This is a genomic window from Streptococcus castoreus DSM 17536 (assembly GCF_000425025.1).
Classification (GTDB): Bacteria; Bacillota; Bacilli; order Lactobacillales; family Streptococcaceae; genus Streptococcus; species Streptococcus castoreus.
Window position 1 is genome coordinate 57,672 of sequence record NZ_KE384294.1, and the last position, 44,915, is coordinate 102,586.

A 44,915-nucleotide genomic window follows, 5' to 3' on the forward strand; every position below is an offset into this window, starting at 1 on the left:
AAGATTTTCATAAAAAGACCATACTATCAATTCACTAAAGCAATGGCAAACAGACAAAATCCCTCATATTTAGATTCGTCTTTAGTGTTCCAATTACTTATGTCTCATTGTCTCGCCGATGATAGACTTTTACGGTTGCTTCATATTTAGTAACACTTTCTGTTTGTGAATCGGCAAAAAATATTCCGTTAAAACAGCTTGATCATCTTCTTCATAAATAATCGCAAACACTGTCCCTTTTTCACTGTTAACATCAAATGCGTCAGCCATATTAACATTTCTTTCAAAAATTCAAACGCAAAGATTAAGACCGACTGACTGTCCTTTGAAAAAAGAGTTGGCTACCAATACCAGAACCGATTAAAGATCTTCACGTTCAAATGGCATTGACATACAGCGAGGTCCACCACGACCACGAACCAGTTCACTGCCATGAATCTTGATCAATTTCAAACCTTTGGATTCTAAAATGGCATTTGTAATCGTGTTACGGTTGTAAACCACAACAACACCTGGTGCAATAGTAAGAGTATTTGAACCGTCATTCCATTGTTCACGACCAGCTGCTACCAAGTTATCACCACCACAACGAATAAGATCAACTTTTTCAATACCAAGGTTAGCAGCAAGTAACTCAGCCAAATCGCCTTTTTCTTCAACGATATGAAGTTCTTCATTGTCATAAGTTACAGAATAAACACGAAGATCGCCTTCAATTTCTGGGTGAATGGTAAATTTATCGTAGTCAACCATGGTGAATACCGTATCTAAGTGCATAAACTTACGGTTATTGGCAAATTCAAAAGCCAAAACTTTCTTGAAACCAAGGTTTTGTTTAAAGATGTTTACTAATAACTTTTCAATAGAGGCAGCATCTGTACGTTGTGAAATCCCAACAGCGAGAACGTCTTTTGAAAGAACAAGCTCATCTCCACCTTCAATACGAGTAGTTTCATTACGGTCATAAACCATAGGCACTTTGCCACCACCATAAATTGGGTGATGAGTGAAAATGTATTTACCATAAATCGTTTCACGGTTACGAGTTTCTGAGAACATGTGATTAAGAGAAACACCTGTCCCAATAGTTGCAAATGGATCGCGTGTGAAGTAAAGATTCGGCATTGGGTCAATGGCAAATGGGTAATTTGATTCAACCAAATCCGTTAAGCCTTTTTCAGTAGCTGGAATTTCTGGAAGTTCAGATTTTTGAATTCCTGCCATTGTTTTTTCAATCAGTTCTTGATTGTCCTCAATAGACATCAACAATTCACGAATAACTTTTTTAGTGGCTCTTCCACGAATGTTAGCTTCGCTTAGATATTCATCAATGAACGCTTCACGAATTTCTGGTGTGATAAGAGATTCTGCCGCTAAGGTTTCAAGGTATAATACTTCAACACCCTCGTCACGTAAAGCTTGTGCAAAAGCATCGTGTTCTTTTTGAGCGTCTTCCAAAAATGGAATATCATCAAACAACAAGCGTTCTAGATAGTCTGGCATTAGGTTTTCAATTTCTTTGCCAGGTCTGTGTAGCAAAACTTTTTTAAGTTTGCCAATTTCAGAATAAACATGAATTGGTGTTTGAGCAGTCATAAGAATTACCTCTTTCTATTTGGTTTTTTGTGAATTCACCGTCAAGATTCTTAACTCTTGCCTACACCCCTAGTTTACTCTATGCAAGGGATAAAAATAGGATATTCCTCACATTCAGTTTGTGTAATCGATTACATTTTTTGTGCAAGCATTCTATTTTTATAAATTTGTATCCGTTTACTTGTATGTTTTTTACATTTTAGCGAAAAAATTTATAGTTATAAATTGACAAAAAGCCAGAAAAACTTTTGAATAACTGTTTTTCTGACTTATTCTTTATTTTGTATATTGTAAAAAGTAAGGCTTGTCAAGATAGGTGAGGTATTTCCCTTTCATCACAATCAAGTTTTTCTTTTTGAGTTCTCTAAGAACATGACTAACCGTTTCTCTCGTTGTACCACTCATCTGAGCAATATCTGTTGTGGTTAATTGAAATGGCAAGGTATCATTATCTTTGCCCATTTCGACTAGCAAAATCGCCAAAGACTGTGTAACACGTGAACTGGCACTTGAGGTAATCAGATTACGAACTCGCAATTCATGTAGTTCGAGGAGTTTCGATAATTTCCCATAGAGGTGTTTCATTTGCTGACGATTTTGGAGGGAATATTCCTCAAACAAATCAACAGGAAAATAAAAATAAGTCACATCTGTCATTGCAACAACCGAGAAATGATAATAAACATCTGTAAACAATCCGCCATAAGGAAAAATGGTCCCATGTCTAATAAAATCAGTGTAAGTAAAGGTCCCTGATTGATCTGACTGGTCAATCTTAAAATAGCCTGAAGTCACTAAAAAGAGCTTATCTCTCTTATCCCCTTCAAAAAATAAAATGTGATCCTTCTTGGCTTTCCGAAATTCCATTTGCCCTACAATCTTGTCAAACTGCTCAATAGAAAAGTGACAAAAATCATTTAATTTTCTAAGGTATTGATAATCTTCTCTTCGAATCACACAAGTCTCCTTTTCTAAATATCACCTCTATTCTAACATAAAAGCACTACTTTTGTAAGCGGTTCATTAAAAACTTTACACCCTATCGTCTTTTTGTTATACTCGGGTTGTTAGACACTACGTTAAAGGATTATTATAAAAAATGAATAAGAAAGAGACACGTCATCAGTTGATCCGTTCCCTCATCTCTGAGACAACCATACACACACAACAGGAATTGCAAGAGCGATTACGAAAAAATGGCATCACTATTACACAAGCTACTCTTTCTCGTGACATGAAAGAATTAAATTTAGTCAAGGTCACTTCGGGCAATGATACCCATTACGAAGCACTAGCCATTTCCCAGACTCGTTGGGAACATCGCCTTCGGTTTTATATGGAAGATGCGTTAGTCATGTTAAAGGTTGTTCAACATCAAATCATTCTAAAAACTTTGCCTGGACTGGCTCAATCTTTTGGTTCCATTTTAGATGCCATGCAAATTCCAGAAATTGTGGCAACGGTCTGTGGGGATGATACTTGTCTGATTGTCTGTGAGGATAATAAGCAAGCCAAGTCTTGTTACGAAACCCTTAGTCACTACACGCCACCTTTCTTCTTTAGCAATAAATAATAGAAGGGTCCTATTTGATGATCACAGTCTGATATAAAGACAGGACTGGTCAGGTTGTCACACAGACTCAAACGGGTAGAACCAAAGGACTTACGGTATAGTAAAAATACTGAAAGGATCCGATTAGACCACCCTTTTAAGACCTCATGGCATGCCATATGCATGAAAGATTTTCAATAAAAAATAACCTTTATTGCTTTTCAACGTTTCGGCATTTCAAAACGACCGATTGTTTTTAGATTTTTGCTAGAGAAAACTCTAAAATGACTGTCCTCATCTGTACGATAATTCGGAAATAACAGTTTGCTGCGTCTGCCGTGAAGCAGAGGTTTCCCCTTGACAAGGATACCTTATAAAGTATGTAAAAATAAAGTCGCTAAACCCCTTCCAGGGACAACGAAACACCTAGGAGAGATTTAGCAACTTTTAATTATGATTCTATTTAAACCCCTGCCTGAACAACTCCAAACAAGATGACTGCCTAACGACAATTCTTAAATCGTCACATGTGATGTTTCTTTATCCAAAATATATATCGCAGTGTTAGCATTGAGGTACATTTTGGCATTGCTTTCAATAAAATCAAGCGCATTTTGCAATCTTTCCTGACCGCCTGCATCAAGTGCTTCAATAATCAAAAAAGCATTTTTAGTGTGCTCAGTGACCATTGTACGGTCACCATCTTGCCAATTAAGGCAACGACAAACTGCTCCAATATCGTCTTTATAACAAAGTTCATTTGGTAGGGTTGGATTGTTTTGGTCATCTCCAATGAGAAAAAACGCATCTCCACCATCTGTAATCGTTAAACGTAAATCGCCAACAAACCGATCACTATCTTCAGCACCTACCGGCAAGCCAAAACGTAAACTGGCAGCGTTGTAAATATCCACGAGAGGATTGATTGACGGAAGGGTTTGCCCATTGGCTACACGTTTCAATAAAGCTTCTATACTTGAGCGTGCTCCTTTTTTAGTTTTAAATTGTTGATAAGCTTGACGGTAAACTTGAACCACACCATTATCGCTAAAGTTATCTGCGGTCAAATAAATTTTTGCCTTATCATGACTTTCTATTAAGAGCTGTTTGATTTCTTTTGATGACACTCCTTGATTTTGGCAGTCTTTCAACAACAAAACACCTAATTTGGCATCAGGAAATAGAGCCCAAAAGCTTTGATCTGCTATAAATTGAACCATCCGTTTCTCCTTTCTCATCTCTTTGATTGAGTATCTTTAAGATACTCCTTTTCTTTTAAAAAAGCAATTAGTTGCGGGCTTAAGCGTCTTGGTCCCCTAACCGCATTCACACCATAGGCTTTCATCAACTCAAAAGAAAGCAAACCATCCTCATAATAATGGCATTTTCTTAAACGCATGAGTTTATCAACATTAGAGGTTTTGCGATAACCTTGATTGGGAATGTTTGTTTCCAGAACCTGACAAGCATAACGAATTGATTTAGTCGGAGCGGTAATATAAATCAACACAAAATCACCTGTTGCAATACTTGCTTTTTGGGTCCACAGAATATCATCATTAACAGCAAATTCCGCATCAATATCATAATATTTAAGATTCGCTGGAATCACCCAATAATCAGAACCGTTAGGATTGGTAAATCCATTAGGATGAGCTAACTGACGACTGTTCGCCACTAACTCCCATAATTTTTCATCAGAAATAGTACCACCTAATAAAAGGCTTATCCAGGTTTTCTTTGACATGTGATAGGCTGGATAAATCCCTTCTTGTTCTAATAAGTTAGACATGTTCTTAGGACTAACTTTAAGATTAATGACTTCAACTGTTTTTCCTTTTAAATCATCTGGAACATGACCTAACTTATCCGCCAACAAAGGAAAAATCATCGCATACCACTTTCCCACCACACGATAAGTTGCAAAGTCAGGATGAGAATCAAAGGGATAGTCCATAGGGTCTGACCACTCCGTTACAATACGGTCTGCAAGCCAGTTAGCTTGATCACTCCGAAAAGGTTTATCGACAAAGCAGGCTTCTGATAGACGATCAAGAAGTGCTAAATAAGCCGCCTTGACTTGCCCAGTATAATTGCCTTTAACACCACCTTGCTTCAAGGGAAGATAGTCATCTCCCAAATCGCAATCAATGACCCTACTAGAGACTTTTCCAAACTGATCAATCCTAATCTGCGCCTCAAATTCCCCTGCCATGAATTGTTCTTTATAAATATAATCATTTCCCTGCTGTTCAAACCCATAGGCAAGTAACTGTTCAAACAATGGAAATTTATGACTAAAATAGTCAGAAACAAAATGCATGCTAATCCTTTCTAGAATGTTAATCATATTTAACCGTTTGTTTAAGGCTTTAAAAAGGAGTTTTAGCTAGTAAACCCGCCTTTGGAATCGCCAAAATAATTTCTGTAAATTGGTCTTTTTCACTGTTAATTGTCATCTGATATGCTGCTCCATATTGAAGTGTCAATCGTTGATCAACCGTTTTAAGACCAACTCCTCCTCTATCCAGCAACGTTTGACTTCCCCGTTCCAAAGCGTCGGAAATCCCCTTACCATTATCCCAAACACTTAACATTAAGTGATGGTTAGTTTCAGTCACAGCCACTTTGATTAAACCATTACGATCCACTTCCTTGATACCATGATAAATAGCATTTTCAACCAGCGGCTGTAAAACCAACTTGGGAATGAAGAAAGTATCTGTAGTCCCAAGTCCCGTAATCTCATAAGATAATTTATCTCCATAGCGCTGTTTTTGAATAAAGAGGTACTGGCTCACATGATCCAATTCATCGGCTAAACTGATGGATTCATTCCCCTGATTGAGCGCTAGACGGAAATACTTTGCCAAAGACTTCGTTACTTCCACCACACGCTTGCTGTCATTAAATTCTGCCATCCAGATAATCGTATCTAAGGTATTATAAAGAAAATGCGGGTTAATTTGACTTGCCAAAGCTTGCAAGCGATATTGCCCTACAGCCTTCTCTTTGTCTGCAACAGCAATCATTAAGCTATCAATCTGATCCAACATGGCATTAAATTGCCGAGCCAAATCTGTTAATTCGGCTGAACCTGTTTCTTGGGCACGCAGGTGATGATCACCATTTTGAATGGCAAGAATAACTTTTTGAAATTGTTGAAGTGGGCGAATCCATTTTCGCAAAATCAAAATAGTCACAAAACCACAAATAAGACAAGCAAGAACTCCTGTTCCAAGAAAAGACCAAAAAATCTGATGTTGTACGCGATGTAATTGATCAAGCGAAGCAACTCCAACCAAAGTCCACTGACTATTTGGAATCACAGTTTGATAAACAAAAAAAGTGTTATTCTTGGCATAACCATTCTTAGTAGCCAAATAAGGTTTCATGGCAGCCATTTCCTTAGAAGAACTGTAAACACTTTTTTTCGGATGGTAAACAAATTCATGCTTATCATTGACAATGAAAGCAAAACCTTTACGACCAAGTTGCAGCTGATCCAAAGACGCTTTAATGGTCGGGTAAGCAATATCCAACCGTAACACCCCTAAATTTTGTCCATTTTGATTGACCACTTCTTGGGTGACTGAAACCACCCAGTCCTTTTTAGAAGAAACAGACAATGGACGAGCAGACGTCAAAATTGGCATAGCTTTACGATCAATGGCTGATTTATACCACGTTTCGTCCATCATGTCATTGGATGTTCTCATGATCAGTTGAGGATTTGTCGAAACTGTTCTACCATCTTTGGTTACCAAAACAGCCGCCTGTAAATCAGAATTAGTCGCCAAAATTGTTTTCATTAATTGCAATACTTGTTGCTCATCCACTTGATCGGACTTACTAGCGAACCGTTGAATATCAGGATTTTGAGCCAATACTGATGTGGTTTCCTTCAATGGTTTCATATAAGCATTAATAAATTGAGAACTCTGATGAATGCTTTGACGGGTTTCACGCTCAATCAACTGCCTAATATTACGTGAACTTGTCTGATAATAAAGCAAGCCAAGACTCGTGATAAGTGCCAATACCATGATAAAGACATAGGAAATGAGCTGAACAAGTAAAGAATACCGTTTCACGGTTGCCCTCCTTTTTTATACTGTCTTGGGGTAACACCAACCAGTTGTTTAAAGCGTTGCGAGAAATAGTTCATATCTTCAAACCCAACCTGCTCTGCAATTTCATAGATTTTGAGATCTGTCGTCAAGAGCAATAATTTTGCCTTTTTTAAGCGTTCTTGAACCAAATAATCTTGAAAAGGCACCCCCAGATCTCTTTTGATAAGTACACTGAGATAATTGGGGCTAAAACCAATTTGTTGTGCTAAACTTTTTAGACTAAGGCTAGAATCAGCCAACCTGTCTTGAATAATAGCCGCAACTTCTGCAACTTCCTTTTGCGGCTGTTCGACCAACTCTTGGATCGTTTCTGCCTTTCTAGAAATGTCTAGTTTCTGCTGAATTTTATACAACATATCTTCCACATCAGTCTTGGAAAACGGTTTGAGGAGATAGTCATCAACTCCAAGTTTCAAAGCAGACAAGGCATAGTTAAAATCATCATAGCCAGTTAAAAAAACAAGATGTGCCTGTGGTGTCTGATTTTTTATCAATTCTGCTAGTTGAATTCCATTTAACTTAGGCATATTAATATCTGTTAAAACAATGTCAAACGGTTTAGCCTGAAAAAGTTCCCACGCAACCTGTCCATTTTCAGCTTCACTAACCCGATTAATCCCAAATTGACTAAAATCAACCAAAGAACGAATACCCTGACGGACAAGGTATTCGTCTTCTACAATTAACAATGAGTACACTGAGTGTCTCCTTATCATCCTTAGATTCTTTTAAAATCCCAATACATTCTTGTTTCTATTATATCAGATTTTTTAGGATATGCCTTACTCTACTGATGATAATAAATAGCCATACCCCTTAGCTTCCATATCAGTCTTTGGAACAAACCGGATTGATAAGCTATTGATACAATAACGTAACCCGCCTTGGTCCTTTGGACCATCAGTAAAGACATGACCTAGGTGGGAATTCCCAGAGCGACTACGAACTTCTGTCCTTGTCATATTAAAGCTTTTGTCCTCCTTGTAACGAAGCACATCTGGACTTATTGGACGGCTAAAACTTGGCCAACCACAACCAGATTCAAATTTATCTTTTGACGAAAAGAGTGGTTCTCCTGTCACCACATCTACATAAATACCAGTCTCAAAAGAATCCCAATAGCGGTTGGAAAAGGCTTTTTCGGTTTCATTTTTTTGAGTGACACGGTATTCCTCTTTAGAAAGAGTCTTTTTAATAACCTCTTGACTTGGTTTGGGGTATTTGCTTTCATCAATAACTGGGTAAGTCGCTTCATTAGTGTCAATATGGCAGTAGCCATTTGGATTTTTCTTGAGGTAATCTTGGTGGTGTTCTTCTGCCTTGATAAAGTTTTCCAAAGGGGCTTTTTCGACCACTATTTTCTTTTTATAGTTGTTCGCTTTTTCTTTAAAAACCGTATCAATAACAGCTGAATCTGCCTTATCTGTATAGTAAACACCGGTGCGGTATTGACTACCACGATCATTCCCTTGCTTATTGATACTTGTTGGGTCAATAATCCTAAAATAATGCAACAAAAGATCTTTCAAACTAATACGATTTGCATCATAAGTCACTTCAACTGTTTCAGCATGTCCCGTTTGGTGAAGTAATTGGTAGCTGGTCGTCTCATCTCGACCATTTGCATAGCCAGATACAGCATCTAAAACACCCTCTACCTGTGAGAAATACTCCTCAACTCCCCAAAAACAACCGCCGGCTAAGTAAATGACTTTTTTATTTACAGGCATTGTCGTATCTGTTTTAGACGTTTTGACCTTTTTTGCTGGTAATTGTGGCTTATTTTGATTAAAAGTCTTTGCCTGACCTCTTTGAATAAGGGTAGAAACCCCACCAATAATCAGCACAAGTCCAATAATAAAAACAAGCAATTTCCATTTGTGCTCCATAAGACAACTCCCTTTCTTCAATAATCGTCATATGCTATTTAATGGCTTTCAGATTCTTTTCAATATCTGATTTTTTAGCGTAGCCAATATGTTTCTTAGCTAGAACACCATCACTTCCAATGAAAACCTCTGTTGGGTAGGATCTGACACCGTAAGCATTTAGCAATTTACCATCTGGATCAAGCAATACTGGCAAGTTCTTATATTCCGTTCCTGCAAACCATTTTTTGAAATTGGCTTCATTTTTTTCACCTTTATGCCCTGGCGAAACCACTGTTAAAACAACATAATCTTTATCGGTTTGTTTAGCAAGAGCCTCTGTATCCGCCAGAGTTGATAAACAAATAGAACACCATGATGCCCAGAATTTGAGATAAACCTTCTTACCCCTAAAATCAGAAAGTCGGTATGTCTTACCATCAACAGCTTTAAGCTCAAAATCAGCTGCCAACGGTCCTTTATTTACCATTTTATCTGTTTTTTTGTCGGTCATCACTGTACTATCTTTTGTAGACATTTTATCTTTCTTTTTATCAATCAAACTCTTTTTATCCTTTGATAATTCTGTTTTAGTCATCTTGTCCTGAGTTGAACAAGCGGTCAGTAAACTAAGGCAAGCCAAACCAATTATGAATCGTAAACTTTTTTTCATTATTTTCTCCTTTATCCAAATAATCCTGCTAAAAAATTGAACTGTCCTGTTATCAACAAAACACCCATCATAATAATGAGTAAACCACCAATTTTTTTCAATAAAACCATGTGAGGCTTTATTTTGTTAAATTGTTTTAAAACAAGCCCTGAAGCAAAAGATAAGAGTAAAAAAGGAATCCCAAGCCCCAGAGTATAGATAAACATGAGTAATCCCCCTTGCCAAGCGCCACTACCGCCAGAAGCTACAAGAGCCAAAACCGAACTCAAAACTGGTCCTACACAGGGTGTCCAGCCAAAACTAAAGGTAATACCAAGTAGAAAAGCATTAAGCAAACCATGACGAGTTTTAGCCTTAGAAAAGGATAGGGACTTTTGAAATTGCAACCTTTTAATGGTAACAAGTTCCATTTGATGAATTCCCAAAACAATAACCAAAATTCCTAATAAATAGCGAAACCACGCTGCATAAAGAATATTTCCTAAAAAGCCTGCACCATATCCCAAAATAACAAAAATTGTAGATAAGCCAAAGATAAAAACCAAAGTCTTGACAATGCCATACCAGTAAAACTTCTTTCCAAATAGGCTAACACTTCTTGAATCATTAGCATCCAATAAAATTCCTAAATAAACAGGCAGAATCGGAAAGATGCAGGGAGAGAAAAAAGATAACAAACCTGCAACAAAAACCGATGCTATTAATATCATTGATAATGTCATAATAAATTCCTCTCTTCATTTGTCTCCATTCTACCCAAAGAGAACTTTTAAAACTATAGACAATAACATGGAAAAACTAGAATTTGATACGATATAAAGATCTGTTCAAAAACTTGACACATTTCATTTATCTCCTTTAAATAGTCTCATCCATCTTGTGCAGACTATTAGTAATTCTGACATAAAAATCATTACCCCAATTTCCACTTCTTCAATGCTTGACCATTTCAACAGAAATTTCTTACATATCTAAGCTTGAATAAGTTTTTCAGCCTTAATTGATCTGTTGACCTATACATGCTAATGTTCTGACTTTTAGAAAATTAAGCTGAGTATAATATAAGTATCATCTCTTTCTAAGCAAGGGGACAAAATGCCTATGATTTTAAAAAGATAATTTCTAGATCAAAAGGCAGGGTCAACTCATTGCATAAAATTAAATAAAGACGATAACATCATTTTGATCGGTATTGTCATGACCTATTTCGACAGGACATGTTAGTGAAGACCTTATAAATGCAGATTTAACTAAGTTGATTGTTCTTATGAATAGCGATCAAGTACCATTAATAATAAAAGCTATTATTACACATTATTTCTTTGAATATCCATCCTTTTTATGATGGGAACAAAAGAACGGGAAGATTTCTACTATCTTCTTATAATTTACGGTCTTGTTAATGAGTTTATTGATTGCCCCTTTCACTACAAGCATTTTTTAACATATTGACAGCCCTACACAATCATAAACTCTGCATTATAGCAAAAATCGCCCGACACTGGCGACCCCCACCTACAATAATAAGACACAACCCGCTCAGAAATTAATCCGAGCGGGTTATTTTTTTGTAAATGAGTAGCTTATAAAGTTCGTTTTATTGTCTATTTTTTAAATACGTTTGCATGAATTATTATTCTAGTCTGGTCAGCAGAAAGTTTTACATCTTGCACAGAATACTCTGTACCACGAGGTAATAACACTTCTTGTTGTCCATAGTAAGCCGTTAATTCTCTAGAATTAATGTAAGCTAGTTTTGTACCTTTTGGTAAGTCTAGGTGCAATTCGATAGGTCTTCCTCCAACGGCTGAACCATTGAATAATTGTGTGCTTGAATACCCATCTTCTCTATATATTTTTTGTTTCATAAGTCTCTGTAACTTAATAATTAAGTTTGAATCAGGCTTTTTATTAGGCGTCTTCAAATTTCCTAAATCTTCCTGAGTAAGACCAGGTATGCTTTGAAGGAAATCATAGTTTAATAACCTATAAACAGTCACGGGTTCTGGTGTAGATACCTTGAAAATTGCTTGATCTAAGACTTTAATTCTAGTTTGAAGATCTGGAGATAACTGATCAAGTATTCCTTTAGAATTTCTTAGAGCAGTGTTAATTTGGGAGCTATTTTTTGTGTAATTATAAATTTCACTTTTTTCCTTAGCTGAATAAGAAGCTTTTTTTATTAGTTTTTCTCCCCATTTGGTAGCTTCATCTACTGTAGAGAATATTTTTGTTTGTTCTGCATATACTACGCTGCTTGATTTTAAAAAATTGCTAGCATTCGGTGCTAATAAAACTATTGAGACGTACAGAGCAACCTTTATAAATAGATTTTTAGTTTTCATAAATAGTGCCTTTCTTTATAAATAGTTTATTTGAGGTAATCTCTCTTAGTGATTACTAAACGTTGACAAAAATATATTCTACTCATTTATAAGACAATAAGTTACTTAACTTTATAAGATAATACAATTTTTAACAAAAAATTTTATATAAATCAAGCAAATTGTTTCAATCCATTAAGATTTGCTCGTTTTAAATATACAGTTGATCTGGCTATATCCAAACCTAGACTACCCCAAGGTGCGAAAAAGTTGTAGTGGTCAAGAATGCGGTGGAGGTATTGTGTGAATTAGAGTAAAAGGGTACAAAAAGGAGCAGAAATAATTTCAAATGATTATAATCAAATCATACTGTACAATGGGTAGCTTTTAATACTGTTAAGAATTATTGATTAAATTGTTGATTTTATAAATTTTCACCATTGACTAAAATATCTATTTCTAAGCTAATTTTGCTTATATCAATTTCAAAAACAGTGCGCGTGGTATTGCATTATTTTGAATAATGCTTTAGTTTAGCCGTTTCATTTTTAATACACAGTGTTATCTGCATAATTGACTTGCCAGCTGTTGCGACAACCATTAAGTGTCACTCTCTGCGACTCGACTCAACAAACTATCTTCACTTTAGCATAGACAAAAAGTAGTGAAGTCCTCCCATTGGTGATTTCTCCACTACTTAGTATATTTCTTCATTAATGTTAACGCATTCTACGTCCCTTGGCACGATTAGAACAATTCACAAATAGCTACTTGTGTCAACTATTTTTCTTCCTTAAGATTCCAAAGACCAATGATTAAATCGTCATAAGCGCTTAATACTTTTCCAGTCCATTCAAGCGTCACTTCTAAAATAAGTATATCAACCCTCTCGGTTAAAGTAATCATTTGCTCTTCTTGTGTAATTGCTATTATCGGTAAATTAATGACTATATTGGATGACTGTGATTCAGATGGAATCTGCAAACTGACCCGAACCTGTTCTAAAGTCTCAGAAGAAGAGACAAAACTAATAGCCCCTAGGGCTTGAAGTGTATCATATTGATAACGGTAACAAATACTGGTCGGTGTTTTGTACACGACTTCTTTTTTAGCAACTAAACCGAAGTTTTGGCTAGGATGTAGTTTTTTTGTCACATATCTAAGATCTGCTTCTACGTTTAGCCATTTACTAAAGCAATTTATTTGTCCAACTACCGTTTGTTCTTGTGAAAACCTCTTCTCATTTAATTGCCAAAAAACTGGAAAAGCTTTCGCCAGCTGTACTCCCATTACATCACGCACTTGTAGCCACTCAGGTAAGATGATATCATCTCCTGACCAATAATGTTGCACTAATCTGTCAAAAGAAAGTGGGGCTTTGATAAACGTTGTGTAACTCAAGAGATTCACCGGAGTACCCGATAAGTGAATCCTTTTTTGACTAACTTGTCGGTCCTCAATTAACCTCCCCTTATCTGCATGAGATTGTAAATTTAGATGACAAAAATAGGATTTAAATTGGTATTTATTCAAAGAATATCGAAAACTTTGACTAGTTTGACTCCGTTTAGAAACCTCCACTCGGTAGGTCGTAGAATCTAATTGTGATGAGTTAGCTGTTACTATCACTTGACCCGTCTGACCTGTCAAAGCAATAATTGCTAAAAGTTTTCCCCTATAAACTTTTCGATGGTTAGTTTGATAGGGCTGATAATCACACGGGTTACCATTGTCTAAAGCCAATAATTGAGCAGGTCCCTGCACATCAATGGTAATCAAATCTTCATCCGTCACAACAACTTCCCCATATTGATCTAAAACATCTAAGGTCAGATAGAGCAGTTGATTAGAACGATCCTGTTGATAATCTTTAAAAGCTGTCCAACGCAAACATTCTGGGTTTCCATTACTGATCACCTGACAACGACCATCAGTGTCTGACAACCTATTATCTTGATCATCGTAAGCGATAGCCGTCAACTTCCCTAATTGAAAAGGAATCTTCCATGTTAAATAAAGGTTCTGATGAGGAACTTCTGAGGCGTGGGTTCCTTGATACATTTGGTAACAATGACCTGCCTTGGTCACCTGTTTACTAAAGCACTTTTGACCATAGTCGGTTTTTTTCCCCTGAAAATCTTCAAAGACTAATCGTACTTTTGAGGCATTGCTATAAACCACTACTTCAACAAGACCATTTTCATCAGGACAGACCTGATTTTCCTGCCAATTCGGCAACAGGTGTAAAGTCGGTTTATTAGACCATTGGCTCTGATAAAAATAGTAGGTATCTTTAGGAAACCCTGCCGTATCAAAAATACCAAAATAAGATTGCTTAGGGGATGGCCATGGATTAACAGCTCCACGATTAATTTTATTCCAAGGGGTAGGCTCACCGAGATAATCAAAACCAGTCCAGACAAATTCACCAGCAACAAAATCTCTTGTAATGGTATCATACCATGCTTCACTAGCTAGAGAACCCCATGCAACCGTCGATTGGTCATAAGAAGTCAGTTGGTAGCCAGTATGATGGTTGCCTTTCACTTGATAAACTGATCGACTATTAATAGCCGAAGCTGTCTCTGAGCCATAGAGTAACCAATTAGGGTGCTCGGTATGTAACCGATCATAGTCTATCCCTTTAGCGTAGTTGAAACCGATCAATCCTTGCGGTCTCTTGAAATGACTAATTTGCTCAGCAATAGTTTTTATTTCCTGACCCCAATAAAATTGCTTATCTTTTAATTTATTATCCGCAAAAGTCACTGGGCGAGAAGTATCTATGGCAAGAATCCACTGGCATAATTCTACTGCAACGTCAGGGTAGTGACTCACATCTGCTGAAAAACCTTCCATCAGCTCATTACCAATCGACCACATGATAATGGAAGGATCATGTCGCCCAGCAAAAACCATACTCTGCAAACTATATTGTGCCCAAGTTATGTTTGCTGATAAGGCATTATTCAGATAAAGAGCATTTTGATAACCAATAGGCTTATGGAAATACCTAGAAAAGTCATTAATGTTTTCATTTTTCGCATAAGACCATGTGTCAAAAGCCTCTTCGATGACCAAAAGTCCCAAACGATTAGCTAACTTCTTGAAATGCCTTGCACTAGGATTATGTGTTACTCTAACAGCATTTGCCCCCATTTTTTTCACAAGTAACAATTGTCGTTCCAAAGCTGCCGGATAAGCACAGGCCCCTAGACTCCCTTGATCATGATGGAGACAGACACCCTTCAATTTAACTGGATCACCATTCAAGAAAAAACCATCATTCGCATCAAAATGTATTTGACGAAATCCTGTCTCTAACTTAATGGTATCCACGATTTTTCTCTCTTGATAAAGGTTGAGCTCTAAACAGTATAGGTTAGGAGAAGATGGAGACCAAAGTTTTAAATCATTAACGCTTAAGACAAGATTAAAAATCTCTGAATCGGCGATAGTATTTAGTGGTTGATGTTTCAGGTCATGAACAATCTGTCCTAGTTTACCATCGCTCAAACATTCAGAAAGTCTCACACCTAATTGATATTTGCTGCTGTCAATTAATTGGCTCAATCCAAAACTTAAACTAAGCGAAGTCTGTCTAGCATTCTTATGAGCAGTCTCCAACAATTCCAAACATAGCTGATTTTTATCAAAATGCAGTTTGGGAACTACTGAAAAGCTCACCTGACGATAAAGCCCACTGCCTGAGTACCAACGAGAACTTGGGACTTGATTTTCTACCCTTACCGCCAAAAGATTTTCTTGCCCAAATAAGATAAAAGAAGTGATATCATAACTAAAAGCCAAGTAACCATTGAAATGTTTTCCCACTAAATGACCATTAAGATATACTTCTACTTCCATATAAGCACCATCAAAATGGAGATTAAATTGATGATCTCGCAAAGAACTATCAATGGCAAATAACTTTCGATACCAGCCAATACCTCCTAATTTATAGGCGCTTTCAGCCTCACCATTGCGCGTATAAGGTTGAATGATACTAAAATCATGCGGAAGACTAATGGATTTCCAATCAGAATCATCAAAGAAAGGTTCCTGAGCCATTCTTAAATCTGCTCTGATAAACCGCCAACCATCATTGAAATCCTGATCTCTACCGACTTGATTAATCAACTGTAAATGGTAACTTGTTTCTTCTTGGCAACTGGTATTAAATAACTCTTTATCTTGCATGTCCTCTTTCACCTACCTTTATCGACCATCATTAATCGCTAAATAATTGCCTTTGTAGGAATCCCGAAATTCTTTAGGTGACAAACCATTTAATTTTTTAAACATCTTAATGAAATAGTGATTCGTATTATAGCCTGTTTCATAGGCAATCTCATTAATTGACTTATTCGTATAAAGTAAAAGTTGCTGAGCCTTTTGAATTTTAACCTGATTTAAATACTGCGCAAAACTGCGTTCTGTTTCATTCTTAAAACATTGTCCCAAATAGACAGCATTGACATGCAAACGATCTGCAATAGCCTTTAAAGTTAGTTCTTGTTGGTATTCTTTTTGAATACAGTCAATCGTTTCACTAACTAAATCTGAATAACGCTTCTCAGGTTGATTTTCCTTACTTGTTACATCAAGTATCTTTTTTAGTTCTAAAAAAATGCTATCAATGGATTGACTATTGTGAATCGTATCTATCATTGATAAGTAGGTCATTCGATCTAAAACGGGAAATTGTCGATAAATATCTGAAAAGAGTAAAAAAGAGACATGTTTGACATCCTCAGGAGCAAAATTTAAAGCTTTCATTTCATCAAAGATTGCTTCCAATTTAGAGTGCACCGTTGGAGCATCACCAATCATCAAAGCTTTATTAAAAGAGAAAAATTTTAGACGCGATTCAGGCATTTCAATACTTCGATTCATTTTCAAAGACTGAGTCGACCGTTCACGATTGTAAAAGAGGCTCTTTCTAACCTGATCATAGCTCTCATAAACATTTTCCCAATCAAAGACTGTTTCTCCCAAAATCAACTGTTCAATAATTGGGGCAAAGTATTTTTGTAACCCCTTAACAAAGGTTTTTACCTCAGCTCTTTGTCCTAATAAGACAATCACATAGATCTTTTTTTTGTCTTGTTTTTTTAAATAAAAAGGCTGATGCAAAGCATCAAAATAAGCCTCCAATTCTTCATTCCATACTTGGCATGCTAAATAAAGTACGGTAAATCCTGTAAACACCTGTTGGGGGTAATTTTGTGTTAATTGATAAAATTCTTTTTCACTCAATTCATCAGTCAACCAAAGATTAAGTAAACTTTCTTGGTATTGTTGTTGGCGAACCTTCTCTTCTTTTTGACTATCCAACCATTTCTTGAAATGATCCATTTTTAACTGTAGTTCTACTTTATCAACAGGTTTTAACAGATACCCTTTTGTCTCTAAGTCGATGGCTTGCTGAACATAAGAAAATTCTTGATAACCCGACAAAATTAAAGTTTGCAGTTGTGGATTGATAGCTTTTGCTGCCTCAATTAACTCTAACCCTGACATGCCAGGCATATTAACATCTGAAATCATGACATTAATCCTTTGAGTACTTAAACAGGCTAAGGCTTCTGCTCCTGATTTAGCAGTAGCCACCACCTCAAAACCAAGTGATTTCCAATCAATAAGAACTTTCAATCCTTGTAAAATCATGTATTCGTCGTCAACCAACAAGACTTTATACATCTCTTAAATCTCCTTTCTAATTTGAATACGAATCATAAAACCACCACTTGGTGATTGAGACATGAGCCAGCTTACATTTTTACTAAAATAATGGTTCAATCTCATATAAACATTTTGCAAACCAATAGATGTATTCCCCAACATTTGTGGTTTTTTAAGATTTTCTTCAAGTGTCATTAAATCTTCTAAACTAATGCCTTTGCCATTATCTAACACCTGAATCAAAATACTATCGCCTTCATCTAAAGCTTTGATACTCAAAGCATTGTCACGACGGCTATAGTCGATGCCATGCCTAAAATAATTTTCCACTAATGGTTGAATGATAAATTTAGGAATCTCTAAATCAGCCACACTAGCATCCATTTTAACGTGGTAAGCAAAACTGTTTGGGTAACGCATTTGATAAAGATAAATATATTTATCACAAAAATCCAACTCATCTTTAAGCTTAGTCATCTTGTCTTGGCTGATATTATTGCGTAATAAAGAAGCAAAGGCATAAATAACATCAGCAAGCTCTTCTTGCTGGCAACTAATAGCAGACATACGAATATATTCCAAAGTATTATATAAAAAATGGGGATTAATTTGAGACTGCAAAGCTTTCATTTGCGCATCTCTTTGTTCAACCTCTAAGATGTAAATCTCTTCGATATATGTGTTAATGTTACCTAACATTTGATTAATAGCTTCTGAAATATGATAGAGTTCCAACTCCATATTATGATTATCAATAGTTAATGACAGATCACCAGCAGCAACCCTTTCTACAGTATTTGTAATCTCAGATACCTGTTGAATGTAATTTTTAAATACTCGAAAGAGAATTAGCAACAAAAGCCATGCTAACAAAAAAGAAATTGAACTGTAAAGAAGGATAATTCTTACTGACTCTACGAAAAAGTAAGACTTTTTAATAGCCACATAGGCTAATAAATCACCCGAATGACTGTAACGAATCTGATAACCTTTACTCCAAGTCATACCATTAATCGGCTTATCTGTTTTCAATGCCCTCATCAGTCCAGTTTCAAGATTAAGAAACCCCTTCCCACCTTGATTAAAAAGTTTCCTACCATAATAATCAAAAGCATAGGTTGCCAAATAGTCAGTCTGTTTTTGAGGAGATGGAGCTGTTGGGATCTCAAATGTTAGGTAGAGTTTTCCAGTAACGTCTCCTGTTTCAGGATTACGAATCGACCGTACGAGATAATTTCCCTGTGACAAAGTGATACTGCCCGACATCAGTCGACCCGTTTTAATCACTTTATCTGCATAAAGGTAAGCGCCACTATCATCCAAACTAATGGTCAAAGCTTTTATACTAGGATAAAGGTCAAAAAGTCGTCTCAACTGTTCTGAAAACAATATATTATTCTTTCCCTTTTCCCAATCTTGAAATAGTTTTGTAAAATACTGACTGGGACTTAATGTCATATACTGATAAAAATTAGTATAATCTTCTGGTTGACCAAATAACTGCTCCACGACTCTCAATGTAATGTCATTTTGAGATTGTAACTTGACTAGCACATCCTCTAAGCGCATTTGGGCTTCTGTATCAACTTTTCGATACGTATTACTAATCGTATAACCACTTAAACCGATAGCACCTAGAACAAAGAAGATTAAAATCAAAAAACTATATAGCTTCATCAAACGATTAATGAGAATACCTTGTTTCAACTGATGTGGAAGAAGGTCTCTCCATGATTTAATGCCCATCAATAACTCCATCTATTCGGCTACGATTTGGTGCAGTAACATGATCTAATAAGAAAACCAGCAGCCCAAATGTCATAAAAATAAAAAGTCCCTTATATTGCCAGGTGATGAAACCAACTCCTACAATCACAGTTAACATCATTAAAAATTGTTTGAAACTAAGAAACACACTAATAAACGCTAACTTAATATTATCCCACAGACGAATGTCATAAGAAACACCGTAAAACGTCATATAAATGTAAATCATTATAACCCAAATCATAGCCATCAGGATTATAAAGGAAATCATGAACCAAAATAGAGATTGAAACTGGGTTGCCAAATGCAGATTAAACCCTAAGCCAATCATTACAAAAACAAATAACCAAAACCTAACGTTTGCATGCTTAATTACTGACTTCCACAATGTAAAAGCTCGCTTCAATGAATAATGTTTTTCCTCTTGAACTGTTTCTAAAAATAAAGCCACGATGGTCTGCCAAGCAGGTCCAATCCCAAATACAATTAAGCCACAAAGACATAAAAGATGAAATAGCAAAGAGAGCTGCATCAATTTCCAAATCAAAAAACATGCTTTTTCAATTCCTGTCATGAGTTTACCTTCAACTTTCTATGGCTGATTTTGAGAACTGTTTGGGTAAATAACTGAATCACTATCTTCTTCTAGCAACTTATCATTTAAACTTCTTTTACTATAACACATTTGCCTTTGAATGTGGCAATTATCTAAAGAGGACCAAGGTCACCCCCAGTCCTCTCGCTATCACTCTTTGTGTTTACCTTTTTATTTTTTACTTGCAATAAAGTCGTCTAATTGTTTTTGAATATCTTTTTGAACTTTGTCCCATCCAGCACCTTTAAGGTCTGAAATAAGTTTTGGAAGAACTTCATCAGGATCTACAGTACCAGTATTAATACTTGCTTTGTAGCGATTCATAACGTTTGAGATATTTGACAACTCGGTTTTGATCGATTTGGTATTAACAGTAAAACCAAGAATCGGAGATTCTTTCGCCTCTTTAATAGATTGATCACGCTTGGCAATCATCTCATCTGTAATTGATTCTTGAGTGTAGAGAATTTTATTGTTACCAGTATTCCAAGCGCCCATGTGCATTTTAGGTTGGTAACCATCAAGCAGTTTAATTTTTTTGTCGCCAATTTTTTTCCAAGCTTTACCTTCAACACCATAAACGAGACCATTTAATAATTTGGGATCACTATTAAGAAGTGAGAGCACCTCAACAGCTTTTTCTTTATTTTTAGAGACATTTGACACGACAAAGTTTGCCATTTGCGCTTGTGAGGTTGTTTTAAGCGGTTTCGTTAATGGGCGAGAAACAATTTTTTTACCAGCAGCATTTGTCAAAATGGTATCACCATAGTCCATAGGACCTTGTGTTTCTTCACGCATAAACCAGGTATTTCCTTCAAGCGGATACCCTTCAGTGTTTGTCGCAGCATCAGATGGGATGATACCTTCTTTATACCATTTATGCATCAATCGGAGATTCTGTTTGAACGTTTCATCTTCGTATTGATTAATGATAGTTGGTTTACTTCCATCAATTTTAACTGCAAATGGTTGATTTTTAGTTAGGGGGTAATCATAATTGCCTGACATGCTAAAGACTTGACCGATGGCAAAGGCAGCTGTGTTTGGTTCTTTTTCATGGAATTGTTTCAAGACATTTTCAGCATCGGCGTAAGAATTGATATTAGAAATATCCAATCCATATTTATCTACTAATTCTTTATTGAACGATAACATTTGTTGGGCATAAACGTTCGCATCCACTGGGAAAGCATACAATTTGCCATTAATAGTATTTCCTTTAATATAAGCTGGATCTAAATTTTTATAAGTTTTCTTAGCATATTTTGGCATCAACTTTGTTAAATCAGCAAAGGCACCTTTTTGGGCATTAACCACATAGTTATTGGCAAAGGCAATATCATAGTTTTCCCCAGACGCAATTATGGTACTCATTTTATCATCCCAATCGCCCCAACCAATATATTGAAGATCAATAGTTGCTCCAGTTTTTTCCTTAATGCGCTTATTGGCAATTGCCATCAATTCATCAAAATTATCTGGTTTATCACCCACCTGATACATCAATAATTTGACACCACCATCCTTAGAAGCTGACTTGCTTCCACAACCTGCTAAACTAGAAGTTACAAGAATAGTTCCAGTAACACATAAGATTTTTTGCCACTTTTTCATTGGTGAAACCTCCTAAAAATTTTTCATTTTCGACAAATAGTGGATTGGTCCTGTCATCGCTAAAATATTATTCTTTGACCCCACCGATAGTTAATCCTCCAACAAAGTATTTTTGGAAAAATGGATAAGTTAAAGCAACTGGCAAAGTTGCAATGACAACAATCGCCATCCGGACAGATTCCTTAGGCAACGATGCTAAACCATCAGCCATCTGAGCACTTAATCCAGCATTCTGAGCTAGTGCTTGTAAATTGCTTTGAATCTTCATTAAAAGGTATTGCATTGGGTAAAGATCCTCACTTTGCACATAAAGAAGTGCATTAAACCAGTCATTCCAGTAAGTTAGAGCTGAAAATAAACTAATAGTCGCAATACCAGGAATCGCCAAAGGTAAAACAATTTTTATAAAAATCATCAACTCACTTGCACCATCCATACGAGCCGATTCAATAATGCTATCTGGAACTGTCTTTTTAAAGAACGTTCTCATAACCAAGATACCAAACGGTCCCAATGCCATCGGCAAAATCAAGGCCCAAACCGTATCTTTCAGTTGAAGTAAGTTACTAACCACCAAATAATTGGCTACCATTCCTGGCGCAAAAAGCATCGTGATGAGAGCATAGATAGTAAAGAAACGTCTATATGGAAAATAAGGTCTTGAGATAGCATAGGCATAAGTTGACGTCATTGTGGTATTAATAAAGGTCCCCACAACAGTAATAAAGACAGATACTCCAAACGATCTGAAAATTCTCTGTGACATGGCTCCTTGGAAAATATAGTGGTAAGCTTTGCTCGACCAAGCTTCTGGAAAAAAGCTATAACCATGATTGATTAGATAAGTCTCATCAGTAAAGGAAATAATAATAACAAAGATGAAAGGAATGACACAAGAAATCGCAAAGAGGGCTATGAGAACATTAAAGATAATATTGCTCTTTTTATCAAAAGTTCTGACATTAATTTTTTCAACTTTTTTCTTTTTCTCCATGTCTTTCTCCTAAAATAATGCCGCCTCTGGATCCATACGGCGAACAAAAGCATTCGTAATTAACAAGAGACAAGTACCAACGACAGACTGGTAAAGGCTAGCTGCAGAAGCCATTCCAATATCACCTGTAGCTGTTAAGCCATTGTAAACATAGGTATCTAAAACACTAGTAACGTTATAAAGAGGTCCTGAATTCTTGGGAATTACATAGAACAATCCAAAGTCTGATTTAAAGATGCTACCAATATTGATGATTAATAAAATTGACATCATTGGCAAAAGTTGTGGAATGGTAATATTTTTAATTTGTTGCCATTTGCTAGCACCATCTACCAGGGCTGCTTCATAATAGGTATCTGAAATTCCCTTTACTGAAGCATAATAAATGATACTATTGTACCCTAGACCTTTCCAAATACTCATAAAAAGAAGAATCAAAGGCCACCAAGTTGGGTTGGAATACCATTTAATAGGATTTTGACCATTTCCTATAAGGAACTGATTAATCACACCTTTATCCGTATTTAAAAAGGCAGACACAAAATATTCAATAACAACCCACGATAGGAAATAAGGTAAAAGGGACATGGTATGATAAACTTTAACCGTTCTCTTGTTTCGCAATTCACTCATAATAATAGCAAAAGCGATCGCAAAAAACACATTAAAGAGCAAGAAAACCAGGTTATAAGCAATGGTATTTCGTGTAATTAACCAGGCATCTTTGGAAGCAAAGAGGTATTTGAAATTATCTAAACCAACCCAAGGACTTTCTTTGAGACTTTCCATAAATCCTCCAGCAGAATAATGGAAATCTTTAAAAGCTACCACATTAGCTAATACTGGAATGTAAAAGAAAAAGATGAACCAAATAAATCCTGGCAATACCATAAGGAGTAAAGTACGGTATTTTATCACATTTTTCCAAAAGGATTTCTTTTTCTTGGTCTCATTTGTCATCTACCAAACCTCCCTTTGTCCTTGTCAAATCATAGTTAGAGTATATCAAGCGCTTACATAGCTAACAAGCAACAAATTATAGAAATGATAACACAAAATATAGAAATGGTTGGAAAACCTTTTCAATCTTCTTTAAATCTGTCATACTAAAAATAAAGAATTGATCCGATACCAAAAAGGAGTAATTATTATGACGTTATTATGTATAGACATAGGTGGCACGTCCATCAAATTTGCCATCTGCCAAGACGGTCAGTTAAGCTTGCAAAACAGTTATCCCAGTCCTACTAGCTTAGAAGCTTTCTACCAACTGCTCGACCAACAAGTCACCCACTACTCAGCTTGTCATTTTTCAGGCATTGCTATTAGTTCACCAGGGGCTGTTAATAAAGAAACTGGTATCATTGAAGGCGCTAGCGCCATTCCATATATTCACCATTTTAAAATTCAGAAAGCTTTGGAAGAGCGCCTACATTACCCCATTTCTATCGAAAACGATGCCAATTGTGCTGCCCTAGCAGAAGCTGTTCTAGGTGCCGGAAAGTCTGCTAAAAGTTTTGCAATGCTCGTACTTGGAACTGGGGTGGGTGGCAGTTTGGTGATAAATGGCAACATTCATCACGGTGCTCATTTATTTGGCGGTGAATTTGGCTTTATGATAATGAATGACCGCTATCAATCATTTAGCAAACTAGGAACGGTTGTTAATATGGCTGAACGTTACACTAAAGTTCTTAATGATGGGAATAACTACACTGGCAAAGATGTATTAAGATTTGCTGAACAAGGGGATCAACTAGCTCTCAAAGAAAGACAAATCTTTTTGAAAACCTTATCTATAGGCATTTTTAACATTCAACATGCTTTTGATCCTGAAATGATTTTGATTGGCGGTGGCATCTCCCAATCTGATTTTCTGTTACCAGCTATTGAAGCTGAATTAGATAAACTTTATGAACACGTTAAGATTTCTGATTTAAGACCCCAACTAGCCATTTGTCAGTTTAAAAATGAAGCAAACCTATTGGGAGCCTACATTGATTTTTGTCAAAGTTTCAAGGAGACTTATCATGGACAGACTAGACTTTATTGATACCCGTTTTGGAACAGCCAACCATTACCATTTTTCACAAGGAAACTGTCTCCCCTTGACAGGTGTTCCATTTGGCATGAATTATTTAAGTATTGAAACCAATCAAAATCAAGGGGCTTGGTGGTTTCATCCCGATGACCATAGCTTTTCTGGTATCCGTTTGACACATCAACCTAGTCCTTGGATTGGTGATTTTGCTACTGTTACTTTCCTTCCAGTAAGTGGTCCTCTAATCAAAGGAGATATTTTTCATAACCAAACATCTTATCGTCCCAAAGAAGCACGCTTTCAACCGCATCTGCTTGAAATTTTTAGCCAAAGACATCGGGTTTTGACACGAGCAACCGCTTCAACTTACAGTTTCCAGTGTGACTTTTCCTTTGAAAATGGCAAAGCGGGTTTGATTATCCATAATCCCGGAAATAGTTTTTGGCAAGTCAAAGCTGACGGAAAAACCGTTATTGGATGTGTTCAAAACGTTTCGGACTGCCAAGATAAAGACCTTTCTATGTTTGTTCATCTTCAGTTCAACAGTCCCATCCTCAAAAAGGTCATCGGAAAAGACTTAACTATTACAGCTTTTGATGACACAACAAAAACAACTTTTACCTACTTCCAATTTGCTGCTGATCTAAAGCACCTAGAACTAAACGCTGCCACTTCCTTTGTTAGTTCCAAGCAAGCAAAACTTAATTGGCAACGAGAGTTTCCTAAAACCTTTGAAGAGGGTCTTAAACAAAATCGGAAAAAATGGAATACGTATCTAAATCGGATTCAGATTGAAGATAAAAACTTTGAAAAAGTTAAAATCTATTACCATCATTTTTACCGAGCTCTGCTTTTCCCACAAAAATGGTACGAAATTAATGAATCTGGTCAGCCGATTCATTACAACACAACTAGCCAGAAAGCTGTCATTGGAAAATATTATACGAACAATGGCTTTTGGGACACCTACAAATCTCTTTACCCTTTACTATCTCTAATTGCACCAGAAGTCTATGCAGATATTTTGGAAGGTCTCTTGTCGGCCTATCAAGATACTGGCTATCTACCAAAATGGCTGTCTCCAGATGAACGAGGCATGATGCCAGGAACGCTAGTTGATGCTGTTATTGCAGATGCAGCTGTTAAAGGGATTAGAGAAGATCTAATGCCTGCCTTTTTAGAAGCCATGCTGGTAACAGCCAATACCCAAAGTGTTCTTCCCAACTACGGTCGACAAGGTAGTCAAGATTATCAAAAACTAGGTTATATTCCTAATAACTATAGTGAGAGTGTCAATCAAACACAAGATTACGCTTACAGTGATTTTTGTATAGGACAAGTAGCTAACAGTTTAGGAAAGTTCAAACTAGGCTGCCAGTATCACACCCGTTCCCTTAATTATCGCCACTTAGTTGACAAAGAAACTGGCTATCTTAGAAGTAAAGACCAGCATGGTCAATGGCGCCCTGATTTTAACCCTATCTGTTGGGGACAAGATTATACAGAAGGTTCTTACTACCAAAATGGATTTGCTTGTTATCACGATTTCCTAGGCTATATCCGTCTTATTGGAGGAAAAGAAGCTTTTGCTAAGAAACTTGAAGAATTGTGCAATCGCGAACCAGTCTTTGATGTTCACGGTTACGGTTTTGACATCCATGAAATGACTGAACTGGCTACACAAGATTTTGGTCAGATTGCCATTTCCAACCAACCTAGCTTCCACCTTCCTTACCTATACCACTACATTGGTCAGCCCCAATTTGGACAACTGATCCTTAAGAACCTATTAAACCATGCCTTTTCAGATCAAGGCTACCCCGGAGACGAAGATAATGGTAGCATGAGTTCTTGGTACCTTCTAAATAGTTTGGGAATTTACCCTGTGACACCGGGAACTGGACAATATTTAATTGGTATTCCAGCTATTGACCAAGCCACTATTCGACTCCCAAACGAAAATACCATTCAAATCAATTGTAAAGGAAATGTTCCTCAATACCAATTTGTCAAAGAGGTTCGGCTCAATGGAGCGATTTACAACAAGCTTTATATCGACCATAATGATCTGATAACTGGTTGCCAGATTGATATTCAACTAAGTCTCGTTCCCCCACTCAAACATTACGATAATTCTGATTTACCATATTCTTTAACAGATTAACAGTCAAAAAAGCATTTCATCACTTATTTATAACAAGGTGATGAAATGCTTTTACTATATGAATTGATTAAAAACCATTAGCTTCAATCACTTTTTTTAACCAATAGCCAGATTTTTTGACACGACGTATCTGTGTGTGAATGTTATTTTCCACAAGACCGTAACGATTTTTATAAGCGTTTAACCAAGACCAACAATCAATTGGAGTCCAAACGTGATAACCAAAACAATTAGATCCCTCCTGAATTCCCTTATGCAGATAAGTGAGGTGCTCTTTTAAAAATTGAATTCGGTAATCATCCTGAATTTGTCCTCTCTCATCACGATAACGATCTTCTCTTGAAATACCAACACCATTTTCAGACAAGAACCAAGGAATGTTACCATACTGGTCACGCATTTTAATAGCAATATCATAAACAGCTTCTGGGTAAATTTCCCACCCCTTGTCCACATTCATACGACGCCCCGGCATCAAATAAGTATCATAATACCATTCTGGACTCCAAGAGGGGCTTATTACAGGAATAACGTTTGGTGCCTTTACGCGCTTTGGATGGTAAAAATTAATCCCTAGATAATCGACGGTATTGTTTGCAATAATAGCCAATTCTTCTGATGTAGCTTGCCACAATACACCATCTTTTTTCAAAACAGCTACTAATTCTTCTGGAAACTTTCCATGAACTGCAGCGTCCATGAACAACTCATTATTCCACAACTCTGCAAAATGAGCCGCAGTTAGATCAGCAGCACTGTGACTGGCTGGATAGGCTGGTGTTAAATTGAGAATTGTTCCGATGCGACCATTATTAGACGCTGCTCTTCCTTGACGATAAGCCCGAATAACTTTAGCTGTCGCAAGCGCTAGATTGTAAGCAACCTGTACCGCTTTTTTCCCATCGACAATCGCTGGATAGTGGAACTGCATTAAATAAGACCCCTCCACAACAATCATCGGTTCATTGTGGACAAACCAATCCTTGACACGGTCTCCAAAGTGCTCAAAACAAACTTTAGCAAAGGCAACAAACAAATCCACAACCTCTTTAGATTCCCATCCGCCATATTTTTTGTAAAGGGCAATAGGCAAATCAAAATGGTGTAAATTCATAATGGGACGGATGCCGTGTGCCAAACAAGCATTAATTAACTTGTTATAATAGGCAAGCCCATCTGGATTAACCAAAGCCATTTCAAAATCATCAATCAGGCGTGTCCACTGAATAGAAGTTCGATAAGAATTGTGTCCCAAAGAAGCCAATAAAGCTAAGTCAGCTTCAAACTGATGATAGACATCTGATGCTGTATCTGGTCCCACATAATCATAAAATAATTCGGGTTCTTGCTCATACCAGTAATCAAACAAATTGCGATGTGTTTTTTGAAATCGCCCTTCACTTTGTGGTCCTGATGTCGCACCACCCCACCAAAACTGTTCTGGAAACTGTAACATATCCCTTCCTTTTCTCTTTAGACATAATCCTCAGCCTTAGCCTCACTAATCCGATCTTGCCTGTTTAATGTGCACCTTTCCTGACTACAATGTAGCTGATAAAAGTAACTTGGAATATTGGTTCCAATCCGATATTTACTTGCTTGCAAATTAGCATATTGCCTATCTAGGTCTGAGGACCTCTCTAAAATTGCTTTCCACAGCCCCTGATCACTTGCCACACGGTCAAACCACGGAGCAATTGCTTTTTGGAAATCAGGGTTCGCAAATGTTTTTAATTTATCCACAGATTCTGTTAATTCAGCCATCCAATCAGATAACTTTTTCACATCCTTGTTGACAAGAGCTTCTTCTACCTCAAATGGCAACTCCCTGTGCAAATGACGATTCCCATTATGCCAAGCAAACTTTTTTAAAGCAATCGCTAACTCTGTGCTTCCAGTATATTCCTTCAAAGTCTCCGACCAAGAATAGCTCGGTTGGTAACGGTAAGCATCCCATAAATAATGGCTCATATCTGTTAAAGTTAACTTGGACAATTCCCAGCTAATCATTGGGTTAGAAACAATTCCCTTTACCTGATAATCTATTTGACACAAAAACGGTGAACGATTAGCAAATGGCGTTAAAAAAAGTCTTTCAGAATCATTTTGATAATCATTGACAGGAATATTATCCCAAATAATTATTGGACGTTTGTAAATAGCTGCCATTGTTTCAATATCCACTTGTGAAATCTGACTAGCTAAGGTACTTGGACCTGTCCAGAAAAAAGCAATATCAGAAGGGGTGGTTTCTGATAATTCAGCTAGATAAAGCGAATCGTGTTGATTATCATATTCCGTTGGACAAACAACAAGTTCTGGCGCTGCGTGCTGAGCATTCAAAAAATCATAAACTTGAGTGATCAAATGGGCTTGAGCATAGGCAGTTTTTTTGAAACGCCTTTCAACCGCATCTACAATTCGATAATCAATATCATCCAACAGTAAACCAAAATGACAAACCCCTAAATCCAACAATTGTTGCAATTTTTGGTAAAGAAATCGGTAATCTTCTTCCTTAGTATAATTAAAATCAAGACCTGGACTAATCATATACCAAAAATCAATCTGATGTTCCTTAGCAACCTGAACCAAGTCTTTAAAATAAGCCATCCAGTCCTCTGGATACAAGTCACGCCAGTTCTTACGCTGATAGTCATCATCTTTAGGAGCATACATATAAGTATTCATGCCTTTATCAGCAAGAAACCGGAGACAATCCAAACGTTCTTCACGGGTCCAAGGAATTCCATAAAAACCTTCAATAATTCCACGCATCGCAAACGAAGGACAATGTTTTACCGAAACAATCGGTAAGTAGCAATTCTCATCCTTAACTGTCATAATCTTTTCTAAAGCTTCCTGGGCGTAACGAAAGCCTCGCAAATTCTGACTTTCAATAACAATTTCTTTAGCTTCTGAAATCGTTAAACGAAAAGCATCTTTAGCTAATTGACGATTAAATAAATGCTTAATCGTAAGATCTGCAACTCCTTCTTCGATCCACTTAAAACCAGAGAATGTGGCAAGGCTTGGTATCATTGTCTCTTGGTTTTCAAAACGAAAAAAGCGACCAATAAAGCGACAAGAAAGAGGGGTTTTAAAGACCAAATAATCACCTCTTGTAATGACTTCTTGATAATCTTTTAAGGCTTGGTAAATACTCATCTCAATTCTCCTTATTATAGCATATCAAAGATTACTGACTACTTTCTCTAATAAATACTTGAACTGGTAATTGGCAAGAAGACACCGTAAGTTCTGGCTGTGTAATTGTTTGCAACAAAAGCCTTGCCGCCTCCTGTCCCATTTGGTAAAAATCCTGTGCGGCTGTTGTCAGCTGGGGACTAAGTAAATACGATGCCTGACTATTATCAAAGCCAACGATTGCTACCTGATCTGGAATAGACAAGCCAGCTTGCATGACTTTTTGAACCAATTGAATAGCAAGCCAATCGTTTTCGACCACTAGACCCGTCTTATGAACTTGTTTTTCCAATAAACAATCAACTAATTGATTTAAGTAAACATCAACTGTTTCAGATTCCGCTTTAGGAAAATAACTTGATTTAAGAGAAGCATCTGCCATAGCAGACAAATAACCCAAATAGCGGTCTCGAACAGAAGATACCTCTCCAAAAGACTCTTTAGCCACAAAAACAATGCGATCACAGGCTTCTTCAATTAAATGTTGCGTTAATTGATAAGAACCACCTTTATTATCTGCCACAACTGCCGGAAAACCAAAGAGGTCTAAAGCTTTATCCAACAATACCACAGGAATTTTGTAGCTATCACAATAAAAGAGTAAATCAATACTATGATTCACATCTTCAGGATAATAAATAATCCCAGCATAGTCTGACAAACTCTCCAAACTCACTGTACTCGCCAACTGTACCATTAAACGGTAATCGTTTTGCGCAACATAGGTCATAATGCCTCTGGCATAATCCCCCAATTCGTAATCTGAGGCAAAAGGAAGTATCAACAATAAGTCCTTGTTTTTCTCAGAAATATCTGCCATTTTTTCCGTAACAAAACTCCCCTTACCACGGGTTCTTGTGATAAGCCCTTCTAATTCCAACTCCACAAGCGCTCGTTTTGAGGTAATGCGACTCACAGAAAATTGTTCTGATAACTCCTTCTCAGTTGGCAGACGATCACCTTTCTGAAATTGCCCTGTTTTAATTTGATCTTTGATAAAATGATATATCTTTTTATATAATAATTCAGCCATTTTTTACTCCCAACACTAGTATAGCATGAAAAAACAGTATCGTAAACCCTTTCAAAAACTTATGGACAAAATTTATGTTATCAAGTATAATAAAAACGATTATAATGATATATCATTTAGGAGGATTTTAGATGACAAGACCAATTCCTACCAGCGTCGTCCAATTTATGGATAAAATTGAGGAACTTTGTGGTGAGCAACACCGTAGTTGGGCTCTTAATTTTAAATCTAGTTTCGCTAATACCTTGGCAACTACGCTAAAAACTAGCGATGATGGAACGAGTTTTCTCTTAACAGGAGACATTCCTGCCATGTGGTTGCGTGATTCCACAGCCCAAATGAAACCCTATCTCTTCCTTGCCAAGGAAGATAACGAAATTAAAAATATCATTTCTGGGCTGGTCAAACGCCAATTTCGCTACATTTGCATTGATCCTTATGCCAACGCCTTTAATGAAGAGCCCAATGGAAAAGGTCATCAAACCGATCACACACAGATGAATCCTTGGATTTGGGAACGCAAATACGAGATTGATTCCCTTTGCTATCCTATTCAGTTAGCGTATTTGCTCCATCGTGAGACAGGAAACACGGAGCATTTTAATGAAGATTTTCATAAGGGAGTGCAATTAATTCTTGACTTATGGACTGTTGAACAAGACCACAGCAAATCTCCTTATCTATTTCAACGTGATACTTGGCGTAAGGAAGACACCCTAACACACAACGGAAAAGGAACTCCAGTTACTCCTACTGGAATGACTTGGTCTGGTTTTAGACCAAGTGACGATGCCTGTAAATATGGTTACCTCATCCCCTCAAACATGTTTGTTGTCGTTGTTTTATCTTATCTTGAAACCTTATACACTAACCTCTTTAAAAATAAAATAGTCGCTGCTAAAGCTAAAAAATTAAATACTGCTGTCCAAAAAGGCATTCAAGAATATGCTCTCGTACCAAATAACAACGGAGAAATCATTTACGCCTATGAAGTTGACGGTCTTGGACATTATTCTATTATGGACGATGCAAATATCCCTAGCCTTCTATCTGCACCCTACCTTGGTTTTTGTGCCAAAAATGACCCGATTTACCTAGCAACTCGTAAGACCATTTTAAGTAAGGAAAATCCGTATTATTATCAAGGTAACGCAGCATCCGGTATTGGATCCTCCCATACACCCAAAAATTATATTTGGCATATTGCCCTTGCTCTACAAGGTTTAACGGCTCTTAATCAGGAAACTAAAAAAGACATGCTTGATTTACTTGTCGCAACAGATGCCGGAACACACTTAATGCATGAAGGATTTAATGTCAATGATCCCAAACAGTACACTCGTGAATGGTTCTCTTGGGCTAACATGATGTTTTGTGAACTTCTCCTTGATTACTTGGGATTTACTCTTACCCCTTAGAAAGTGAGTCAATTATGGCAATAAAAAAAGTACATATTATTTCACATAGTCACTGGGACCGGGAATGGTATATGGCTTACGAACAGCATCATATGCGCTTGATTCAACTCGTAGATGATCTCTTAGACCTTTTTAAAACAGATCCTAATTTCCACAGTTTTCACCTTGATGGACAAACCATTATCCTAGAGGACTATCTTCAAGTAAGACCAGAGCGTGAAGCCGAAATTGAACAAGCCATCAAAGATGGCAAATTGCGAATTGGTCCTTTTTACATTTTACAAGATGACTTTTTAATTAGCAGTGAATCCAATGTCCGTAACATGTTGATTGGTAAAGAACAGTGTGACAGATGGAAAGCCCGTGTTCCGCTTGGTTATTTTCCAGATACCTTTGGCAATATGGGACAGACCCCTCAACTCATGACAAAAGCTGGTCTTAAAGCTGCTGCCTTTGGCCGTGGTATCAGACCAACTGGCTTCAACAACCAGGTGAATACTAGTGAAAAATACAGTTCACAATTCTCTGAGATAAACTGGCAGGGAGCAGACAATAGCCGTGTTCTAGGTCTCTTATTTGCTAACTGGTACAGTAATGGTAATGAAATTCCGATAACTGAAAAAGAAGCCCGTCTTTTTTGGGACAAAAAATTAGCAGATGCCGAACGCTTTGCTTCAACAAAACACCTTCTCATGATGAACGGTGTCGATCATCAGCCCGTTCAACTTGATATTACCAAAGCTATTGAACTGGCTAATGAACTCTATCCTGATTATGAATTCGTTCATTCTTGCTTTGAAGATTACTTGGCTGACTTAGCAAAAGATTTACCAGAAAACCTTTCAACAGTCCAAGGTGAAATGACCAGCCAAGAAACTGAAGGATGGTATACCCTTGCCAACACTGCTTCTTCTAGAATTTACCTAAAACAGGCTAACACCAAGGTATCACGTCAACTCGAAAATATTGCTGAGCCTTTGGCAACCATGGCTTTTGATATTACAGGAAGTTACCCTCATAATCAACTGGGCTATGCCTGGAAAATACTCCTGCAAAACCACCCTCATGATTCCATTTGTGGCTGTAGTGTTGATAGCGTTCACCGAGAAATGATGTCTCGCTTTGAAAAAGCTTATGAAGTCGGAGTTTATTTAGCCCAAAAAGCTGCTGGTCAAATCGCTGATGCTATCAATACCAGTAAGTTCCCAACAGATAGCCACCCTTTTGTCTTATTCAATACCAGCGGTCACGCTAAAACAACTGTTACCAAAATTAGCCTAACTTGGAAAAAATACCCGTTTGATCAACGCTTTCCTAAAGACGTTTATCAAGAAGCTAAAGACTATTTGGCAAAATTAAAACCACACTTCCAAGTTATTGATACTACCGGACAGGTCATTCCAGAAGCTGAAATCCTTGAAACAAGTATTGCTTTTGATTATGATTTACCAGAGCGAACCTTCCGACAACCTTATTTTGCGATTAAGGTTACATTACATCTACCAGTCACACTCCAAGCCATGTCTTGGAAAACCTTAGCTCTAAGATTAGGAGATAATGTCGTCTCATCAGAAATACCAGCACTTTTCAATACTAGCAATAAATGTCTCGAAAACGATTTTCTAAAAGTAGTTATTCAAACTGATGGTCGTTTAACCATTACTGACAAACAATCTGGACAAGAATATAAAGATCTCTTACAATTTGAAGATTGTGGCGATATTGGAAATGAATACATCTTCCGCCAACCCAATTTTGAACAGCCTTACTTTGCCCATCAAGGGAAAACAGACCTAACTGTTTTAACTAATACTGCTCAACTAGCAGAAATTGAAATAAGCCAAACCTTTGCCATTCCAATTTCTGCAAATGACCTCTTACAAGCTGAAATGGAAGCCGTCATTGACATTACGGAACGCCAAGCTGGACGCTCACAAAACAAGGCTGACCTAACTTTAAAAACCATTATTCGCATGGAGAAAAATAATCCACGCCTCCAATTCACAACAAGTTTTAACAACCAAATGACCAATCATCGCTTGCGCGTTCTCTTCCCAACCCATCTCAAAACAGATCATCATCTGGCTGACAGCATTTTTGAAACCGTTGAACGCCCAAATCATCCTAACCCTCAATTTTGGAAAAACCCAAGCAACCCTCAACACCAAGAATGCTTTGTCAGTCTCTTTGACGGGGAGAAAGGAGTGACCATTGGTAACTACGGTCTTAATGAATACGAAATCTTGCCAGATACCAACACCATTGCCATCACCCTCTTACGTTCTGTTGGTGAAATGGGAGACTGGGGCTACTTCCCAACACCAGAAGCACAATGTCTTGGTCATCACAAGCTTTCTTATAGTTTTGAAAGTATCACCAAAGATACCCAATTTGCCAGCTACTGGCGTTCTCAAGAGGGACAAGTTCCTGTTATTATCAAACAAACCGGTCATCATATGGGAACATTACCGACAGAAAATACCTACTTAACTGGTGCAACCGACCAGATCGCTCTAACTGCTTTCAAACGTCGCCTATCAGACAATTCTCTTATCACGCGCTGCTACAATCTCTCAAATACTAATGCTTGTGCGTTAAAACTAAATCTCCCCAATCACAAAGCCCATGTCACTAATCTATTAGAAGAAACTAATGAACAAATTCTATCCAATCAACTTGGCAAAGCCGAAATTCTAACCCTAGCTTGGGAAAAAGAATAAACCATTTTTGCTCTCAATTTTAAAACACGTAAAAAGGAATGAACCCACTTTAGGATTTATTCCTTTTTGATCATCTATTTGCAGGATTAGAGTGTCAGTACGATATTGCTTCTTAAAACCACTGTCATGACTACCCCAAAGCATTACTTCCTTTGATCCAATTACCGACAAAACCCTAGCCACTGAACTGCGCCCCAAAAGCAAAGCCAATGGAGCCAACCCCACAATAAGCATCAATAATATGATCTTTAGCGCTAACATCTAAAGCCTTAACAACCTGATCATACAAGACTTCTGTTTGCTGTGGATTAAGCTGATAAAAAGCTCTCGGTGATAAGGCAAAACCATAGCCCAAAACCTCTTCTTGAATAGCTTCTTGTCCCCACAGAATTTCCGTCTCTTCTCCATAAATCTCACTTGATTTAGACCGATTAATATTAAGAGCAATCGTTTTAATTTGTGGGAATACTTTGGTCAATTCTCCAATGAGTCCTGCTAGCCTAACTTCTTTACTGCTTACAAAAATAATCTGCACCTGTTTGCTAGCTTGCGCCTTGCGAACCATCACCGTCCGAATCCCTGCAATCTGACGTTCATTGTAAATAGGCAATTTATATTTAGCCACTAAATGCGTAATCTCATTGATAATCTCTTGAGTTAACTGATCTTGTACCAAACAATGATCAATAGAAACCAAGCGATGACTGCCTTGTGAAAACAAACCAGCCTTCACAGAACCGCCAAATGCTCGCAACTGAAACTGCAATTTAGCCCGATAATGTTCTGGCTCTTTCATTCCCAAAGTAGGGCGTATGTCAAACTGTTCATAACCACTTGGCTTAAATTTTCTAAGAGCCTGCTTAATTACGTCATCCTTAAATGCCAACTGTTTAGGATAAGACAAATGCATGATCTGACAACCCCCACAAGTTTCATAAACAGAACAAACCGGCTTGACACGATTCTTAGAAACTTTCTTTACAGCTAAGAGTTTTGCTTCAATAAAGTTTCGCTTAACCGCTGTCACTTGGCAAAAAATAGTTTCTCCCTTTAAAGCTCCTGGTACAAACACCAAAGTCTTTTGATAAAAACCAATTCCCTCACCATTGATTCCCATCCGTTTAATTGTTAAAGGAATTTTTTGTTTAACCTTTACTACCATCTCTTTCCCCTTACTTTCTATACATCCTAATTCCACCACCAAAAACATTCTCAAACAAGCACTTTTTAGCTGTATTTCTGACTCCTATTCTACCATTTTTGTTATAATGAAAATATGAAAATCACTAAAATTGAAAAGAAAAAACGCCTTTACCTTATCGAATTAGATCATAAAAACACCTTCTATGTGACTGAAGATACCATCGTTCACTTTATGCTTAATAAAAATACTATCCTTGAGTCTGATCAATTAGCCGCTATTAAACATTTTGCACAAATCTCATACGGAAAAAATTTAGCCCTTTATTTCATCTCTTTCCAACAGCGCAGCAAAAAGCAAGTCAGCGATTATCTCCATAAACAAGAGATTGATAGCAGCATAATCCCTGAAATAATTGCACACCTGGAAAAAGACAAGTGGATTGACGATCAAAACTATATGGAAAATTATATTCGTCAAAATAAGCTCAATAATGACAACGGTCCTCAAGTTTTGAAACAAAAATTAATACAAAAAGGAATCCCTGCTGCTGATATTGATATAGCCTTAGCCCAAACAGACTTTAGTGACCTTGCCCAAAAAGTGGCTCAAAAACTCTATCGCAAGTACCAAGCAAAATTGCCAATCAAAGCCTTAAAAGATAAAATAACTCAAGTTTTAATGCTCAAAGGGTTCTCTTATGAACTCATCAAAAATAGTCTCCAACAGTTCCGTTTTGAACAAGATTCCCAGCAAACTGAAGACTTACTCAACAAAGAATTAGACAAACAATATCGCAAATATAGCCGTAAATACGACGGCTACAACCTAAAACAAAAACTCTATCAAGCCCTTTACCGCAAAGGCTATGACAGTAATGCCATTAATAGTAAATTAAGAGATTATCTCTAAGCCTGATAAAATGAGTGATTTATTTGTCTATTTATGTTAAACTGTAAAGGATAAGTTTAATTGTAGAAAGTTGGTAGGGCATGAAATTACCTAAAGAAGGCGACTTTATTACAATTCAAAGTTATAAGCATGATGGTAGGTTGCACCGTACTTGGCGCGATACTATGGTACTAAAAACGACTGAAAATGCCCTTATTGGCGTTAATGATCACACTCTAGTCACAGAAAGTGATGGTAGACGATGGGTTACCCGTGAGCCTGCAATTGTTTACTTCCATAAAAAATACTGGTTCAACATCATTGCCATGATTCGAGATAATGGTATTTCTTATTATTGCAACCTTGCAAGTCCATACATTATGGACGCTGAAGCTCTCAAGTACATTGATTACGATTTAGATGTCAAAGTCTTTGCAGATGGGGAAAAAAGGTTACTTGATGTTGATGAATATGAGATTCATAAAAAAGAAATGCAGTATTCAACTGACATGGACTTTATTCTAAAAGAAAACGTCAAAATATTAGTTGACTGGATTAACCATGAAAAAGGACCATTTTCTAAGGCATATGTCAATATTTGGTACAACCGTTATCTTGAACTTAGGAATCGTTAATCGTTGTCTAGCACCCTTTTGGGGTGCTTTATTACTTAGATAAACGATGGTATTTCAAAAAATGTCATTAATTAAGAAAAAGACTGTAAAAAACAAGTCTCAAAATACTTTACAAATCTAAACTCACTAATTTGTAAAATTTTGCAGCTTCTTTCTTCATTTCATCATCAACTGTAAATATAATTGCAACCACAAACCAGCTAGAATCGCATGAGCCACATCGCCAATCGCTTCATATACCAACTTATGAATTGCTGTTTCTGACTTTCCCGCTGATGCAAAACATCTTTCAAATGAGGGAAACATTTGGATTTAAAAGAAGCAAGACACCCCCTCCTCATTCCCTAACAACTTCGGGGATGCTGCGCCAACAACTTAACCAAGATAATAGTGTTATTATAAAGAGAACTTCAAAAAAGCTGTAGAACATTTCTGTCCTGCTGCTCAAACCGAAAGCAAAATCCTTAGAAGTCATCGTCTAAGGATTTTTTTCTTGTTTTGCGCTTAATAAAACAGAACTGAAACAATCAGCTAAAATGCTAAAGTTTGTTAATCTTGTTTCAGTCCTCCAAAAAACTAAGAGCGTTTAAATTTTAGATTGCTGTAAATCCCAAACAGAGTAATCCAAACGGTTGCCCCAATCGCACCAATATAAGTTGATTTTTGTAAGAAAAGGGAAATAAAAACAAAGGCAAAAAAGGCAAGCGTTAGAGGTGTTGTTAACTTATATTTTGGCATCAAGTAGCCGTCTGCCATAAAATCATTTGACTGACGGTATTTCCAATGCGCCACCATTGTCAAGGCATAAATAGCAATGTAGACACCTGATGAAGAAGCTGTAATTAACGAAAAAGCATCAGCCACCCCTGGTAAAATATTAATCAAGGCAGAAATCCCAACAACTACTGCTGATGCAATAATAGCTCTACTTGGAACACCTTGTCGTGAGAGTGTGTTAATCTCCAATTTATTGGTCAAAGCATTTGGTGTTTCATTCGCAATCTGATACAAATGGCGTCCTGTCGAGTACAGGGTCGAATTTAAGGCTGAAGCTGCCGATGTGAGCACGACAAAATTAATTAACGCTGCCGCCCACTTAATTCCAACCAATTTGAAAACCATCACAAAGGGAGATTCATCCACTGGTAATTGATACCAGGGAACAATCACCATAATAGAAACCAAAGCTCCAACATAAAAAATTACAATACGCATAGGGATTTCTTGAATCGCTTTTGGTAACACTCGTCTTGGATTGGCTGTTTCAGAAGTTGTAATCCCAACAAACTCAATGGCTTGGTAGGCAAAGAAAACCATTTGGAAAGCCATAAAAAACTTCAATTTCCCATTTGGAAACATCGAAAAGCGGTCAAAGATATTTGATAGACTAGCATGCCCGGTAGGCGTTTCAAAACCAGTAAAAACCATGAAAATTGCTGTCGCAATTAAAGATAAAATGGCAATAATCTTAATCATGGCAAACCAAAATTCTGTTTCTCCAAAGACACGAACAGCGATTAAATTGATTGAACTTAGTAAAACCAAGAAAACCAATTGAATGAGCCAGGCTGGCCAACTCGGAAACCAAAATTGAACGTAGGAGCCAACTGCTGTGATTTCTGCCATCCCAATAAAAATAAGAGAAATCCAATAAGACAGCCCCGAAAAATAGCCCCACCCTGGACCAATATACTTGGTTATAAAATTGATAAAGGTGTGTTGGTCTGGGTCATAATACAGCATCTCACCAATAGCACGCATCATCATAAACATGAAGGCACCTGTAATCATATAAACCAAAATGATAGATGGTCCTGTTAGGGCAATGGAACGTCCTGCGCCTAAAAAGAGACCTGTTCCAATCGTTCCTGCAATCGCAATTAGTTGCACATGACGATTTTCTAAGCCTCTCACCATTCCATTTTCTAGTTCTTTACTGTCTGTTTGTTCTTTAATAGACATTATAAACTCCATTCACTAAAAATACTATTTATTATATCCTTTTTTCAGAAAATTTTCAACATTTACCTAAAAAGGTGGTCAGAAAAACTACCCGTCCTACCATTAGCAATCCTTATAGAAAGGCTAAGCAATCAGTCAGCTAAACAAAAAGAGAAGGGATTTTGCCCAACTCCTCATAACCTTATGATGGCATATTCTCAATATAATGATAGACCCCTTGCCCTGCAATGGCGCCATCTCCTACTGCTGTTGTGATTTGACGAAGGTCTTTTTGGCGAACATCACCAATGGCAAAAATCCCAGGAATACTCGTTCTCATCTGATCATCAGTCACAATCCAACCATCTTGGTCAGTGATTCCAAGATCAGCCACCATACGATTAACTGGTAACAGACCAACATAGATAAAGATACCGCCAAAAGCATGACTTGTTACCTGACCTGTTTTAACATTTTCAATTAAAACAGTTGATACTTTGATGTCATTACCTTGGATTTCTTTGACAACTGAGTCCCAAATAAAATCAATTTTGTCATTAGCAAAGGCACGATCCTGAAGAATTTTTTGAGCCCTTAATTGATCACGACGATGAACAACTGTCACTTTATTGGCAAATTGAGTGAGATAGATAGCTTCTTCAACAGCCGAATCCCCACCGCCGACAACCAGAAGGTCTTGATTTCTAAAGAAAGCCCCATCGCAAACGGCACAATAGGATACCCCCCGACTAGTATAGTCAGCTTCGCCAGGGACACCTAAAACACGATATTTGGCTCCTGTTGCGATGATAACAGTCTTACTATCATAACTCGCATCTTCTGTTAAAACACGTTTGTAAGTGCCAAAATCTTCTATATTTTGAACAATCCCATAAAGGTTTTCAACTTTGAATTTTTCCAATGGCTCGTACATTTTGAGAGATAATTCCGGTCCTGAAATGTGATCATATCCCGGATAATTTTCAATTTCAGAGGTATTATTCATTTGACCTCCCGGAGCACCTTGTTCGATTATTCCAACGCGTAAATTACTTCTTGCTGCATATAAAGCCGCTGTCATGCCAGCGGGTCCTGAACCAATAATTAATGTATCATACATAACGTTAACTCCTTTGAATCATTCTACCATCATTGTAGCAGTCCCAACACCTTATGACAATAATTATGATTTTAGCACAACCAAAATACTCATAAAGGCAAAAGATAGAATTGGAATGGTTAAGACAATAACCATCAACATTTCATAGAGAAATTCCTGTCTTTCAGCTAGAGTTTTATCTTTTTTTGTTTTTGCCCGCCATAAAGTCCAAACTAAACAAACCGATGCCATCGTAAGGGTTGATAGGATGATACCTTTAACATAAAGGCTAAAAATTTCTACTAACATATTTCCACCTAGTCATTTTTACTTTTCCATAGACTTACCACTTTATTAAGATAAGAAAAGTCTAGGGATGCCCAGACCTTTTTATTATAACAAAAGAATGGTATTAAAGGTACGTTTTTAAATAGCTTGCAAAAAATTCTTTCGTTCTTTCTTCTTTGGGGTGTTTGAAAACCTCTTCTGGTGTTCCTTGTTCCAAAATGTTTCCTTGATCTAAAAAAAGGACGTTATCTGCCACTTGATAAACAAAATTCATATCATGACTAACCAAGACCATGGTTTGTCCTGTTTTTGCCGCATCAGCTATTGATTTTTCTACTTCACCAACTAATTCTGGGTCAAGAGCTGATGTTGGTTCGTCTAGCAACAAAACATCTGGTTTCATAGCCAATGCTCTTGCTAGGGCAACCCTTTGTTTTTGCCCACCTGATAGGTGACGAGGGTAATGATTTTCACGATCTGCTAACCCAACTTTAGCTAATTCTGCACGCGCAAGCTTAGTGGCTTCTTGATCAGACATTTTTTTAACCACCTTGAGGCCTTCTTTGACATTATCAAGAGCGGTCCGACGCTCAAAGAGGTTAAATTGTTGAAAAACCATCGCAAGTTTTCGACGTAGGATTAAGACTTCTTCCTTGGTGATCTTTTCAAAATCAACGGTAAAGTCACCAATACTTATCAAACCTGTATCTGGTTTTTCCAAATAATTCATGCTTCGTAGGAACGTTGATTTTCCTGCACCGGAAGCACCAACTATTGCAATAACTTGCCCTTTTTTAATATCAAGAGCTAAGTCATCTAGAACTTTTTGCCCTGAGAAAGTCTTGCTCAAATGTCTAACTGTAATCATCAACGCAATTCTCCTAACTTTCCATTACTGATTTGTTGTGGCGCCTTAATGGTCATCTTATTTTCAATGAAACGCCCTACTTGTTCAATCAAGATGCTAATGAACCAATAAACAAGAGCCACTGAGATATAGCGCTCAAAATAACGGTAATCAGATCCACCTAGAATTTGTGCCTGAGCAAACATTTCCACAATTCCCGCATTAAAAGCTAGTGATGTTCCCTTGGTTAAACCAATTAAACCATTAATAAGGGTTGGGACTGCGACAACAGCCGCATTAGGAATAATCACACGACGGTAAACCTGCGCTGATGTCATTCCTAAACTTTTAGCTGCTTCAATTTCACCTAAATCAACGGATAAAATAGCGGCACGAATAGTCTCACTAGAGTAGGCTGCTTCATTGAAAGCAAAGGCTGTAATGGCAAAGATAGATGCCGGAATCGCATTAATATTCCAATCAAAACCATATTTTTGATTTAGAAATTTGAGAAAGAGAGGAATCCCATAATAAGTTAACATTAACTGAACTAAGATAGGGGTCCCTCTTAAAAAACTAACAAAAACAGCTTGAATCGGGTAAAGAAACTTCACTTTGTTAATTTTAACAATAGCAAAAATTAAGGCTAAAACTAACCCAAAAACAGACGCTACCAATGTCAAACCAAGTGTAGTTGGAAGGCGTTGAATAATGTTTGGAATGGCATCAAAAACAGCATGCCAACTAAAAAGTTTTCCTTGTGGAATCGTTGAAATGAGTTTATCGTACCAAATCCAACCACTGGTTAAAAACGCTGATGTCATGTACTTCCCCTTTATACTTGTCTGTCTCAATATTCTAACATTCTTACACCAACATGTAAAATAGTAAATCCGTCTCTAAAAAAATCTTGCTAAAATCGTCTCACTCAGCGGCAAATCAACTGTTTCTATTAAAGTGTTAAAACCCTCTTAATTGCGTTTTGAAACAAAATCTCCTCCAAAAAACATTTGACTGTATTTTTTTAGTTGACCTGATTTTTTCAACTTGCTTAAACCACGATTGACAAATTGTTGCAATTCTTTGCCTTTAGTATCATTAGCGAAAATGTAATATTCAAAACCATCTTTATCATTTTCAACTTTTTCTAAACGGCTTATTTTTAAGTTAAAGCCCTGCTCTTCAATAGCTGTCTTTAGGGAAATAGCGTCATAAAAAATAAAATCAAGTTGGTTTTGTTCAAGCATTTGCAATCTTTGCGTGAATGGTGTTGAACCAGAGACGTAAGTCAACTGAATCGGTTTTTTGTCCGGGTGAGTCTGATTCCATTTTTCCAAAATTTGCATGTAGTTAGCCCCTGCCATCCCTTGTGTTTTTTTACCGGAAAGATCCGCTAAATGTTGATAGGTTTTATCCTTTTTTGTTGCCAAAGCATAATAAGACTTAGAAATTGGATTTGAAAATAAGTATTTTTTAGCCCGATCATTACTGTAACCAAAATTATTAGCGGCAATATGATAGCGACTAGCATCAATTCCAGATAAGATAGAGGGAAAAGGAACTGTTTTTATTTTTAATTGATACTTTTTTGAACCTTTAAAAATACGTTTCAATACCTCAATATCATACCCTGTATGCTTATTATCTACTTGATAGGTAAAAGGCTTTGTACTAGCATCTGTTGCGACTACAATCACTTCTTTTGATGCAGCACTCACTGAAGAGGGAATCCCCCATTGAAATAATCCTAAACCAACGACAACAAGCTTAGCCAGCATTTGATATTTCATGTTCATTAATAAACTCCATTCCTCATTCTATTAAAAATTCTAACAAAATTTATTATCATTGCCTAATAGCATTTATCTATCAGATTGATAAAAATAATTATCAGTAACCATTTCCTATACTTAGACTGTAACCGTCTTACAGTGTCTCTAAGCAATTTTTATTCATGTCCCAGCAGATTTTACACCCCTTGTTTGACTATATCACTTTAGAGATGCCAAAATAAAGCATCTGATTGTTTTAAACACCCAAAAAGACAGACCTTGCTTGATCTGTCTTTCTAAAACTGTATTTTGGTTTTATTTTTGAAAAAAGATTAGTATTCTCTACGTTTAGCAGATAGAGTAAGTAGCCCCGCACTAGTCATCACTGCAACCGCTGCCGCTGTGAAGAATGGGTTAGTGGTTTCGCCAGTAGCTGGCAAGTGTTTTACTGATGTAGAATTAACAACTGGTTTCATCAGTTTTTGTTCCTGATGTGGGGTTTGAACCTGTGAAGTGCCAGCCCCTTTTTGGCTTTCAGAAGGGGTCACCTGTGGGGTTGGTTTCACTTCTGGAGTTTGAGGTTGACTTGGAACCTCAGGAGTCTTGGGCTGTTCCTCTGGTTGGCTTGGAACCTCAGGGTTCTTTGGCTGTTCTTCTGGTTGATTTGGAACCTCAGGTTTCTTTGGTTGTCCTTCTGGTTGATTTGGAGCCTCAGGTTTTTGGGGAACTTCTGGCACAGCTGGAGCACCAGTATCGCCCTTGTCGCCTTGGATACCTTGGTCCCCCTTGTCACCTTTCTCCCCGCGCTCACCTTGGGCACCATCTTTGCCGTCTTTACCATCTAGTCCATCTCGACCAGCTGCTCCGGCTTCGCCTTTTTCACCGCGTTCACCAGTTTCTCCTTTGTCTCCCTT

General features: G+C 37.1%; 37 protein-coding genes and 1 pseudogene. 8 read left to right on the plus strand and 30 right to left on the minus strand.

The genetic code is table 11. The features are described 5' to 3' along the window. Positions 1–129 precede the first annotated feature (129 nt). The 3 genes from H346_RS10890 to H346_RS0108350 all read right to left on the minus strand — a co-directional run bounded on the left by H346_RS10890 (position 130) and on the right by H346_RS0108350 (position 2,553). A complete protein-coding gene (locus H346_RS10890; protein WP_244147258.1) occupies positions 130–270 on the minus strand; it encodes a hypothetical protein in 141 nt (46 codons plus the stop codon). A gap of 90 nt (positions 271–360) precedes the next feature. Further along, positions 361–1,596: an arginine deiminase gene (gene arcA / locus H346_RS0108345; protein ID WP_027970679.1), complete on the minus strand. Its 1,236-nt coding sequence runs from the start codon at positions 1,594–1,596 to the stop codon at positions 361–363. Positions 1,597–1,872: 276 nt separating this feature from the next. Beyond that, a complete protein-coding gene (locus tag H346_RS0108350) occupies positions 1,873–2,553 on the minus strand; it encodes a Crp/Fnr family transcriptional regulator (protein WP_027970680.1) in 681 nt (226 codons plus the stop codon). A 142-nt stretch (positions 2,554–2,695) separates the two neighbouring features. Here H346_RS0108350 and H346_RS0108355 point away from each other — a divergent pair, with 142 nt between their 5' ends. Then, positions 2,696–3,169: an arginine repressor gene (locus tag H346_RS0108355; RefSeq protein ID WP_027970681.1), complete on the plus strand. Its 474-nt coding sequence runs from the start codon at positions 2,696–2,698 to the stop codon at positions 3,167–3,169. A 494-nt stretch (positions 3,170–3,663) separates the two neighbouring features. On the opposite strand, the gene H346_RS0108360 is transcribed toward H346_RS0108355, so the two are convergent. The 7 genes from H346_RS0108360 to ccdA2 form a co-directional block, all read right to left on the minus strand. Then, the gene (locus H346_RS0108360; protein ID WP_027970682.1) at positions 3,664–4,368 is read right to left on the minus strand and encodes a B3/B4 domain-containing protein; all 705 of its coding nucleotides are present in this window, start codon (positions 4,366–4,368) and stop codon (positions 3,664–3,666) included. 14 nt (positions 4,369–4,382) lie between these two features. Further along, on the minus strand, positions 4,383–5,471 hold the full coding sequence (locus tag H346_RS0108365) for an MmcQ/YjbR family DNA-binding protein (protein ID WP_027970683.1): 1,089 nt from the start codon (positions 5,469–5,471) through the stop codon (positions 4,383–4,385). A 49-nt stretch (positions 5,472–5,520) separates the two neighbouring features. After that, positions 5,521–7,242 carry a cache domain-containing sensor histidine kinase gene (locus tag H346_RS0108370; protein ID WP_027970684.1) on the minus strand — a complete coding sequence of 574 codons (1,722 nt, stop codon included), beginning with the start codon at positions 7,240–7,242 and terminating at the stop codon, positions 5,521–5,523. Then, a complete protein-coding gene (locus tag H346_RS0108375; protein ID WP_027970685.1) occupies positions 7,239–7,979 on the minus strand; it encodes a response regulator transcription factor in 741 nt (246 codons plus the stop codon). The genes H346_RS0108370 and H346_RS0108375 overlap by 4 nt, the downstream gene beginning before the upstream one ends. 84 nt (positions 7,980–8,063) lie before the next feature. After that, entirely contained in the window at positions 8,064–9,170 is a 1,107-nt protein-coding gene (gene msrB, locus H346_RS0108380) for a peptide-methionine (R)-S-oxide reductase MsrB (protein ID WP_027970686.1), read from the minus strand. Between the two features lie 34 nt (positions 9,171–9,204). Beyond that, complete coding sequence (locus H346_RS0108385; protein WP_027970687.1) at positions 9,205–9,822, minus strand: TlpA disulfide reductase family protein; 618 nt, start codon at positions 9,820–9,822, stop codon at positions 9,205–9,207. A gap of 11 nt (positions 9,823–9,833) precedes the next feature. After that, complete coding sequence (gene ccdA2 / locus H346_RS0108390; protein ID WP_027970688.1) at positions 9,834–10,544, minus strand: thiol-disulfide oxidoreductase-associated membrane protein CcdA2; 711 nt, start codon at positions 10,542–10,544, stop codon at positions 9,834–9,836. 600 nt (positions 10,545–11,144) lie between these two features. On the opposite strand from ccdA2, the gene H346_RS10995 reads away from it, so the two are divergent. Beyond that, a complete protein-coding gene (locus H346_RS10995; protein ID WP_341830608.1) occupies positions 11,145–11,225 on the plus strand; it encodes a Fic family protein in 81 nt (26 codons plus the stop codon). Between the two features lie 201 nt (positions 11,226–11,426). Here the strand turns inward: H346_RS10995 and H346_RS0108395 are convergent, their stop codons facing one another. The 8 genes from H346_RS0108395 to H346_RS0108430 form a co-directional block, all read right to left on the minus strand. Then, a complete protein-coding gene (locus H346_RS0108395) occupies positions 11,427–12,167 on the minus strand; it encodes an ADP-ribosyltransferase (protein ID WP_027970689.1) in 741 nt (246 codons plus the stop codon). 759 nt (positions 12,168–12,926) lie between these two features. Continuing rightward, positions 12,927–16,346, minus strand: coding sequence for a glycoside hydrolase family 2 TIM barrel-domain containing protein (locus H346_RS0108400; RefSeq protein WP_027970690.1), 3,420 nt, complete (start codon positions 16,344–16,346; stop codon positions 12,927–12,929). An 18-nt stretch (positions 16,347–16,364) separates the two neighbouring features. Next, on the minus strand, positions 16,365–17,849 hold the full coding sequence (locus H346_RS0108405) for a response regulator transcription factor (protein ID WP_027970691.1): 1,485 nt from the start codon (positions 17,847–17,849) through the stop codon (positions 16,365–16,367). Positions 17,850–17,852: 3 nt separating this feature from the next. Continuing rightward, a complete protein-coding gene (locus tag H346_RS0108410; protein WP_027970692.1) occupies positions 17,853–19,577 on the minus strand; it encodes a sensor histidine kinase in 1,725 nt (574 codons plus the stop codon). After that, positions 19,567–20,172, minus strand: coding sequence for a YesL family protein (locus H346_RS0108415; protein ID WP_027970693.1), 606 nt, complete (start codon positions 20,170–20,172; stop codon positions 19,567–19,569). The genes H346_RS0108410 and H346_RS0108415 overlap by 11 nt, the downstream gene beginning before the upstream one ends. 192 nt (positions 20,173–20,364) lie before the next feature. Continuing rightward, positions 20,365–21,810 carry an ABC transporter substrate-binding protein gene (locus H346_RS0108420; protein ID WP_027970694.1) on the minus strand — a complete coding sequence of 482 codons (1,446 nt, stop codon included), beginning with the start codon at positions 21,808–21,810 and terminating at the stop codon, positions 20,365–20,367. Positions 21,811–21,877: 67 nt separating this feature from the next. After that, a complete protein-coding gene (locus H346_RS0108425; RefSeq protein WP_027970695.1) occupies positions 21,878–22,804 on the minus strand; it encodes a carbohydrate ABC transporter permease in 927 nt (308 codons plus the stop codon). A 9-nt stretch (positions 22,805–22,813) separates the two neighbouring features. Continuing rightward, complete coding sequence (locus H346_RS0108430; protein WP_027970696.1) at positions 22,814–23,764, minus strand: ABC transporter permease; 951 nt, start codon at positions 23,762–23,764, stop codon at positions 22,814–22,816. Positions 23,765–23,954: 190 nt separating this feature from the next. On the opposite strand from H346_RS0108430, the gene H346_RS0108435 reads away from it, so the two are divergent. Then, positions 23,955–24,857, plus strand: coding sequence for an ROK family protein (locus H346_RS0108435; protein ID WP_027970697.1), 903 nt, complete (start codon positions 23,955–23,957; stop codon positions 24,855–24,857). Then, on the plus strand, positions 24,835–27,009 hold the full coding sequence (locus H346_RS0108440; protein ID WP_027970698.1) for a GH92 family glycosyl hydrolase: 2,175 nt from the start codon (positions 24,835–24,837) through the stop codon (positions 27,007–27,009). The genes H346_RS0108435 and H346_RS0108440 overlap by 23 nt, the downstream gene beginning before the upstream one ends. 67 nt (positions 27,010–27,076) lie before the next feature. Here the strand turns inward: H346_RS0108440 and H346_RS0108445 are convergent, their stop codons facing one another. The 3 genes from H346_RS0108445 to H346_RS0108455 are packed head-to-tail and all read right to left on the minus strand — an operon-like array spanning position 27,077 to position 31,249. Beyond that, complete coding sequence (locus tag H346_RS0108445) at positions 27,077–28,465, minus strand: glycoside hydrolase family 1 protein (protein WP_027970699.1); 1,389 nt, start codon at positions 28,463–28,465, stop codon at positions 27,077–27,079. Positions 28,466–28,482: 17 nt separating this feature from the next. Further along, on the minus strand, positions 28,483–30,177 hold the full coding sequence (locus H346_RS0108450) for a protein O-GlcNAcase (protein ID WP_027970700.1): 1,695 nt from the start codon (positions 30,175–30,177) through the stop codon (positions 28,483–28,485). Positions 30,178–30,208: 31 nt separating this feature from the next. Further along, complete coding sequence (locus H346_RS0108455) at positions 30,209–31,249, minus strand: GntR family transcriptional regulator (RefSeq protein WP_027970701.1); 1,041 nt, start codon at positions 31,247–31,249, stop codon at positions 30,209–30,211. A 131-nt stretch (positions 31,250–31,380) separates the two neighbouring features. Here H346_RS0108455 and H346_RS0108460 point away from each other — a divergent pair, with 131 nt between their 5' ends. Continuing rightward, positions 31,381–32,667, plus strand: a complete 1,287-nt coding sequence (locus tag H346_RS0108460; protein ID WP_027970702.1) for a glycoside hydrolase family 125 protein — start codon at positions 31,381–31,383, stop codon at positions 32,665–32,667. Between the two features lie 14 nt (positions 32,668–32,681). Continuing rightward, a complete protein-coding gene (locus tag H346_RS0108465; RefSeq protein ID WP_027970703.1) occupies positions 32,682–35,387 on the plus strand; it encodes an alpha-mannosidase in 2,706 nt (901 codons plus the stop codon). Between the two features lie 187 nt (positions 35,388–35,574). Here the strand turns inward: H346_RS0108465 and rlmD are convergent. Further along, a pseudogene (gene rlmD / locus H346_RS09980) lies at positions 35,575–36,549 on the minus strand (23S rRNA (uracil(1939)-C(5))-methyltransferase RlmD); the annotation flags it as partial. Between the two features lie 114 nt (positions 36,550–36,663). Between rlmD and recX the strand changes: the two are divergent. Together recX and ntdP are read left to right on the plus strand one after the other, a co-directional pair. Next, positions 36,664–37,440 (plus strand): recombination regulator RecX, encoded by a 777-nt coding sequence (recX, locus tag H346_RS0108475; RefSeq protein ID WP_027970704.1) that lies wholly within the window; start codon positions 36,664–36,666, stop codon positions 37,438–37,440. 80 nt (positions 37,441–37,520) lie between these two features. Further along, complete coding sequence (gene ntdP / locus H346_RS0108480; RefSeq protein ID WP_027970705.1) at positions 37,521–38,054, plus strand: nucleoside tri-diphosphate phosphatase; 534 nt, start codon at positions 37,521–37,523, stop codon at positions 38,052–38,054. A 156-nt stretch (positions 38,055–38,210) separates the two neighbouring features. On the opposite strand, the gene H346_RS10570 is transcribed toward ntdP, so the two are convergent. From H346_RS10570 to H346_RS10695, 8 genes are all read right to left on the minus strand, one after another. Then, positions 38,211–38,360, minus strand: a complete 150-nt coding sequence (locus H346_RS10570; RefSeq protein ID WP_156888888.1) for a hypothetical protein — start codon at positions 38,358–38,360, stop codon at positions 38,211–38,213. 270 nt (positions 38,361–38,630) lie between these two features. Further along, the gene (locus tag H346_RS0108490; RefSeq protein WP_027970706.1) at positions 38,631–40,016 is read right to left on the minus strand and encodes an amino acid permease; all 1,386 of its coding nucleotides are present in this window, start codon (positions 40,014–40,016) and stop codon (positions 38,631–38,633) included. Positions 40,017–40,197: 181 nt separating this feature from the next. Next, positions 40,198–41,115 carry a thioredoxin-disulfide reductase gene (gene trxB, locus H346_RS0108495; RefSeq protein ID WP_027970707.1) on the minus strand — a complete coding sequence of 306 codons (918 nt, stop codon included), beginning with the start codon at positions 41,113–41,115 and terminating at the stop codon, positions 40,198–40,200. A 63-nt stretch (positions 41,116–41,178) separates the two neighbouring features. After that, positions 41,179–41,403 (minus strand): DUF4059 family protein, encoded by a 225-nt coding sequence (locus H346_RS0108500; RefSeq protein WP_027970708.1) that lies wholly within the window; start codon positions 41,401–41,403, stop codon positions 41,179–41,181. A gap of 103 nt (positions 41,404–41,506) precedes the next feature. Then, a complete protein-coding gene (locus tag H346_RS0108505) occupies positions 41,507–42,250 on the minus strand; it encodes an amino acid ABC transporter ATP-binding protein (RefSeq protein ID WP_027970709.1) in 744 nt (247 codons plus the stop codon). Next, positions 42,250–43,053, minus strand: coding sequence for an amino acid ABC transporter permease (locus H346_RS0108510; RefSeq protein WP_027970710.1), 804 nt, complete (start codon positions 43,051–43,053; stop codon positions 42,250–42,252). Before H346_RS0108510 ends, H346_RS0108505 begins: the two co-directional genes overlap by 1 nt. A gap of 147 nt (positions 43,054–43,200) precedes the next feature. Continuing rightward, on the minus strand, positions 43,201–44,025 hold the full coding sequence (locus H346_RS0108515) for a transporter substrate-binding domain-containing protein (protein WP_027970711.1): 825 nt from the start codon (positions 44,023–44,025) through the stop codon (positions 43,201–43,203). A gap of 308 nt (positions 44,026–44,333) precedes the next feature. Continuing rightward, positions 44,334–44,915, minus strand: a 582-nt coding sequence (locus tag H346_RS10695; RefSeq protein ID WP_027970712.1) for an LPXTG cell wall anchor domain-containing protein, incomplete at its 5' end; no start/stop codon positions are given.

Excerpts from the sequence above, each read along its gene's own strand:
- H346_RS10890 (WP_244147258.1), bottom strand. The coding sequence starts at position 270 with ATGGCTGACGCATTTGATGTTAACAGTGAAAAAGGGACAGTGTTTGCG.
- arcA (WP_027970679.1), bottom strand. The coding sequence starts at position 1,596 with ATGACTGCTCAAACACCAATTCATGTTTATTCTGAAATTGGCAAACTT.
- H346_RS0108355 (WP_027970681.1), top strand. The coding sequence starts at position 2,696 with ATGAATAAGAAAGAGACACGTCATCAGTTGATCCGTTCCCTCATCTCT.
- H346_RS0108360 (WP_027970682.1), bottom strand. The coding sequence starts at position 4,368 with ATGGTTCAATTTATAGCAGATCAAAGCTTTTGGGCTCTATTTCCTGAT.
- H346_RS0108365 (WP_027970683.1), bottom strand. The coding sequence starts at position 5,471 with ATGCATTTTGTTTCTGACTATTTTAGTCATAAATTTCCATTGTTTGAA.
- msrB (WP_027970686.1), bottom strand. The coding sequence starts at position 9,170 with ATGGAGCACAAATGGAAATTGCTTGTTTTTATTATTGGACTTGTGCTG.
- H346_RS0108385 (WP_027970687.1), bottom strand. The coding sequence starts at position 9,822 with ATGAAAAAAAGTTTACGATTCATAATTGGTTTGGCTTGCCTTAGTTTA.
- ccdA2 (WP_027970688.1), bottom strand. The coding sequence starts at position 10,544 with ATGACATTATCAATGATATTAATAGCATCGGTTTTTGTTGCAGGTTTG.
- H346_RS0108395 (WP_027970689.1), bottom strand. The coding sequence starts at position 12,167 with ATGAAAACTAAAAATCTATTTATAAAGGTTGCTCTGTACGTCTCAATA.
- H346_RS0108400 (WP_027970690.1), bottom strand. The coding sequence starts at position 16,346 with ATGCAAGATAAAGAGTTATTTAATACCAGTTGCCAAGAAGAAACAAGT.
- H346_RS0108405 (WP_027970691.1), bottom strand. The coding sequence starts at position 17,849 with ATGTATAAAGTCTTGTTGGTTGACGACGAATACATGATTTTACAAGGA.
- H346_RS0108410 (WP_027970692.1), bottom strand. The coding sequence starts at position 19,577 with ATGGGCATTAAATCATGGAGAGACCTTCTTCCACATCAGTTGAAACAA.
- H346_RS0108415 (WP_027970693.1), bottom strand. The coding sequence starts at position 20,172 with ATGACAGGAATTGAAAAAGCATGTTTTTTGATTTGGAAATTGATGCAG.
- H346_RS0108420 (WP_027970694.1), bottom strand. The coding sequence starts at position 21,810 with ATGAAAAAGTGGCAAAAAATCTTATGTGTTACTGGAACTATTCTTGTA.
- H346_RS0108425 (WP_027970695.1), bottom strand. The coding sequence starts at position 22,804 with ATGGAGAAAAAGAAAAAAGTTGAAAAAATTAATGTCAGAACTTTTGAT.
- H346_RS0108430 (WP_027970696.1), bottom strand. The coding sequence starts at position 23,764 with ATGACAAATGAGACCAAGAAAAAGAAATCCTTTTGGAAAAATGTGATA.
- H346_RS0108435 (WP_027970697.1), top strand. The coding sequence starts at position 23,955 with ATGACGTTATTATGTATAGACATAGGTGGCACGTCCATCAAATTTGCC.
- H346_RS0108440 (WP_027970698.1), top strand. The coding sequence starts at position 24,835 with ATGGACAGACTAGACTTTATTGATACCCGTTTTGGAACAGCCAACCAT.
- H346_RS0108445 (WP_027970699.1), bottom strand. The coding sequence starts at position 28,465 with ATGTTACAGTTTCCAGAACAGTTTTGGTGGGGTGGTGCGACATCAGGA.
- H346_RS0108450 (WP_027970700.1), bottom strand. The coding sequence starts at position 30,177 with ATGAGTATTTACCAAGCCTTAAAAGATTATCAAGAAGTCATTACAAGA.
- H346_RS0108455 (WP_027970701.1), bottom strand. The coding sequence starts at position 31,249 with ATGGCTGAATTATTATATAAAAAGATATATCATTTTATCAAAGATCAA.
- H346_RS0108460 (WP_027970702.1), top strand. The coding sequence starts at position 31,381 with ATGACAAGACCAATTCCTACCAGCGTCGTCCAATTTATGGATAAAATT.
- H346_RS0108465 (WP_027970703.1), top strand. The coding sequence starts at position 32,682 with ATGGCAATAAAAAAAGTACATATTATTTCACATAGTCACTGGGACCGG.
- recX (WP_027970704.1), top strand. The coding sequence starts at position 36,664 with ATGAAAATCACTAAAATTGAAAAGAAAAAACGCCTTTACCTTATCGAA.
- ntdP (WP_027970705.1), top strand. The coding sequence starts at position 37,521 with ATGAAATTACCTAAAGAAGGCGACTTTATTACAATTCAAAGTTATAAG.
- H346_RS10570 (WP_156888888.1), bottom strand. The coding sequence starts at position 38,360 with ATGTTTCCCTCATTTGAAAGATGTTTTGCATCAGCGGGAAAGTCAGAA.
- H346_RS0108490 (WP_027970706.1), bottom strand. The coding sequence starts at position 40,016 with ATGTCTATTAAAGAACAAACAGACAGTAAAGAACTAGAAAATGGAATG.
- trxB (WP_027970707.1), bottom strand. The coding sequence starts at position 41,115 with ATGTATGATACATTAATTATTGGTTCAGGACCCGCTGGCATGACAGCG.
- H346_RS0108500 (WP_027970708.1), bottom strand. The coding sequence starts at position 41,403 with ATGTTAGTAGAAATTTTTAGCCTTTATGTTAAAGGTATCATCCTATCA.
- H346_RS0108505 (WP_027970709.1), bottom strand. The coding sequence starts at position 42,250 with ATGATTACAGTTAGACATTTGAGCAAGACTTTCTCAGGGCAAAAAGTT.
- H346_RS0108510 (WP_027970710.1), bottom strand. The coding sequence starts at position 43,053 with ATGACATCAGCGTTTTTAACCAGTGGTTGGATTTGGTACGATAAACTC.
- H346_RS0108515 (WP_027970711.1), bottom strand. The coding sequence starts at position 44,025 with ATGAACATGAAATATCAAATGCTGGCTAAGCTTGTTGTCGTTGGTTTA.